Source organism: Streptomyces sp. MUSC 14 (assembly GCF_001866675.1).
Taxonomy (GTDB): Bacteria; Actinomycetota; Actinomycetes; order Streptomycetales; family Streptomycetaceae; genus Streptomyces.
Genome location: NZ_MLYN01000015.1, coordinates 1 through 57,130 on the forward strand (window position 1 = coordinate 1; position 57,130 = coordinate 57,130).

The window sequence follows — 57,130 nt, forward strand, 5'->3', positions numbered from 1 at the left end:
GTGTTCCCGCAGCCACTGCCTCGCGGCCGACAGCAGCTCCCGGTCCACCGACGGGCGACCTCGGGGTAGCGCCCGTCCCACCCGGACCGACCCCCCTCTGCCCAACGGCCCCCAGGGCGCTCACCCGCCAAGGCGAGCCATGCGCTCAGAAACGGCCAGGGTGTTCCCGCAACCGCTACCTCGCGGCCGACAGCAACGCCCCGTCCACCGACGGGCGACCTCGGGGTAGCGCCCGTCCCACCGGACCAACCCCCCTCTGCCCGACGGCCCCCGGGGCGCTCACCCGGCAAGGCGAGCCATGCGCTCAGAAACGGCCAGGGTGTTCCCGCAGCCACTGCCTCGCGGCCGACAGCAGCTCCGGGGACGCAGGCGGGGCGGCCTCGGGGTGGCGTTCGGCCCACTTGACGACGTACGGGCACAGCGGGGCCACCGGGACGCCCTCGCGCTCGGCGAGGGCGTAGAGCTCACGGGCGAGCGCGCCGGCGATGCCCTTGCCCTCGTGGGCGGGCTCGACGATGGTGTGGACCGGGACCAGGGCCCGCGCGGGCGACTCCAGCACGAAGTACTCGACGTGGCCGACGACCTCGCCCGCGCCGACGGCCTCCAGGCGGCCCGCCGCCCGGTCGTCGCGGATCTCGATCTCGCTCATGGGCTCACACGCTCCTGGTCTCGTCCTGGTCCGGCGGACCCGTCAGGCCGGGCGGGCCTGCGGGCTGCGCTGCTGGTCCGAGCCGGGCACCGGCTCGGACGGGTCGGCGCCGAGGGACACGATCCGGTTGCCGCCGTCGACGTGCACCACCCGCGGCCGCAGCTGTCGCGCCTCGGCGTCGGAGACCTGAGCGTAACTGATGATGATCACCAGGTCGCCGGCGTGCACCAGATGGGCGGCGGCTCCGTTGATCCCGATGACCCCGGAACCGCGCTCGCCCTCGATGACGTACGTCTCGAGCCGGGCGCCGTTGGTGATGTCGACGATGTGCACGAGCTCGCCGGGCAGCAGGTCGGCGGCGTCGAGAAGGTCCGCGTCGATGGTCACCGAGCCCACGTAGTGCAGGTCGGCCTGGGTGACGGTGGCCCGGTGGATCTTGGACTTGAACATGGTACGCAACACGAAGGAACTCCCGATTCGTCTGCTCCCTGCCCGCATGTGCAGGTCAAGGGCGGTCTACGGGAGGCTACCTCGATTCGCGTCCCCGGTCAGCCGCCGCCGGGTGCGGGCCCGCGCGCTCGGCGACGTCCCCGAGTGGACCCGTCCGCCCCCCTGTCGCTTCGTGGTCCACCCCGCGAAACGATAGAAAGGTGGTATGAGCGGAGTTTCCGGTCAGTCCGGACAGGATGCGTCCGATCCGTCGGACGCGTCCCGGCGGGCCCGTCGGCCCGGTCGGCGCCGCCGGGTGGGAGCGCCGTGGCGGTCGGGCTCCCTGCTGAGTCTGCGCAGCCTCGCGGGCCAGGTCTTCCTGCTCCAGCTGGCGGTGGCGATGCTGCTCGTCGCCGCCGCCCTGGTGGCGCTCGTCGTGCAGGCGCAGCGCGACGTGATGTCGGACGCGCGCAACCGGACCCTCACCGTGGCGCAGACGTTCGCGAACGCCCCCGGGACCGTGGCGGCACTGGAGAGCACCGACCCGACCGCGGCGCTGGAGCCGCACGCCGAGGCGGCCAAGAGGACCACCGGCGTCGACGCCGTCATCGTGTACGGGCTGGACGGGATCACCATCGCCCACAGCGACCCGCGGCAGGTCGGCAGACGCGTCATCGGGCCCTACGCGGCGGCGGCGACCGGCCGGCCGTTCACGAGTACGTTCCAGGGCGCACTGGGGCTCTCCGTGATCTCGGCGGTGCCCGTCCGGAATCCCGGCGGTTCGGTCATCGCCATCGTGTCCGTGCCCGTCACGGTCGAGCGGGTGCAGCACAAGGTGAACCAGCAGCTGCCGGTCCTCGTCGTCGGCGCCGGCGCCGCCCTGGTCGTCGCCGCGGTCGGCTCGGCCCTGGTGAGCAGGCGGCTGCGGCGGCAGACCCACGGCCTGGGGCCGACCGAGATGACCCGGATGTACGAGCACCACGACGCGGTGCTGCACGCGGTGCGGGAAGGGGTGCTGATCGTCGGCGGTGACGGCCGGCTGCTGCTGGCCAACGACGAGGCCCGGCGGCTGCTGGCCCTGCCGGCGGACGCGGAGCGGCGGCCCGTCACCGAGCTGGGGCTCGACGAGGACCTCGCCGGCCTGCTGGCCTCCGACCGCCCCGCCACCGACGAGGTGTACCTGGCCGCCGACCGGCTGCTCGCCGTGAGCAAGCGGCTCACCGCACCGCACGGACCGGGCGGCAGTGTGGTCACGCTCCGGGACACCACCGAGCTGCGGGCCCTGACCGGCCGGGCGGAGGTGGCGCGCGAACGGCTGCAGTCCCTCTACGACGCCGGGATGCGGATCGGCACCACGCTCGACGTGACGCGCACGGCCGAGGAACTGGCCGCGGTGGCGGTGACCCGGTTCGCCGACATCGCCACCGTCGATCTGCTGGACCCGGTCCTGCGCGGCGAGGAGACCTCCGCCGCGCCCGCCGGGAGCACCGAGCTGCGGCGCTGCGCCGTCGCCGGTCTGGACGCGGACCGTCCCCTCCACCCCGTCGGCGAGCTGATGCGGCCCGTCCCGGCCCACCCCGTCTCCGTGGCGATGACCGAGGGCCGCCCGGTCCTGGTCGCGGACCTGAGCACGTCCGACGCCTGGCAGGTCCAGCACCCCGAAGGCGCCCGGCGGATCCTCGCGCACGGGATCCTCTCCATGCTCGCGGTGCCGCTGCGCGCCCGCGGCGTGGTGCTGGGCGTGGTGGTCTACTGGCGCGCGAGGGGCTCCCCGCCCTTCGAGGACGAGGACGTGCCCTTCGCCGAGGAGCTGGCCGCCCGGGCGGCGGTGTGCATCGACAACGCCCGCCGCTACACCCGCGAGCACTCCATGGCCGTCGCCCTCCAGCACAGTCTGCTGCCCCGCGCGCTGCCCCGGCAGTCCGCCCTCGACGTCGCCTACCGCTATCTGCCGGCCCAGTCCGGAGTGGGCGGGGACTGGTTCGACGTCATCCCGCTGTCCGGCACCCGGGTGGCGCTGGTCGTGGGCGATGTCGTGGGCCACGGACTGCACGCGGCGGCGACCATGGGCCGGCTGCGCACCGCCGTGCACAACTTCGCCGGACTCGACATGCCGGTGGAGGAGCTGCTGGGCCGGCTGGACGAGCTGGTGGCGCAGATCGACGCCGAGGAGGTCAGCGCGCCGGAGCACGAGCAGGGGGTGATCGCGGAGCAGGAGCAGGGCGTGATCAGCGGGGCGACCTGCCAGTACGCCGTCTATGACCCCACCTCCGGGCGGCTGGCCGTAGCCAGCGCGGGCCACCCCGGACCGGCGGTGGTCCGGCCCGACGGGACCGTCGAGTTTCCCCGGCTGTCCGTCTCGCCGCCGCTGGGACTCGGTGCCGGCCTGCCGGTGGAGACCACCGAACTCACCGTGCCCGAGAACGCCCGCCTGGTGCTCTACACCGACGGACTGATCGAGGACCGCACCCGTGACCCGGACGTCGGCACGGCCGCCCTGCGCGACGCCCTGACCGGGCCCGAGCGCACGCCGGAGGCCACGTGCACGGCGGTCATGGAGGCCATGCTGTCCGACCGCCCCCGGGACGACATCGCGCTGCTGGTGGCCCGCACGCGCCGGCTCGGACCGGATCAGGTCGCCGAGTGGGAGGTGCCCCGTGACCCGGCGGCGGTGGCCCCCGTGCGCACCGCCTGCGCCCGCCGGCTGGCGGAGTGGGGGCTGGAGCAGGTCGCCTTCACCGCCGAACTCATCCTCAGCGAGCTGATCACCAACGCCGTCCGTTACGGCGCCGAGCCCATCTCCGTACGACTGCTCCGTACGGAGCCGGACGGCGGCCCCGATGCGGGCACCCTGATCTTCGAGGTCGCCGACGGCAGCAGCACCTCGCCCCGGCTGCGCCGGGCGAAGGTCACCGACGAGGGCGGCCGCGGGCTCTTCCTGGTCGCCCGCTTCGCCGAACGCTGGGGAACCCGCTACACCGCCACCGGCAAGGTCATCTGGGCCGAGCGGTCCCTGGAGCACGACGCCACGCCGGAGGCGGAGGGACTCGGCGATCCCCTGCTCGACCAGTGGGACGACATCGCGCTGTAGAGGACGGATCCCGGGCCTCCCGGACGGCATTCCGCCGTCGAGACGGCCGGGTACCCTGGCCTCGATGACCATTTTGTCAGCGTTTGTCGGCGCCGTGGAGCCGGACAGGACGGGAGACACGGACGGCCCGCCGCCGCGGACCCGGTGGCGCCGCCGGCAGCGGGGCGAGGTGAGCGCCTCGTCCCTCCACGTCCGGGAGCAGCCGTGACCGCACCGTGTGCCAGAACAGCGGCGGTCGTCGGCTGCTTCGCTCTCGCGGCACTCGGGCTGAGCGGATGCGAGAGCACACCGGCCGCCGGGCCCGTGAAGCCGTCGGCGGCCACGTCCGCCGAGAGCGTGGGCGGCATGCGCGCCCTGATCGCCGCGGCGCAGCGGGAGGGCGCGCTCAGGGCGATGGCGCTGCCGCGCGACTGGGCGGGCTACGGAAGCCTGATCGACGGCTTCGAGAAGAAGTACGGGATCAAGGTCACGGTGGAGAATCCGCTGGGCCACAGCGAGGACGAGATCGACGCCCTGGCGAAGAGGGGGAGCCGGCCGACGGCGCCGGACGTGATCGACGTGGGCGACACGTTCGCCCGCAGAGCGGCGGCACAGAACCTTCTCGCGCCGTACAAGGTGGCCGCCTTCGATCAGATCCCCGGTAATCAGAAGGACGACAAGGCCCGCTGGACCAACAACTACGGCGGCTACATCTCCATCGGCTGCGACGCCCACCGGGTCACGCCCTGTCCGCAGACCTTCGCCGATCTGCTGAAGCCCGCCTACAAGGGCAAGGTCGCGCTCGAAGGCGCCCCGCCCCGGTCGGCCACCGCCTTCGCCAGCGTCTACGCGGCCGCGCTGGCGAACAACGGGTCGTTCGACAACATCCGGCCCGGCCTCGACTTCTTCGCCGAGCTCGACAGGCGCGGCAACTTCAACCCCGTCGACTCCGACGCGGCGACGATCACGAGCGGCCGGACCCCGATCAGCATCAACTGGGACTACGTCAACCTCGGTTACACCGACCAGCTCCGCGACAAGGGCGTGAAGTGGCAGGTCGCGATCCCCTTCGACGGCAGCTTCGCCCAGTACTACGCACTGGCGACCAACAAGCGCGCCCCGCACCCGGCGGCCGCCCGCCTGTGGCAGGAGTACCTCTTCAGCCCGGAGGGCCAGAACCTCCGGCTGCGCGCCTACGCCCGCCCGGTACTCATGGACGCCATGCGGCAGGACGGCACCCTCGACACGGCCGCCGCCGCACGCCTGCCGACGGTCGAGGGAACGCCGCAGTTCCCGACGGACGCCCAACTGGAGAAGGCGCGCGAGACGGTCGTCCAGGGCTGGGCGAAGGCCGTCCCCGGCCAAGCGGGTCCGGCGAAGTCCGGTGCGGTTCGGCGGCGCCCCGAAGGGGCACGGGGAACTGCGCGACCAGCCACGGCGGACCCGCGGATGACCGACGGCACATTGCGGCACTTCCGGCGGAGCGCTTGGCACCCGCCGGCCGCGAGGTGTGTCCCGCCGCTCAGAGTCCGGCACCCGGACGTGGGAAGCGGACCTCGCCCGTGCCCAGGGCGATGACGGCCCGGGGGCGCATCGGTTCGTCACCGTGCCGGGAGAGCAGGACCACGTCCTCGACCACGGCCGACAGGGTGCCGAGCCGGGCCGTGCACTCGGCGGCGAGCCGCCGCGGGTCCTGGGTCCGGCCGAGCGACAGATGCGGGGTGAAGCGGCCGCCACGCGCACCGCAGAGCGGGAACCGCGCCGCCAGTGCCCGGTGCAGACGGGCCCAGGGCGCCGCGCCCGCCGACGCCGGATCGAGCCACACCGTCGCGTAGCGCCGGTGCCGGAAGTACCGCGCCCCGCCCAGTCGCGCCGGGAACGGCGCCGTCTGCGCCGCTCCGGCGCGCAGCAGCGGCACCGCCCGCGCGAACTCCTCCTCCGGCACGAAGCCGAACAGCAGATTCACGTGCGGCGGCCAGCGCCGTACCTGCGGATCGTGCTCCAGGCGGATCTCCTGGATCGCCGGCCAGAGCTCCGGCGGCGGCAACCACGCCACCGCCGTCCGGGCCGTCGGCGCCGCGTCGAGCACGTCCACCGGCTCGGCCCCGCCGGCCTCCGCGTTCCCGTCCACACCGCCCTCCTCCGCAGCACGTCCCGGTCAGGTCCGGGGCTCAGGGCCGGGCTCGGGCGATGAGCAGCGCCACGTCGTCCTCACCGCCGGACGAGCGCAGCAGCTCCAGGATGCGGTCGCAGGTGACCTCGAGATCGTGGCCGCACGTCGCGGTGAGGGCGTCGAGGAGGGCGTCCAGGCGAGCGTCGATGGGTTCGCTGCGGGTCTCGACCAGGCCGTCGGTGTAGAGGACCAGCGCGTCGCCGGGGCGGAAGGCGATCGTGGCGGCCTCGAAGGGCACCCCGCCGACCCCCAGCGGCGCGCCGGTGGGCAGGTCCAGCAGCTGTGCCGCCCGGCCGGCCCGCAGCAGGGCCGGCGGCAGATGGCCGGCGAGGCAGATCTCGCACTCGGCCCGGTGCGGGTCGTAGACGCAGTAGATGCAGGTGGTGATGGTCTGCTCGATGCCTTCGGTCAGCCGGTCCAGGTGCTGGAGGGCCTCGGCGGGGGCGAGGGAGAGCTCGGCGAACGCACGGGCGGCGCTGCGGAGTTGGCCCATGGTGGCGGCGGCGTTGATGCCGCTGCCCATGACGTCCCCGACGACCAGGGCGGTCCGGTCGCCCTGGAGGGGGACGGCGTCGTACCAGTCGCCGCCGATCTCGCTCGCGGCGCCCGCGGGTTGGTAGCGGCAGGCGACGTCCAGGCCGGGCAGCTGCGACGGGCGCTCCGGAAGCAGGCTGCGCTGGAGGGTGAGGGCCGCATGGCGCTGGGCCTGGTAGCCGCGGGCGTTGTCGATGCACACCGCGGCCCGTGCGGCCAGCTCACCGGCGAGGAAGGCGTCGTCGTCGTCGAACGGAACGGGGTTCCGGGTGCGTACGAGGTCGAGGGCGCCGAGGACCTCACCCCGGGCCAGCAGCGGTACGGCGAGGTAGGAATGGACGCCGCCCGCCTCCAGGGCGGAGGCCGCCTCGCCGTGCCGGGCGATGCGCTCCAGATCCTGACGGGTGGTGTGGGGCACGAGTACCGGCCGGCGGGTACGCACGCACCGGGTGATCAGACGATCGCTGTCGTAGGCGGCGAGTTCCCCCGGCGGATCGGCCGCGCGGACCGCCTCGGTGGGGTGGGCCGCGCTGACCGCGAGGGCACGGAAGAGCGCGGGTCCCTCGTGCGGTGCGCTCCGGCAGTCGAGGGCGCTGTCGAGCACGTCCACGGCCGCCACGTCGGCCAGGTCCGGTACGACGACGTCGGCGAGCTCGCGCGCCGTCGTCTCCAGGTCGAGGGTGGTACCCACGCAGGCGGAGGCCCTGGCGATCAGGGCCAGCCGCTGCCGGGCCTGTGCCGCCTCGGCGGCGGCCCGGTGACGCTCGGTGACGTCGATCACGGAGTAGGCCAGTCCCAGCACCCGTCCGCCGGAGTCCTCCAGCCGGTAGTACGAGACGGACCAGGCGTGCTCGTGGTCCGGGTCGCCGGGCGGATGACAGACGATGTCCCGGTCCACGACCGACTCCCCGGTCTCCAGGACCCGGCGCAGACGTGCCTCGGGGTCCGTGTCCAGGAAGGTCAGGATCTCGCCGACCGGCCGGCCCAGACGCTCGGCGGCGGACTGTCCGGTGATGCGTTCGAGCGCCGGATTCACGGCCAGGTACCGCAGGTCCGGGTCCAGGATGGCCAGCCCGACCGGGGACTGGGACACCAGACGCATGGCCAGGGCGGCATCCCGCTCGACCCGCTCCACAGCGGCCTGGTCCGCGATCAGGCCCAGGGCGTAGACGTCACCGAGGTCGTCCAGCAGCCGCATGTTGCGGAACTCCACCAGGCGGGTGCTGCCGTCCTTGTGCCGGATCGGGAACGCCCCCGCCCAGTCGTTGCCGGACTCCATGACCTCGGCGAACACCTTGATCACCGCGTCCCGGTGCTCCTCGTGGACCGTCAGCCGGGCCGCGTGCTGCCCCAGCGCCTCCACCGCGGTGTAACCGAACAGTTCCTCGGCCTTCGGGCTCCAGAAGACCACCTGGCCCTGCGCGTTCAGCACCACCGCGGCGATGCTGAGCAGATCGAGCAGGCCACTCGGGGGCGCGGCGGGACCCGTCACCGGCCGGCCATGGCCTGCTCGGAAGGAGTCCATCGTGCCCATGCCTCATTGTCCTTCCCGCTCGGCGCCTCGGCGCTCGCCGTACGGGCGGGTGTGCTGCCTTCATCCATCGTCGGCCCAGAACCCGTCAGCACACACCTGGACCACCGCCTCAGGGGCGGTCCGGGCGGGCGAGGGCCCGGCGGAGCCGGTCCGGCGACGGCAGGCCGAGGACCCGGCACGACAGGCTCGGCTCCTCGTCCGGGCGGGCGAACGGATCGGCGCCGTCGACCAGCAGCGTCGGTGAGCCGTGCATGCCCAGGCGCTCCGCCTCCTCCGGGTCGGTCACCTCGCGCCAGGTCACGGTGACGTCGGTACACCCCTGAAGGACGCGGGTCAGGCGCTCACGCAGCGGCGCGGTGTGCGGACACTCCGGCACGACCAGGACCGTCAGTTCCATGACCGCAGCGTAGCTCCGCGCGGGACACCCCTCACGGGCGCGTACCGGCCCGCCGTCGTGCCGTCCCCGGCCCGGACCCGGCGCGGCAGCCGGGGGACGGCGACCGCCGGACGGGCGCCCCGGGCTCCGACGGCCTCCGTCCGCGGGGGCGCCCGGTCAACTCCCCGGCCGATCACGGCGGTTCGGGCGTGTCCCGGTGGCACCGCTGCTAGCCTGCGCGCAGACGCCCTGGGCGCCCGAGGCACCCGGGCGGCGCCCGCGCGAGGGCAGGGAGGAGCCGACCGTCGTGGTCCAAGCGTTCGCCGTGTACCGGGACGCCCTGCGCGAGGCGTGGGGCGACTGGTGGCTGACCTGGCCCCTGCTCCGGAACGTGGCCGTCGGGGACGTCCTGCACGACGCCAGGGGTTCCGTGCGCACGGCCGGGACGCTGGGCGACCGGCGGATCACGTGCGAGGAGTCGGCACCGGCGGCCCGGGGCTCGTTCGTGTACGACGCCGGGGGCGGTGTCGACCTGCGTTTCAAGGCGTCCGGCGCCACCGACCCGCTGTTCTCGGCCCTCGTCGACGCGGACGCCGGTGTGCTGCTGCGGTTCGCCCGGGAGCGGGCGGCGCTCGTGGCGTACCGCGGCATGACCGGCAGCGGGGTCACGGACACCCGTGCCCTGGCCCGTGCGCTGGTGCGCCGCTACTGGGAGGGCCGCTGGGACGCGGACCTGCTCGCCGTGACCGAGGTGGTCCGGGCCGAGGCCGCCGCCGTGCTGGTGGCCGCAGGTGCGGGAGCGGCCGCCGAGCTGCGTCTGACCACGTCCGCGGGCGTCGGCCCGGTGTCCCTGCTCGACCTCGCCGGCGCGGCAGGGATCGCGGGCAGCCGGCACCTGGGCTTCCAGTGGGTCGGCGCGTCCGTCACGCCGCTCCACCGTGTCGTACGGCTGCGGACCACCTGGCTCGGCGGGGTGCGCGAGGAGTACGGGCCGGTCCAGCCCGGGCGCGGCCTGGACGCGGAGCCCGTACCGCCCCTCCTGCTGGAGCAGGCCGGCGACGACCCCGCCGGCGTCCTCGAATCCCCGCCCCAGCCCCTCCCGGCGGCGGAGCCGGCGACGGCACCGGCCCAGGACGCCTCCTGACCTCCCCCGCCCGGCGCGCGGCCGTGCGCGAGCACGCCGTCGCCGGGCTGGAGGCGGAGCTGCGTCAGTGGGCGGCGATGAGCCGGGCGGGCGGACCGCTGGAGAAGCACCGCAGTCAACTCGACGCGGTGGGCGCGCTGTTCGGTGCCGCGGTGGCCGACGTACGTGTGCGGCTCGCGGACGGGCGTGCCCGCGAGGTGCCGGGGCGGGTGCTGGACCTGCACCACGTGTGGGACTTCTACCGCACCCGGTTCCTGCTGCGTCAGGTACGTGCGTACCGCCGCTTCCTGGACGTCGCCGACGAGCTGGCCTGGGAGACGTACGGCCCGGTCGTGCGGCTCGCCGGCGCCCGGCCCACGGAGCCGCCGCTCGTCGGCTTCAGCCGGGCGGCCTCGCCGCGGGCCCACCGCAGGGGCGGCGCCTACCACGATCTGCTGCCCCGGGGCGGCATCCACACGCCCGAGGGCCGGGCGGCCGCGGCCGGGCTGCCGTTCCCGGTGATCGACGTGCCCTGGTCCTTCGGCTCCCATCTGCCCGCCCTGCTGACCGTGGCGCACGAGGCCGCCCACCACGTCGACGACGACTGCGGCCTCGGCGCGGAGATCGCCGAGCGGGTCGCGGGCGCCGCTCTGGCTCCGGACCGGCGCGCGCACTGGGCGCGCTGGGCGGGCGAGGCGTTCGCCGACGTGTGCGCCGCCGTGCTGTGCGGCCCCGCCTACGCCGCCGTACTCGCCGACCTGCTCGACAACGGCGACGGCGAAGGGGCTGAAGGAAACGTGGACGAACGGGACTTCGACGGCCCGCACCCGCCCCCCGGCGCCCGGCTGCGGCTGGCCGCTGCCGCCGCCCGCCTCGCGGGACACCCGGACGCGCAGGACCGGGACATCATGGACATCGACAACAGCGAGGACAGCAGGTACGGCGATGAAGCGGACGCCGTGGCGCGGACGTTCCTGACGGGCGGCTGGTCCGGGCTGCACGGGCTGTCGCTCGCCGGACTGCTCGTCCCGGAGCGCGCGTCCGCCGACACCGCCGTGCCCGAAGGGGCCCGGCGACTGCTGGCCGGGGGCCCGTCCCGGTGCTCCTCGACGGCAGGGGTGCTGGCCGCGGCCGCCCTGGCCTTCCGGTGCGACCCGGCCGCGTACGACCGGCGGGACGTCGGCGAGCGCGCGGTCTCCGAAGCACTGGCCCTGCGTGCCGCCGGCACCCGTGCCGGCGGCAGACCGGAAGCGCAGCACGACGAACGGCACCACACCGCGCACCGGGCGGCGGGCCGTACCCTGCTCGCCGCACTCGACGCCGCGAGCGGGTCAACTCATGGATGATCACGGCACGTTGACGGGACAGCGGAGGTACGCTGGCGGCGGCGTGCCGACCGGACGGGGGGCGGCGGATGGGGATGCGGTGGACACCGGCGGTGCTGCACCGTGGGCGGCACGGGCGGGTGCAGTGCCTGCTGTGTCCGTTCCGGTGTGCACTGAAGGACGGTGAGACCGGGCTGTGCGGGGTGCGCCGCCGCTCCGGTGACCGGCTGGAGACGGCGACGTTCGCGTCGTCCGTACGGCACTGGGACACGGTCGAGCGCAAGCCGCTCTTCCACTACCGCCCGGGCACGCCCTGTCTCACCCTGGCGGCGCCCGGCTGCACCTTCGCCTGCGACTACTGCATCAACCACCGCATGTCCCAGTACGGCCGCGAGGACTCCGTGCGCTGGGACGCCGAGCCGGTGGACCCCGAGGAGGTGACCGCGCAGGCCGCCGCGCGCGCGGGCTGTGTCGCGATCTCCTACACCGAGCCCTCGCTGGCCATCGAACTCACGGCCGCGCTCGCCGAGTCGGGCCGCCCGCTCGGGGTGGACGTGGTCTGGAAGAGCAACGGCTTCCTCACCCCCGAGGCCGTCGGCCTCGCGGCGCGCCATGTCGCCGCCGTCAACATCGACGTGAAGACGCTCGACGAACGCGATCACCGCGAACTCACCGGCGCCCTGCCGGGGCCCGTCCTCGACACCCTCGCGGGTCTGCGGGAGCGCGGGGTCTGGGTGGAGGTGTCGACCCCGCTGATCCCCGGCCTCACCGCCGGGCCCGGCACGCTGCGCCCGATCGCCCGGGCGCTCGCCGCGCTGGATCCCGCGATCCCCTGGCATCTGGTCCGGGCCACCCCCGCCCACCGCCGCACCGGCCACGCGCCCACGCCGGTGGCCGAGCTGGCGGCCGGGGTGCGGATCGGGCACGAGGCGGGGCTGCGGCACGTGTACGTGGAGCGGGCCCTCGGCGCGGACGGCCGGGCCACCCGGTGCGCGGGATGCCGTACGACCGTGGTGGCGCGGGACGTCTGGGCGCTGGGCGAGAGCCTCCTCGACGACGGCAGGTGCCCGCGGTGCGGCACCGTGGCGGAAGGACGATGGTGAGGCGATGACCGAGTACCGGATGGTCGAGCACATCCCCGACCTGATCGAGCCCGAGGAGTACGAGGAGCATCCCGAGGGGCGCCTGGTGCGGATCAGCATCCGTGTCGACGGCGACGGGGTCCAGGTGCTCGGCGACGCCTTCCGGCCCGAGGTGCTGGAGCAGTTGCTGGAGCGGCTGGGCCCCGACGCGATCGAGCAGATGCTCTGCGGCTGAGCGGCGGCACGGGTCTCAGTCGTCCGACAGCAGTGCCGTCAGCGCCGCCCGCAGTTCCTCCGGAGCGGGTTCCGGCGGCAGGACCTGGCGGTGCCGGGCGGGCTCGCGCCACGGCACGCGCGGGTAGTGCACGCGCAGTTCGCGCAGTCCGGGCCGGGGCACGGGCCGTAGGTAGGGGTGCGACAGCAGGACCATCCTGGGCGGCCCGGACAGGTCGGCGGTGAGCCGGGCGGCGACCACCTCGGCCTCGCGGAACGCGGCCGGCACATCGCCCGCGGACAGCGGTCCGGCGGCCCACACATGGACCAGGTCCTCCGGGCCGAGCAGCAGCCGGGACGTCCACGGCTCGCCGAGCGGCACGAGCGCGCAGGGCCGGCCGAGCCGGAGCACGGTGACGGCCATCAGATGGGCGGCCAGCCGCAGCACGGAGCCGACCTTGCCGTGCGTGGCGGGGGTGTCGTCCAGTACCAGCACCAGCCCGTGCGGATCGCGCGGCAGCCGGCCGCTGCTGGTGCGGTACAGCAGCTCGTCCCGGGCATGCCGGGCTCGCAACAGCTCCGTGGGCAGGGCGAGTTGGGTGGGCAGCAGCCGGGTGGCGGGGCCGTGCCGGGCCAGTCCGGAGCGGCCGGTGCCGCCGGCGCCGCCCATGGCGAGCCCGGTGTCGCCGTCCAGGAGGCGCAGGCCGAGCAGGGCGCGCTGGGCGGGTCCTGGCGGGGTGAGGGAGAGGCGCAGCCGGCGCATCCGGGCGGGCAGGGTGGGATCGACGGCGACCGCCTCGGGGCCGAGGATGCGCAGCAGGGCCACGAGCCGGTCGTCCACCGTGCCCAGGGCGGCGGTCAGTTCGGTCAGGGCCGGGGCGGATGCGCGGGCGGGGACGGAGGAGCCGGTCAGCGCGCGGCCGAGCGCCTGGGCGAGGTCGGCGGGGGTGACCTCGGGCGGGGCCAGGTACGCGGGGGCGGCGGGCAGGTCCGCGACCAGGAGCAGGGCCAGTCCCGCCAACGCGGGCCCCGGCCAGCCCAGTTCGCGCAGCGCGTGCAGACCGCGGTGGTCGGCGAGGGTGCGCAGCCGGGGCGGGACGGTGCCGCGCAGCAGGGCCAGGACGTCGCCGAGCAGGTCCAGCGGTACGCCGAAGCCGTGGGCGGCCGCCAGCACGCCGAGGCGGACCAGTTCCTCCTGGCCGCTCGGCGCGGCCGGCGCGGCCGCGGTGCGCGGGCCGCCGGTGAACAGCTCCCACAGCACCGCGGCGCCCGAGTTGTAGGTGGCCGCGAGCTGGTCGCCCACCGGTGACCAGCGCAGCGTCCACAGATGCCCGCCGACCCCGTCCGGGGGCACGAGCACACGGACGCGGCGTGGCTCCTCGGTGTCCCAGACCTCGGCCACGGAGTCCTGTTCGGCGGTGGCGAAGGCCAGCAGCCGGGAGTCGGCGCACCAGGACAGCGCGGGCGCCCAGTCCCGGCCGCCGGCCTCGCCGAAGGTCCGCAGCCGCCGCCAGGTGCCGGTGTCCCAGACCACGACCGGGCCGCCGGCGCTGCCCGCGGTCGCGGCGAGCCGGCTGCCGTCCGGGGACCAGGCCACCCGGCACACCAGGGCCCGCGGGTCGGGCCAGTCGAGCACGTGCACCCGTCGGCAGCGGCCGCCCGCGCCGACGCCCCAGACGACGACGCGGCCGCGGGTGCCGGCGGCGAGCAGGCGGCCGTCCGGGGACCAGGCGGGCCGGCGCACCCCGTGTTCGACGGGCAGCCGCTGCGGTCCGCCGCCGCCCGGGCCGAGGTCGTGCACCTGCAGCGTGCGCGGGTCGGCGCCCGGTTCGGGCACCGCCCAGCGCAGCGGGCGCACGGGGTCGGCGCTGACCGCCTGCCCCGCGGCGCGCTCGGCGAGCACGGTGCCGTCGCGCGGGTCCACGAGGCGGTTGACGCCCTGTTCGTGGTGGGCGGCCAGGACCAGCACCGGGCGGTCGCCGGCCAGGCAGGCGGCGTCGTACCAGCCGTGCGGGAAGCTCGGCACCGGTGCCGAGCCGTGCGGCCCGGTGGCGTCGGCGGCGTACGCCAGGATGCGGCCGGGGCCGGACTCGCACCAGTGGCCGGCGCCGTCGGGCGACCACACCAGTGCGGGCGCCACGCAGCCGGTCCCCGCCTCGGGCAGCCGCAGCGCGCGCAGCACTCCCGGGGGCCGTTCCCCGGTGCGGGTGTGGACCTTGCCGACGGTCACGCCCATCGCGTTGGCCCAGCGGTGCAGCGCGGCCGGGGCGCGGCGCCGGCGCGAACGTGGTACGGCGCCGGTCGGTTCCCACACCGCGACGGTGCCGGGATCGAGCCGGGCGGCGAACAGTCCGCTCGCGGACAGGCTCAGTTCGCCGGGTCCGGTGACCCGGCCGGGCAGCTGCCCGAGGAGGTCCAGGCGCGGGCCGAGGACACGCAGGCCCTCCAGCGCGGAGCCGGCGATCAGCAGGGAGCCGTCGTGGCTGAACGCCAGCGCGTTCATCCGGTACGGCACGAACTCCCGGGCCAGTTCCCGGCCGGAGCCGGGGTCCAGCAGCCGCAGTCCCGCGTAGTCCTCGACGGCGATCGTCCGGCCCTCCGGGGAGCAGGCGACCCGGCGCAGGCCCTCGAACAGTCCGCCGAGGGTGCCGGTCATGGTGCCGCCGTGCGGTTCCCACAGCTGCGCGGAGGTCGCGGTGGCCACACACAGGGTGTCCTGGCGGCCCGGGATCCAGCACACCTCCGCCACCGGGTCGACGCCGCGCAGCCGGGTCACCGTGCCGTCGGCGCGGCCGAGCAGCAGGACGTCGCCCGAGTCCAGCCCGGCCGCGAGGTGCCGGGCGTCGGGCGACAGCGCGAGGGCCGTGATCTCGCCCTCGGTGTGCAGCGCGGCGGGGAGTTCCACGGCGTCACCGGTGTCGGCGTCCAGGAGGACCGAGCGGCCCGCGCGGAGCAGGAACAGGCGGTCGCCGTCGGTGCTCCACACGGCCGCGTCGGTGCCGGAGTGCCGTACGGCGGCGGGGGCCGGCCCGGGCCAGGGCAGCCGCCACACGACGCGCCCCTCGTCGTCGTAGCGCACGACGTCCTCGGCGTGCACCACGACCAGTCCGGTGCCGTCGGGCGACAGGCACAGGCAGCGGGCGTCGGGCGCGGGCACGGTGAGGATCTGCTGGGCGTTCCAGGCGCCGGCGGCCGGTGTACTCACCGGCCCTCACCCAGCTCGGCGGCGGCGCGCTCGTACATCTGGGCGGCGCGCTGGAAGTGGCCCGCCTGTTCCAGGAGTTCGGCGGCCGCGCGGTACTCGCCGCGCAGGGAGTGCTCCATGGCGGCCTGGTTGAGCCGGCGCCGCTCGGCCTCGGGGGTGCGGGGCGGGGCCGGGGCGGCGGGCTCGGGTTCCGGTACGGCGGCGGCGACCCGGTCCAGCAACTCCCGTGCGGGGCCGGACAGTCCGGCGGCGAAGGCGGGCGGCTCGGGCACCCACAGGTGCCAGGCCGGCCGTACGTCCTCCAGGCGCAGCCGCCAGGCGCCGTCCCGGCACAGCACGGTGACGACGTCGGGACTCAGGCCGAGCACCTCGTCGCGCGCGGTGTCGGGCAGCGGCGGGTTGAGGACGCAGCCGCTCTCCAGGTACAGGGCACCGGGTCCGGCCTGGTAGACGGGGACGCCGAAGGGCAGGGTCCGGCAGAGTCCGGGGGGTTCGGTCACCAGGTGGCGGCCCGGTCCGAAAGCGACCACGGCTGTCTCGTGCAGCGGCCGGGAGCGCAGGAAGCGGCGCAGCAGGGCGAGTTCGGCGTCCGCGATCAGCACGGCGTCGACCCGGTGCGGGGCGCGGGCACTGGCCACCAGGCGGACCGGTACGGCGGGGCCGAGGGGCGGCACGGGCACGGAGGTCCGCGCGGGCTCCCCGGTGGCCAGCACCGGGCGCGCGTCGAGGAGTCCGCCCGGCCGCTCGTCGTCGCGGGGCCGCCACTGCCACGGCGGGCCGGACCCGGCGCGCTCCACGACGAGGTGCCGTCCGAGCGGGATGTCCTCCAGCAGCACGGCGTCGTCCAGGGGCAGCCGCAGCCGCAGGTCGATCAGGAGCCGGAAGTCCGGGTCGGCCGCCCGGCAGGCCACGGTGCCGGGCAGCCGGCCGCACGCCTCGACCAGCCCGGCGGGTACGGCGCCGGACGCGGCGCTCAGCCGCAGCAGCAGCCAGCCCGGATCGCTCCGGCCGCCCTGGCCGAGCCGCTCCACGGGCTGGAAGGTGACCGCCACCCCGGTGGCCAGGCAGCGGCGCAGCAGCCAGCGGGCGAGGGCGCCCGGGGCGAGGACGACGACCTCCCCGAGCCCGGAAGGCGGGGTGTCCTCGGGGCTGTGCGCGGCCAGTTCGGCGAGGCCGAACCGGTCCCATCCGGCGACGGTGGCCAGGTGTCCGACGGCCCGTGCGGAGCGGCTCGCGGGCGTGTCGTGGCCGTGCGCCGTGTCGGGGCCGGGTGCGTTGTCGTGTCCCGGCGGCCCGTCGGGCCACAGCAGGCCTTCGGCGTCGGCGTGGCAGGCGAGGCCGCCGTAGGCGGGGGCGAGGTCGAGGGCGGGCTGTTGTCCGGGGTGGAGCAGGGTCCACACCGCGTGGTCGTGGGGTGATCTGCGCAGGGCCCGCGGGCCCAGTTCCACCGTGGCCGCGACATGCCCGAGGGCGGCGCGGGCGGAGGGGAAGCGGACCGCGACCGACCAGCGAGGGGGCCCGCCGCGCTCCCCCGGGTCGCCGCCCGCGCCTTCGCCGGGCGGCGGGTCGTCGGGCGGCGCGGGCGGCCCGTCGTGACCGCCGGGGGTCACGGGGACCGCGGTGAAGCGGGGAGGCGGCACCTCCGCGGACGCGGGCCCTGCGGGCGGTGGTGACGCGGCCGCCCGGGGCGGCGCAGCCGGCTGCGCGGGAAAGACGAACGGGAACGGACGCTTCTTGCGCCGCCAAGGAGTGGTCATGGGTCCCCCGATGAGTGGATCTGGTGCTGCCGCCGCGCGCGCCCGGCTAGGCCGGGACCGGGTCCGGGTCCGACACCGGGTCCGGCGGTACGGCGGGTGCGGTGGGTACGCCGGTGGTGTCGCCCAGGTGTTCCGCGGCCCAGTGCTGCCAGCGCTCGGCGCAGCCGGCGACTCCGGCCCGGTAGGAGGCGGCGAGGACATGGGCGCCGAGGTCCGGGCGGTGGATCAGGCCGGCCGCGACGACCGCCCACCGCTCGACGTCGGCCCGCTCCCGGGCCGGGGCGAGCGAGCCGATGCGTTCCGGCACGTCCGCCAGGGTGTGCAGCAGGGGTCCGCGGTCGCCGTAGGCCAGGGTGACGGCCAGCTGCCGGCCGATCCGGCGCCGCAGCTGCTCGCCCGGGGTCTGTGCCCGTGCGGTGGCGAACAGCTGCTCGGCGGTGGCGAAGGACCGGGTACGGGTGACCAGGGTGAAGCCGGCGCGCAGCAGGTCGCCGCCCGACTCGAAGCACGCGGCGGCTTCCTCGTAGCGGTGTGCGGACAGCAGGCACTCGGCGGCCCGGCCCGGCCGGCGGGCGCGCTGCCAGCAGTCGGCGGCACGCGTCAGGTCGCCGGCCTGTTCCCACAGTTCGGCCGCCTTCAGCGGGTGGCCGGCCTCGTCGTGGCAGCGGGCGGCCTGGGCGTAGTCGCCGGTCTGCTCGTAGCAGTGGGCGGCGCGCACCAGCAGGTCGGGCGGTCGCGTCCTCACCGGAGGCGTTCCCGCTCGGGGGGCGTCTCGCCCGGTTCGTCCCGCTCGTGCGGCCGTGGCGGCTCGGGTACGGGCTCCCGGCCGGGTACGACCTCCTCGACGCCGGGCCTGCGGTCCAGCACCCGGCCGAGGCCGTGGGCGATCTCGTCGTGGGTGGCGTCGTGGTCGCCGACCCGGGTGGCGCGGCCGATGTCGTCCACCCGGAACAGCTCGACCTCGCCGGTCTCGGCGTTGTACCGGAACTCGACCCTGACCCGCATCGCTCAGGCCTCCATCTCGAACTGGATGTTGAGCATCCCGTCCGTCTCGTCGACCCGCAGGTCCTGCACGCCGTGTTCGCGGGCGTACGTCACGATGGCGTCGCGGTAGGCCACGGCCAGGACCTCGTGCACGGGGCGCAGCAGGCCGGTGCGGGCGTCGCGCAGCCGGGCCGCGGCGTCGCGTTCGAGTTCCTCGCGGCGCCGGCCCGCGTCGGCCGCGGCCCGGCGTTCGGCCTGGGCGCGGGCCTCGGCGTCGATGTCGTCGCGCTGGTCCGCGAGTTCGCGCTGCCCGGCGAGGCGCTGCTGTTCCTCCTCGCGCGCGATCTGCTCGGCCGCCTCGCGGTCGGCGCGTTCCTGGGCCTGCAGCCGCGCGGTGCGCTCGGCGACCGACCTGCTCAGTCCGGCCCAGCTGTCGTCGTAGTACCGGGCGCTCTCCTCGGCGATGGCGTTCACCTCCACCGTGCCCCGCAGGGTGCGGGTCACCTCGGCCTCGGCGGTGACGACGTCGGTGAGCCGGGCGGTCATCTCGATCTCGCCGGTGGCGAGGTGGTAGACGATGACGCCGTGGTCCGTGTCGAGCCGGTAGGCGTCGTCCTGCCAGGTCCAGCGGGTGTCGGCGCCCAGCGCGGACTCGAAGGCCTTGCGGGCCGGGACACCGAGCAGGGTCCCGAACTCCTGGCGCAGGGTGGCTTCCGCGGCGACCTCGGTGCTGGCGCTGGCCGTGCGGCTGATCTCCTCCTGCCACATGCGGGTGAGCCGGCTGGAGGCCCGGACGCGGACGCGTCGGGGATTGCACATGGTGGGGTACCCCCTTGTGTGTTCCCGCCCTCACTCGAACTGGTCGAGCAGGGCGTTCACTTCGGCGATGATACGAGACAGCTCTGCCTCGGTCCCGGTGTTCACCGGCGGATGTTCTCGCAACTCCCGTGCCAGGTCGGCGAGTTTGTGCAGTCCCTCGACGACGCTCCACTCGCTGGGCTGTCGTTCGCCTCTGAGCGGGGCGCCGATCTCGCGGGCGTCGAGCAGGATCTCGTGGTCGGAGCGGCGGCGCCGGGCCGGCTCCCCGCCGTGCTTCTCGACGACGGCCTGGACGGCCTCCTCGACGGTGGTGCGGTCGGCCGGGTCGGTCCAGATGTGGGCCAGCGGCCACAGGTCGACCGGCTCGGCGGTGCGTGACTCGCGCAGCAGCGCGGCCGCGGCGACCAGCTTCAGGCTGCGCACCAGCCGGCGGTCCGAGAGCCGTACGCCCTGGATCAGCAACTGCCGTACCAGTTCACGGTGTTCGCCGAGGACGGGGTCGAGGTCGACGTCGCGCAGCCGGAGGGTGAGCCGGCCCAGCCGTTCGACGGTGACCGTGCCCGAGCCGCTGTCGGCGCCGGCCGCGACGGGGCCGCCGCCGCGCCGCGCCTCTTCGGCCGTGAGCACGGCGTCGGTGAAGCGGCGGGTCTCGTGGCCCCAGCCCACCTGGAGCAGCCGTTCCAGGTCGGTGCCGCCGACCGGTTCCACCTGGAGGCGGAGCAGGAAACGGTCGGAGAAGGCGGTCAGGCCCGGGTCGTCCGGTATGTCGTTGGTGGCGCCGAGCAGGCTGATCAGCGGGGCGCTCTGGGCCGTGGCGCCGTTGTGGTAGCGGCGCTCGTTGAGGAGGGTCAGCAGGGTGTTGAGGATGGCGCTGCTGCCCTGGAACACCTCGTCCAGGAAGACGAGTTCGGCCGTCGGCAGCATGCCCTCGGTGCGCACCTGGTAGGTGCCCTCGCGGAACCGCTCGAAGTCCAGCGCGCCGAAGATCTCCGACGGCTCCGTGAACCGGGTGAGCAGATAGCTGAATTGGCGGGCCTCGACGTGCCGGGCGAGGGCGGAGATCAGCTCGCTCTTGGCGGTGCCGGTGGGGCCGAGCAGCAGTGCGTGTTCCCGACAGACCACGGCGAGCTGCAGCAGCCGTACGGCCCGCTCACGGCCGACGAACTCGTCGCCGAGCCGTCGCCGTACGTACTCCAGGTCTCTGATGGTGTCGACGGTGTCCTGGCCCCAGCTCACCGCGCCTCCTGCCTCGTGTCGCTCGTGTCCGCCACGGTGTCAGCGCCTGCCCGAGCGGCGCTGCTCGCGCCGTTTGCGCTGCAACCGGCCGACGATCTGGCCCAGTTGCTCGGGGGTGGGCGGCACCGGGGGGTCCTGGAAGTGGGCGGCGACGAAGGCGTCCCGGAAGACCGAGTGGATGTCGTCGCCGTTGCGGCCGCGCAGCGCGGACGCGATCAGTTCGTCGACGCCGCCGCCGACGTCGATGCCGAACTTGGCCGCGTGCAGGCTGATCATCTTCAGCCGGGCCTCGTCGTTGGGCAGGTCGATGGCGATGGACTCGAAGCGGCTGGGCCGCAGCAGCGCCTCGTCGATGAGGTTCAGCCGGTTGGTGGTGCCGATCACCAGGGTGGGCACCTCGGGCCGGAAGCCGTCCATCTCGGTGAGGATCTGGGCGACGACGGCGTTGCCGGCCCGGGTGCCGCCGTCGGAGTGCTCCGAGCGGCGTGAGGCGATGGAGTCGAACTCGTCGAAGACCACGACCGAGGGGGCGTTGCGCCGCGCCTCGGCGAAGATCTCCCGGACGTTGCGCTCGCTCTCGCCGACGTAGGTGCCCATGACCTCGGGGCCGGAGACGACGAGGATGGTGGCGTTCATGCGGTTGGCGATCGCCTTGGCGAACAGGGTCTTTCCGGTGCCGGGCGGGCCGTGGAAGATGAAGCCGCGCGGGATCAGCTTGGTGCGCAGGTGGTCGAACTCCAGCGGCAGCCGGTGGTGGCCCATCACGATGTCGATGGCGCGCTGGATGTGGGCCTTGACCTCGTCGTAGCCGGCGATGTCGTCGAAACCGACGTCCGGCACCTCGAAGTTGCTGGACATCTGGGCCTTGAACGCCCGGATCGTGGCGTACAGGTCGCGGGCGACGGGGGCCGGGTGGTCCCGGTGGACGCTCATCGCATAGCGCATGGCCTGGCGGAGCAGCACCGGGTTCATGCCGGCGACGTGTTTGTAGAACTCGACGGGGTCGTAGCGCTCGAAGCGCGCGGACTCGCCGACCGTCACCAGGGCCCGGCCCAGCGGCTGTTCCTCCCGGTCGTCGCGGAACCGGACGGTGCGCGGGACGCCGGTGATGGTGACGCGGGTGCTGAACCGCTCGCCCAGCACCTCGGGCACCGACAGCGAGGGCGCGGCGAAGGCGAGCATCACGCGCTCGGGCGCCCCGTGCAGCAGCTCGGTCACCTCGCGGGCCTCCGGCGAGAGCTGTCCGTCGGAGCCGCCCGCGAGCAGGTCGAGGTGCTGGACGACGAGCACGGTGTCGTCGTTGAGGGCGCGCACCAGCTCGCGCAGCCGGCCCAGGAGGCGCTGGCGCGGGTTCTGCTGCACCGGGATGAGCGGCTCCCCGCCCGGCGGCTGGTCCTCGGCCTCGGCGTCGTCGCCGTCCGGGGGCTCCTCCAGGACCTCGGCGCGCAGTCCGGCCCGGGTCGCCATCTCCCGCCACAGGTGCGGCACCACCGGCTTCTCGGCCACGACCAGCACGGACAGCCCGGCCCGCAGCAGCGAGGAGACCTGGGCGATGTCCCGGCCGTAGGCGAGGACGGTGGCCTCGTCCTCGTGGAGTTCGGCGGGCTGCGGGTGCCGGAAGGCGGGCTCCTCGGGCGGGGCCTGCTCGCGCGGCGGCGGGTCCTCGTGCCGGGCGGCCGGGGTCTTGGTGAGGTCCGGCCGGGCCGCGGCGTACGTCGGCGGATAGAGCGGGGTGCCGGGCGAGAGGTCGGCCTGGAGGAGCAGTTCGGCCGAGACGGTCTCCCAGGCCAGCAGGTCCCAGCCCGGCGGGAGCGGCAGGAGCAGCATGTACGGCCCGGAGGCCAGCGCCTGTTCGACGGTGACATGGGGCGGCTGCCGGCGCAGGGCGGCCCGGGCCGGCTCGTCCGGCGCGACGACGGAGATACGGCGCACGCTCGTGGTCATGCGGGACTTCCCCCCCTTGCTTCCAGCCGTTCCACCTGCCGGTACAGGCGTACGCCCGCCAGGTACTCCTTGCCGATGCCGGAGCGGGCGCGCAGCAGGTGCCGGTGCGAGCGCTCCAGCCGGGCCAGCGCGGCCCACCAGCGGGCGACGGGGCGGGCCGCGTCCAGGTCGGGCGGCGCGGCCAGGCCGATGCGCGCCCGGCGGATCAGTGCCAGGTGGGCCGCCGTGTGGCGCAGCAGTGCCGCCTCGTACACGTCGATCACCAACTCTCTTTCGTTCATGCGGAGTTGGTCGAGCAGCCGGCCGCGCCACAGGGCCTGGGCCGGGGAGGCCGGGGCCTCGCAGTAGACGGTGGTGATCAGCCGTCGTCCCTGAGGGTGCGTCAGCAGTCGGTCCTCCAGGAGGAGTTCGGCGTCGCTCTCGCCGACCGGGTCCGGCCGGTCGAGGAGCCCGGTGAGCGGCGAGGCGGCGCGCAGCCGGCCGGCCAGCGCCGGGTCGGTGACGTGCGGCAGGGCGGGCGCGACGACGGCGTGGTGGGCGAGTACGTCCCACAGCGAGCGGGCGGGCGGCACCGCCCGTACCGTCTCGGCCGCGAGGCCGGCCCGGTCCCGGCCGCCGACGGCGGCGGCGAGCAGCAGCGCGCCCACGCCGACCGGGCGCCGCTCCCCCGACGCCAGCGCGTCCAGCCGCAGCCGGGCCGCGGTCCGCACGGCCAGCCCGACGACGGCCGCGCCGACGTCGGGCGGCGGCACGGCAAGGTCCTGCGGATCCGTCAGTTCGCCTTCGGGCGGGGACGGGGCCGCCGCCGTGCCGTCAGTCGTCGTCGACCACAGCAGCACGCGCACGGCGGTATCGACCGCGGTCATCTTTCACCCACTGTTCGCATTCGCGTACCGAGTCGCCGGAGCGGGCGTAGAACCGCAGCAGCCGCTCGTCGCCGGAGAGGTTGATCAGTCCGGCCACCTGCCAGGGCTGCCGGAAGGTGCCGAGGTGCAGATCGACGTCGATGCTGGAGAGCCCCGAGTCGTTCCCGGAGAAGAGATGGGTGTGGTACCAGCCCATCAGCTGCCGGTCCGGCCCGGAGGCGGTGATGCGCTGGTTCATGTCGCGGAAGGAGTCGCCGGTGAAGGTGAAGTGCAGCGCTCCGGCGCCGGAGTGCTCGGCGGGGGTGACCTCGGTGATCTCCACGAGATAGCGGTCCGGCTGTGCCTCGCCGTCGCCGCCCGCCGCCGGCGGCCGGTCGGGGCGCAGGACCCTGAGGACCTTGCCGAGCAGGAAGCCGCCCTCCTCCAGCCGGCGGGAGAGCTTCATCTCGTGCAGATGACCGTGCAGGTCGGCGGAGAGCAGGACCGTCACCGGGCCGAGTCCGGCCGCGTCGATGCCGAGCTGGTCCGGGTCCAGGCCGGGCATCGGCGGCTCGGCCACCTTGCGCACGGTGAAACTACGCCTGCTCTCGCGCAGGTTGAGGTCCATGGTGCCCTCGACCTCGGGGGTGGAGCGGCCGAGCGCGACTCCGCTGAGGGAGGGGTGGTCGAGGCAGAAGCCCCACACCTCCTCGTCGGGATCGACCTGCTGGACCACGTGCTGGAGGACCGGGCCGAGCAGTTCGCGCACCGGGAACTCGCCGTCCACCACCTTCTCCGAGCCGCGGGTGACGGTCAGCGCGAGCCTGCCGATCTGGCTGCGGAGGTTGTGGATCGTGCGCGGGCCGTCCGCGAGCCGGGGGTCGGGGCGGCGCAGATAGCGGATCTCCAGGACCAGTTGCTCGTCCGGGTCGCCGCCGGCCAGTTCCCTGCGCACCGCCTCGACCAGCAGGGAGGAGAGGGTCATCTTGCCGACCAGTTCGAAGGAGGTGCCCTTGTAGAGCAGCACCATGGCGGTGCCGGCGCGGGCTTCGTCAGTCATCCGGGCTCGCTTCCACGCGCTCGACCTGAAGGAATCGGGAGCGGTCGGCCCGCTCGGTCAGTCCGGCCCGGGTCAGCCAGGTGGTGCCGCCGATCTCCTTGATGCGCTCCTGGCCCTCCCAGGAGAACGCCCAGGCGGCGGCGTCCGCGTCGAGGTACTCGCCGCGCTGGAGGATGTCCTGCACCAGGCTGTCGTAGTCCCGGGCCATACGGTAGTCGTGCGGCAGGATCTCGTAGTTGCGGTACCGCACCATGTCGATGAGCATCTGGCACAGGGAGTACATGCTGAGGTCGGGGGTGTAGTCGGTCATCAGCGGGCCGAGGCACACGCCGCCCTTGTGGTCCTTGTCGCGGGCGATGTTCGGGTGGAAGACGTCCGACTGCCAGCGCACGCGGGGTGCCTGGATGGGGAACTCGGCGGGCATCCAGACGATCAGCTCGTGCCGGTCGATGCGCTGCGGGTCCAGGGGCCAGGCCTCCAGGTCCTCGGGCGGCGCGAAGCCGGGGACGTGCAGCTCCACCGTGTACTCCAGCGGCAGCCGGTCGTCGTCCATCTCGACGAGCGTGAACTCCGGGTGTTCGGCGGCGAAGTCGACGATGTCGTCGCGGGCCCGCGCGAGGGCCTCCAGCCGCAGCCAGGTGTCGACGCCGGCGGTGGACTCGGCGGACATCTGCAACTGGCCGCCGTCCCTGACCCCTTGGTTGTGCAGGGGTTCCTCGGGGTCGAGCCGGTGGGCCTCGCCGTTGTCGTCGCGGTAGTCGACGACGGCGCGCAGCAGATGGCCGTTGGCGTCCTGGGCCACCTCGGGCCGGTACTGCGCCCAGACGGCGGGGACGAGTTCGCCCGGCAGGGTCGTGTTGGGCACGTACGGGATCTCGAACTGCTGGCCGTCGGGGCCCATGACCTCCAGGCGTGTGTAGAGGGTGGGCCGGAAGTCGTACTCGCCGTAGAGCACTTCGACGCCGGGGGCGATGCGCGCGGCCCGCTCGCGCAGCTCCTCCAGCCGGTCGGCGGGCGGCGCGGCGATGCGGAAGGCGGCCTGCCGGTGTCCGGCGTAGAGCTGGACGGCGTCGGCGTCGAGCAGATCGCGCACGAGTCTGAGCAGTTCGGGGTAGGCCTCGCTGCCCACGAACTCCACCGTGCGGTACAGGGTCTCGGCGTTGCCGCCGGCGCCCTCGCGCTCCTGCTCCTGCGATTCGAGGAAGCCCCGGATCTTGGCCAGGTCCTGGTTGCCGGGCCAGCGCCGCAGCACCGCGTCGACCAGTTGCCGTACGCCGTCGCGCTGGAGGGCGCCCAGCTCCAGGGCGCGCACCACCTGCCGCCAGTAGGCGGCGACCTCCTGGGCCGCGTCCCAGCGGGGCCGGGTGAGCGGCGGGAAGTCCATGTCCTCCAGCAGTTCCTCGGCCTGGCTCTGGGTGCGGTAGATGTCGGCCAGCGTATCGACCAGGACGCGTTTGATCTCGCCCGGCAGCTTGCCCGTGTCGTAGCTCATCGGGGCGTTCCTTTCCCGCCGGCCCCGGAGAGTTCCAGGTAGCGGATTCCGCGGGTGCGGCCGGTCGTGACGACCGGCAGGATCTCGCGTGGTGCCACGCCGAGATCAGCGAGCCGGGCGCGCGGAGGCGCGTCCGCGAGCCGGGTGGATGCGCGCGTGGGCGCGGTACCGGGCAGCGGCGCCCAGGTCATCACGGTCTCCTCGGGAGCGAGGCGGCCGGTCAGGTCGGCCGCGGTGGACTGTGCCGTGTACGGGACGGCGGACACGAGGTCGGCGGGGATACGGCTGTGCAGCGGGCAGCCGGGGTCGCGGCGCGGGGTGACCGGGGTCGCCGTACCGCCGGCGGCGTCGACCCGGACCACGCCGGGTGCGGGGCCTGCGCCGCACAGCAGCCGTACCGCGGTGACCGCCAGCCAGGAGCCGATGAGCGCGGAGACGGGCGCGGAGGCGCCGGCCTCGGGGACGACGGCGTCCGTGCAGGCCCAGGGGTCGTCCTGGGCGGCGCGGTCGCGGGCGGTCAGACCGCAGCCGAAGCAGGGGCCGTCCGCCTCGTACAGCCGTATCTCGCCGCCCCAGGCGCTGGTGCCGCCGTCCAGCAGGGCCGCGCCCATCTGCAGGCAGCGGCCCGCGAGTTGGAGCCGGGCCGCGAGGCTGTCCAGGCAGCTGACGACCAGGGAGGCGTCCCGCAGTTCCGCGAGGCCCACCCCGCTGACCAGGGGGGCGATGCGGGCGTCGACGCGGGTCACCGGGGACAGCTCGGCGAGGTGCCGGGCCGCGGCGGCAGCCTTGGGCGCGCCGATGTCGGCGGCGCGGAACAGCGGGGCGCGGCTGAGGTTCGACTCCGAGACGGTGTCCGGGTCGCACAGCACCAGCCGGCCGACGCCGGCGAGGGCGAGGGCCTGCGCGCACTGGCTGCCGAGCGCGCCCGCTCCGCACAGGACGACGGTGGACGCGGCGAGCCGTCGCTGGTCCCAGCCGGCGATCAGGGCGTGGCGGTCGAAGCGTCCCATGGCTACTCCCGCCTCAGTGTGCGGAAGTTCATCGGGCACTGTTTGACGGTCAGTTCGCTGCGCCACTGCTCGAAGCAGCCGAGGCCGCGCGCCGGGTCCTGGTGGACGGCCTTGCGGCAGCCGGGCGCCTCGGGCGAGCAGGGGCAGACGACGACGGTCTCGAACAGCCGGAAGGTGTGGGTGCACACGAAGCAGGCGTTGCGCCGGCCGGGGCGGCCGAGCACCGGGTCGTCGGGCATCAGCCGGACGGTGTGCAGGGTGTCCGGGCGGGGGTCGGTGTCGTCGACGCCGTGGAAGAACGCGGCCTGCGCACCCGGGTCGGGCGGTCCGGAGGCACCCGGGGCCTCGCCGCTGCACGGCAGGTTGCGCAGGTGGTGGGTGACGTCGGCGAGTCTGCCGTCCTCGGCGTGGCGCAGGTACACGGTGTCGTCGAGCCGGAAGGTGTGCCCGCACACCCGGCAGGGGGCGCGGCGCGCGGAGCCGGGCCGCCGCCAGGTGCCGAGCCAGCGGGAGTCCAGGGTGGTGGAGGCCGGGCCGTCTGCGCCGGCCACCTGCGGGTTGTCGCCGCGCTGGAGCCCACGCTCGAAGGCGCTGGCGACGTCGGCCGGCGCGGAGGCCCCGGCGGGCGTCTCGGATGTCGTCACGCGGCACGACTCCCTCGGGAGCACTGGCGCACCTCGTCCGGCGCATGACCGGCAAGGACGAGGGCCACGTGGGCGGCATCGCAGGCCCGGCCGACGACGGTGCAGTGAGCCGACGCACCGTACAAACCCTCGGCGAAGACGAACACGGCGGACGCCCCGGCAGGTGTCTCGGATATCGTCACGCGGCACGACTCCCTCGGGAGCACTGGCGCACCTCGTCCGGCGCATGACCGGCAAGAGCGACGGCCACGCGGGCGGCGTCGCAGGCCCGGTCGACGACGGTGCAGTAGGCGAGCGCGCCGTAGAAGCCCTCGGCGAAGACGAACACGGCGGAGGCCCCGGCAGGTGTCTCGGATATCGTCACGCGGCACGACTCCCTCGGGAGCACTGGCGCACCTCGTCCGGCGCATGACCGGCAAGGACGAGGGCCACGTGGGCGGCATCGCAGGCCCGGCCGACGACGGTGCAGTGAGCCGACGCACCGTACAAACCCTCGGCGAAGACGAACACGGCGGACGCCCCGGCAGGTGTCTCGGATATCGTCACGCGGCACGACTCCCTCGGGAGCACTGGCGCACCTCGTCCGGCGCGTGACCGGCAAGAGCGAGGGCCGCGCGGGCGGCGTCGCAGGCCCGGTCGACGGCGGTGCAGTGGGCGAGCGCGCCGTAGAAGCCCTCGGCGAAGACGAGCGCGGCGGCGTCGTCGAGCGTGCCGCGGGTGCCCACGACGGTGTCGGCGCAGTCGAGCAGGCCGTCCGCGTACGCCCCTGACCAGCAGGAGTTGAGGACCACGCAGACGAGCGGCGCGGCCAGGGCGAGCGCGGCGGCCAGGGCGCGCACCGGGACCGGTGCGGAGGTGCCCGTGTCGTCCTCCAGGAGCAGCCGTCCGTCGTCGGTGCCGTGTCCGGCGAAGTGCACGAGGTGCGGCCGTGCCGTGCGGAGCCCGGGAAGGAGGTCGGCGACCCGGACGGCCGGGTGGACGGTCACCGTCAGCCGGCCGGCGGAGCGGGCCGCCGCGTCCTGGACGACGCGCTGCTCGGCGCCGAGGCGCAGTCGGGCCTCGTCCAGCGGCGCGGCCATCAGGCACAGCACCCGCAGGCCGGCCGGCGCGCCCTGCCCGGCGAGGGCGGCGAGGCCCTCGTGTCCAGGGAATCGGGCGGCCGCCGCGGTGACGAGGTCGCCCAGGGTGATGCCCGCGAAGCGGCCCTGGTCGACGGTCCGGCACACCGTGCGCCACCAGGAGGCGGCGGGCAGCGGCCCGCCGAATGGCGGCAGCAGGGCAGGGCTTATTCCCAGGTCCTCAAGGAATGCGTGACCGCTCAGGACGTCCGGAAATAATTCGCCCAGTGTTTCGAATGCGCCGGCGTCGCGCAGTTGTTTCCATGTCGGACTGGCCATCCGTCGTCCCCCGAGACAACTACCGTTGCTGCACAGGCCCTTGGGGAGAAGAGTACGCGCAGTGGCGCCCGGCGGGTGTAGTTTCGGATTCCGCAGCACACTTATCGGGGGCGGGTTTGATCGAGCGTCTGGAAATGATCACCTGTGGTGGCCGCGAAGCCGGAAAATCGATCTTCGAGATCGATTTTGACCAACAGGGAGAGAGTTCCCGCGGCGGATTCCGGGAGCGTCACGGCGTACTGGTGCACGGCGGCGGCGAGCACGTCGTGCAGCGCATCGCGCACACCGACGGGGCCCGCCGGGAACTGGAGCGCACCGTGCGCACCGCCGACGTGCTGGTCCGCCGGCTCGGTGTCACCCGCTACCCGCCCGAACTGGGCCGGGTCATCGGCTACCGGCCGGACGACCGGGCCCCCTTCCTGGTCGCCACCCGGCGCGGCCGTCCCCTCGCCGAACTCGCCGACCGGCTGCCGCTGCCGCCGGGCGAGCTGTCGGCCGTCGCGGACGGCGTCCTCACGGTGCTGCGGCACCTGAACGACCTGCGCCTGGTGCACCGGGACATCCGGCCCGCCACCCTGTGGTGGGACGGCACCACCGTGCAGCTCGCCGACTTCGGTCTCGCCCTGGACGAGGGCGATCCGCGCGGCGGTCCGGCCGGCACCGACCCGTGGCGCTCCCCGGAACAGGCGGCCGGCCGGGGCCGCGCCGACTGCCGCGACGACGTGTACGCCGCCGGTGCCGTCCTCTTCCACCTCACCACCGGCGAGGAGGTCACCACCGCGGCGGAGATGCGCGACCGGGTGCGCTGGCTCGACCCCGGCCTGCGCACCCTGCTGGACGGGGTCTTCACCGACGAGGCCCGTCACCGCGTCACCGGGTACACCCTCCACCTGCGCCGCGACACCCGGACCGGCCGCGGCACCGCACAGGGGCCGGGCGCGCGCCGCGTGCCCGGGACGGCCGAGCGGGAGCAGGAGGCCCGGCAGCACTTCCGGGACCTGCGCGCCCGGCAGTACGCCTTCGAGCAGGCGTCGCGCAGACCGCCGTACGCCCCCGCCGGTGCCCCGGGGCCCGCCGGCCGGACCGCCTGGCTCCCGGACCCGCGCCCGGGCCGGTGGCAGACCGTCGTCGTGTACGCCGTCCTGGCCGTCGCCCTGATCGCCGTGGTCGCCGCCGTGGTCGCGGTGGCCTGACAGGAGGAGTGACGTGACAGACCACGTGAGGTGCCCCATCTGCCTGAGCACCGTCGACTGGGCGCAGGCCGAGACCGTCACCCTCGACGCCGACGGCCGGCCCGAACCCCTCGTCCGGCTGCCCGGCGAGGACGACGTGCGCTGGAACCACCGCCGCCTCGACGCCTACCGGCTGTGCGCCGGTGGCGGCGGCGAACCGCATGTCCTGCCCGGCCGCTACGGCGACTTCGGCGAGCCCCTGGTCATCGGGGTGGTCGGCGAGTCCGCCGCGGGCAAGAGCCATCTGCTCGCCGCCATGCTCGGCACGCTCTCCGACGTCGACCGGATGGCCCGGCTCGGGCTGGTCGTCGGCGGCCTCGACCTGAAACTCCACCAGCGCTATCTGAAGGACGTCGTCCGCCCCTTCCTCGACCAGGGGCTGGGCCTGGCGGGAACCCCGGCGCAGCCGCCGGAGTTCACCGACGCGCTGTGGATCCACAACAGCAACACCGGCCGCAGTTTCGCCGTCGCCTTCTTCGACGTCTCCGGTGAGTGGCTCGCCGACCACGACGCCGAGGTGCCGTTCCTCGGCGCGGTCAGCGCGCTGGTCTTCGTGGTCGACCCGACCCGGATCCGCGGGCTGACCGCCGCCGGCGGCAGTGTCACCGGCGATCCGTCCTTCGGTGTCGTCCTCGACAAGATCGCGCGGCTGCGCGGGGTCGACGGCGCCCAGTTCCTGCCGCTGCCGGCCGCCGTCGTGATCGGCAAGTGCGATCTGCTGCGCCACCACGAGAACCTCGTCGACCGCTGGTTCCAGAACGCCTCGCCCGACGAGGAACTGCACCTCGCCACCGTGGAGGAGGAGAGCGAGGACGCGTACGCCTTCCTCAGCTCCCGGGACGCCCGCGGCTGGCTCGCGCCGTTCGTGCGCTGCGCCCGCTCCACCCTGCACTTCGCCACGGCGACCGGCCACAAGGCCGTCGAGGCGGACGGCGTCCAGCGCTCCCCGCACGGGAGTTTCGCGCCCCGCCGCACGCTCAAACCCATGCTCGCCCTCTTCGCGATGTGCGGGGTGCTCGGCCCCACCGACCTCGGCCAGGGAGCTGCCGGATGACGACGGTCGACCAGATCCTCTTCGGCTGGGCCGAACGGGACCACGAAGGCAACGCCGGGGTACGGCCCGTCGCGCACTCCGGGCTGCGCACCATCGACCGCTGGGCCAAACGCCTCCAGTACGTGTGGGCCACCCAGGACGGCCAGGGCGACCAGCCGGAGGCCGCGGCCAGCCTCGTCCACCTGGTGTTCGAGGACGAGGCGGCCGTCCTGCGCAAGCTGCCCTCCCGCAACCCGCACGGCCGGGGCGGCGCCACCCTGACCCATGTCCTGGTCGGCGACCCCCGCGCGATCGACACACGCCTCGCGCTGGGGCTGCACGACTGGCCGGGCTGGCAGGACCGCGAGCCGGACGGCACCCGCGGCGCGCTGACCCCGCTCGACCTGGCCGGGCTCGAACAGGCCGCGCGGCCGGGGCTGGCCGCGCTGCGCGAGGAGGCCGCCGGGATCCCGGCGGACCAGCTCACCACGCTCGTCGCCCGGGTGCTCGCCGACCCGGCGGAGGACTTCAGCGTCATCGCCCGGCCGCAGCTCGCCCTGCCGATGATGACGGCCCTGTACGACATCGTCGGACCGGTGGCCGGCCGCCCCTGGACCTTCGCCGGCCGGGAGTCCACCGACAAGGGCAGCCATCAGCCCCGCGTGGTGTTCCTCGCCGCCCGCCCGCCCCAGTCGATGTACATCAACCAGCGGCTGCGCGTCGACGTCGGCGAACCACCGCCCGCGTCGGAGACCGCCCGCTTCGCCGCCCAGCTGGTCGAGCTGTACCGGGCGGCCGGGCACCCCGCCCTGGAGCGGATCCGCCCGCACCGGCCGCTGACCGACGCGGCCGACGCGGCCGCCTGGCGGCGGTCGGTGCCGGTCGTGGACGGCCGGATCGCCGACCCGCGGCCCGGGCCGGACGTCTTCCTCGACGACGCCCTGCTGGAGCAGGCCGCCGCCCGCGGCGCCCTCGTGTCCGGACAGGCCGATCTCGAAGGGGAGTTGAGACGGCAGCCGGCGGACTGGCTGGCCGCGGCACTGCGCCGCTGGCGCCCCCTGGAACAGCGCGCGGTACGCCGTCGCGCACTGCGGGACCTCCTGGTGAGCGAGGCCGTGGAAGCCGCTCTGGGCGGCGGGCCCGACGCGCTGGTGCACGCGACGGCCGACGCGGAGCCCCCGGCCCCGACGGTGGCCGCCGCCTTCCTGCGGCACGTACCGGACGAGGGCCTGGACCTGAGCCGGGCCGGGCACCGCCGGCTGCTGGTCGTGGCCCTGCACCTCGGCCTGCCCGCCGGCACGCTGGACCACGGCGGCCTGTTCGCCGCCAGCCCGGCGGACGAACTGCTGGACTTCGTCGCGCGCCACGCCGACCACTTCCCTCACGCCGCGCATCTCGTGCTGCGCCACCTCGCCGATGCCGGGCAGAGCCCGGACACCGCACGGCTGTGGTACGGCCACGGGCTGCTGCTCGACCCGGTCGACCGCATCGCCGCCGGCGACCGCGCCAAGGAGACCGACTGCTTCCGCCAGCTGCTCATCGCCGCCCACGGCCCGGCAGTGGACCGCGCGGCCGCCCGGGAACTGGTCGAACGCGCGGGAGTCCGGGCGCCGCTCGGGCTCTACGCCGCCGCGCTGGAGCTGGCGGCCGACGACGCGGCCCAGCAGCCGATCCGCTACGAGCTGTCGGAACAGTTCCTGCGCGACCACGGCTACGCCGGGCCCGTCACGGGCTCGGCCGCCGCCTCCGCGTACGGCACCCGGCCGCACACGCCGGTGACCGGCGGATCCGCCGCGCACGCCCCGACCACCGCCCCGGCGGACCGGCCCCGGTCCGCGTACCCGCACCCGCACACCGCGTGGGGGCATGCGGTCTCCGCGGGTTCGGGCCGGCCCGCGCAGTGGGTCGACCCGGACCACCCGCACTGGGACACGCCCGCCCCGGCCCAGCGGCCGGCACACGGCCCGGGCGATCCGTACTCCGGGAGCGGACCGCAGACGTCACCGGACGACGGCAGCCGCCGGGGGCTGGACCGCCTGGGGCTCGACGGGGTGAGCCTGTTCTTCCTGAGCGCGCTCGTCCTCATCCTGGTCGGCGCGCTCGGCTACGTCGTGCTGAACTCCATGCTCTGAACTCCCCCGACCCGCAGCCCGCCGGACGACACGAATGACGCCGTATGACATCCACTGAAGAGTCAACGCCGCCGCCTCCCAGGGCGGTTCCCGCGCAGCGCACCGGCACGGATCCGGAACTCGACCGGATCGCCGGGCGCATCCGTGCCCTGGCCCTGCGGGGCCGCGCCGACGGTTCCGACACCCGGGTCCTGGACCGTGTCGTCGAGGATCTGGAACGGGGCGGTGCCACGCTCGCCGGCACCGACCTGGTCGCCGCCTACCCGCCCGAGGTGCTGCTCCCGGACGCCACCGCGCGGGGCCGCAGCACGCTGGAGGGCTGGCTCGGCGTCGCCCGTGACGTGCTGGTCTTCGCGCCGATCGCGCTGACCTGGTGGCGGCTGCGCGGCGCCCTGGACGCCTATCAGGCCAGCCGCAGCGAGGAGCCCTTCCTGCTCGGCTGGGCGCGCGGCTTCCCGCAGGGCAGCCCGGCCGAGGCGACGACGGTGACGCTGGGCACCTCCGCGCTCCATGTCACCCTGCTCATCCTGGCCGTCGTCGCGCTGACGCTGGCGCTGCACGCCCTGCAGCAGAACCGGGAGCGCAACCTCTCCCGCGAACAGGAGCGCCGGCAGCTCGCCGCCGAGCTGGCCCTCGCGACGTTCCTGCTGGCCACGCCCGCGCGACCGGCCGGCAAACCGCTGGACAGCCGCAGCGCGGACCGGCTGGCCGCCCAGCTCAACGCCGGTACGCAGCAACTGGAGACGGCGCTGCGCCGGACCTCCGAGGAGATCCAGGCCGTCCTGGAGACCGGGCCCGGCAGCCGGATCCAGACCGCGCTGGACGGCTGGACGACGACGGTGGACGAGCTGACCCGGCTGATCCGGGCGCTCACCCCGCCGAGTCAGCTGGCCCAGGACCTGATCCGGATCCGGGAGCAGACCGCCGAGGACGAGGCGAAGCTGCGGGCCGCCATCGAGACGCTCGTCGGCGATCTGCGCCGGGCCCAGGAGGCGACCGGGCAGGAGATCCACCGGCACGACCTCGCCGTCGCCGCGGTACGCGAACTGGCCCGCAGCCTCGGCGAGACGCTGATGGTGTTCACCGAACGGGCGGAGAACCTGGTCGACTCCACCCGGGGCATCTGGCAGCTGGTCGACCGGCTCGACACCCGCGCCGGGCATCTGCCGCCCGGCGGCCTGGACAACGCCGACCCGCCGCCGTACCGGGGCCGGCCGTGAAGGGGCTGCCGCCACAGGGTGCGGCCGGGCGTACGGTCCTGCTGGCGGGGTGGCTCTTCGCCGATCTGCTTCTGCTGCTGCTCGTGGTCGCGCTGGGCTCCCTGCCGCGCGAGCAGCGCGCGGGCGCGCATCCGTCGCCGACGCCGAGCGACCCGGCCGGCTCGCCGAGCAGCCGGCCGGCCGAGCGCGGACTGGTGCTCAAGCCGTGCAGCTTCACGGTGCGCACGGGCAGCGACGCGTCAGTGCGGCAGCAGTTCGGCGCACAGCTGCGCGGGGCGGGGGTGGCGAGCCGTACGGCGGGTTTCGTGCTGTCCTTCGGTACGGCGACGGACCCGGGGCCGGGCCAGGCCGCCGCCGACAAGGTCAACGTGCAGATCACCAAGGGGTTCTCGCACTTCCAGCACGCTCCCAAGCGGGGCTACTGGAAGGGCGGAGCGTCCGGCAAGGTCCGGATCGACGTGTTCTTCCTCGCCGCGCCCGACGGCGGCACCGCGTTCCCTAAGGGCTGTCACGACGAGGGCGACTGACGGTCACACCAGCGGCGGGGCCTGGACACCGGGGCGGAACTTCGGGAGGCGCAGGGTGATCCTGGTGCCCGCGCCGACGCCCGTCTCGATGACGAGGCCGTGGTCGTCGCCGTAGGCCTGGCGCAGCCGGCGGTCCACGTTGCGGAGGCCGATGCCGGTGGCCGCGCCGGCCGTGCCGCGCAGGATCGCGCGCAGGCGTTCCGGGTCCATGCCGACGCCGTTGTCCTCGATGACGACGCGGGCCTCGGTGCCCTCGTCCTCGGCGGTGAGGGTGATGACGCTGCGCTCCACGGACTCCTCCAGGCCGTGTTTGAGGGCGTTCTCGACCAGGGGCTGCAGGCAGAGGAACGGCAGGGTCACGGGGAGCACCTCGGGGGCGATGCGCAGGGTGACCTCCAGGCGGCGGCCGAAGCGGGCGCGGGCGAGTTCCAGGTACTGCTCGATGGCGCGCAACTCCTCGGCGAGGGTGGTGAAGTCGCCGTCGCGGCGGAAGGAGTAGCGGGTGAAGTCGGCGAATTCCTGCAGGAGTTCACGGGCGCGCTCAGGGTCGGTACGGACGAAGGAGGCGATGCTCGCAAGGGAGTTGTAGATGAAGTGCGGGGAGATCTGGGCCCGCAGGGCGCGCAGCTCGGCCTCGTGCGCGTCGGCGCGGGCCCGGTCGAGGCCGGCGAGGTCGAGTTCCAGCGAGAGCCGGGCGGCCGCCGCCTCGGCGGCCCGGGCGTGCGCGCCGGTCTCCGTGGCGGCACACACGACGAGGGCGCCGACGGGCCGGCCGCCGGCCGTGAGCGGCGCCAGGGCGCCCCAGCGGACCGGGCAGCCCTCGTCGTCGCACGCGAGCGGCAGGGTGCGGCTGCGGGGCGGGCCGGTGAGCTGCGCTGCGAGCTGGTCGCGGTGGTGGTCGGCGGCGCCGTCCCAGGCGAGGACGCGGGTGCCGTCGGTGAGGGCGAGGGCGGGCGCGGCGAGCAGGGGCCGCAGCCGTCGCGCCGCCCTGCGGGCCGTGTCCGGTCCGAGTCCCGCGCGCAGGGGCGCCGCGGCGAGCCCGGCGGAGTGCAGGGTTCGCGCAAGGGCTCGGGCCTCGTCGCCGTCGGCCGCGTGCTCCCGCTGCCTGCGCGCCGCCCCGTGCCCGAGCGCGGCCCCGCACACGAACACGGCCAGCCCGAGGAGGACGAGGGCGAGGGTGCCGAGGACGGTCATGGGCGGGTCCGGGGGCGGGGTGACGGACGGGGGCTCGGCGGGGGTGGTTCGGGCAGGTGGAGGCGGGCCATGGTGGCGGCGGTGCCGGGCGGGACGCGGTTGCGGGTGGCCAGCGAGATGAGGATCATCGCCGCGAAGCCGGCCGGCACGGACCACACCGCGGGCCAGGCCAGCAGGGTGTGCGGCCAGCCGGGGTCGGCGCCGCCGGCGATGGTGGCCGTCACCGCGGTCAGCGCCGACCCGCCGCCGAGGAGGAGCCCGGCGATCGCGCCCTGCGGGGTCAGGCCGCGCCACCAGATGCCGAGGACGAGCAGCGGGCAGAAGGAGGAGGCCGAGACGGCGAAGGCCAGTCCGACCGCGTCGGCCACGGGCAGGTCGCCGACCAGGGCCGACGCGGCCGTGGGCACCGCGATCGCGGGCAGCGTGGCGAGCCGGAAGTGGCGTACGCCGAGGGTCGGCAGGACGTCCTGGGCGAGCACGCCCGCGACGGACATGGTGAGTCCGGAGGCGGTGGACAGGAACGCCGCGCAGGCGCCGCCGGCGACGAGCGCGCCGAGCAGGTTCCCGGCGGCCCCGCCGATCAGCCGCTGCGGCAGGACGAGGACGGCGGCGTCGGTGTCACCGGTCAGCAGCAGGTCGGGGGCGTAGAGGCGGCCGAGCATGCCGTACAGCGGCATCAGGAGGTAGAAGGCGCCGAGCAGGCCCAGCACGCTCACGGTGGTGCGGCGGGCGGCGCGGCCGTCGGGGTTGGTGTAGAAGCGCACGACGACGTGGGGCAGGCCCATGGTGCCGAGGAAGGTTGCGAGGATCAGCCCGTAGGTGGCGTACAGGCCGTGTTGCTCGCGGGACGAGGACAGCGGCTCGGCCCGGCCGGCAAGGGCCCGGCCGGCGGTGCGGTCGGGCAGGGGGACGACGGCGCCGGCCGGGAAGCGGACGGTCGTGTCCGCGCCGAACCGGTGCGGGCCCTCGGCCAGCCGCTGCGAAACCCCGTGCACGGTACGCCCGTCGACGGTTCCGGACACCGTCACGCCGACCGGCTCGCGCACGGTCACGGTGAGCGGGCGGTCGACGCGGACCTCGGTGGAGCGGTGGAAGACGGGCCGCTGGTCCCAGGCGGGCGCGGGGGCCCGGTCCGCGCGCCAGGCGAGCAGCAGGAACAGCACGGGCACCAGCAGGGCGGTGAGTTTCAGCCAGTACTGGAAGGCCTGGACGAAGGTGATGCTGCGCATGCCGCCCGCGGCGACGGCGGCGGTCACCACGGCGGCGACGACCAGAGCGCCGAGCCAGCCGGGGGCGCCGGTGAGCAGTCTCAACGTGAGTCCGGCGCCGCGGAGTTGGGGCAGCAGGTACAGCCAGCCGATGCCGACGACGAGCACCCCGGCGACCCGGCGGACCGCGCGGGACTCCAGCCGGGCCTCGGCGAAGTCGGGCAGCGTGTAGGCGCCGGAGCGGCGCAGCGGGGCGGCGACGAAGACGAGCAGCACCAGGAAGCCCGCGGTGTAGCCGATGGGGAACCACAACATGTCGACGCCCTGGGCGAGGACGAGCCCGGCGACGCCGAGGAAGGAGGCGGCGGAGAGGTATTCGCCGCTGACCGCGCAGGCGTTGAGCCGGGGGGCGACGGTGCGTGAGGCGACGTAGAAGTCGGAGGTGGTGCGGGAGATGCGCAGGCCGAGCGCGCCGACGAGGACCGTGGCGAGGACCACGGCCGTCACGCCCGCGATGCCGTACGTCCGGTTCACGGTCAGGGGCGCTCCGCACGGACCCGGGCGGCCGGTCCGGTCTCGTTGCGCTCGGCGCGGCGGACGTACCAGGCGCCGACGGCCAGCAGCGTGGGGTACGGCGCCACGCCCAGCACGAGCCAGACGGCGAGCGGGACGCGGGGCTCCGTGGTGGCGAGCGGCAGGAGGCGCAGCAGGACGGGGAGCAGGCCGAGCGGGACCGCGAGCAGGGCGGACACGAGGAGGGCGGCTCGTAGTTGATGACGCATCACATGCCGTGCCGCGGCGTCGTGTTGGAGCGTGTCCGGACGGGCGTCCGGCGAGACCCGCGGGCGCGGCGCCGCACGGTCGGGGTGTCCCGGGTGCTGCGCGGTGACCACCTCTCTGCGCGGGACGGACTCCGCACCCATGACGTACTCCCCGAGGCCGCGGTGATCACCTGGTGTGCGGCGAGTGTACGCAGCGCGCGACGCGCCCGACAGCCGCCGGACGGGACCGGACGAGAATCGCCACACGTCCGTCACGTCCGGCCGGCTCCCGCCGCGTGGCGGGCCAGCAGGTCGCGCAGTTCCCGGGCGTTGCGGCGGCTGACGGCGAGGACGCGGTCGTCGATGCGGACGGTCACGCTGCCGCCGTCCAGGCGGAGTTCCTCGATGCGGCCGAGGGCGACGAGGCGGCTGCGGTGGATGCGGACGAAGCCGCGCTCGCGCCACTGTTCCTCCAGCGTGGACAGCGGGATGCGCACCAGGTGGCTGCCGTGCCGGGTGTGCAGTCGCGCGTAGTCGCCCTGGGCCTCGACGTAGGTGATGTCGGCGATGGGCACGAACCGGGTCACCCCGCCCAGTTCCACGGGCACGTGGTCGCCGGGGCCGGGTGCGGGTCGGGGGGCAGGCGCGGCGACGGGGCGGGGGCCCTGTCCGGCGCGCACGAGTGCGTCGGCGCGCCGTACGGCCTCGGCGAAGCGCTCCTTGCGCAGGGGCTTGAGCAGGTAGTCGACGGCCTTGAGGTCGAAGGCGCGGACCGCGAAGTCGTCGTGGGCCGTGACGAAGACGATCAGCGGTGGTGCGGCGGACCCGCCGAGCAGGCGGGCGAGTTCGAGGCCGTCGGGGCCCGGCATGCTGATGTCGAGGAAGACGACGTCGACCACGTCCCGGCCGGCCGCGCCGAGCCGGCGCAGTGCCTCCGTGGCCGTGGTCGCGGCGAGCACACGGCCGACCCGGGGGTCCTGCCCGAGGAGGTACAGCAGTTCCTCCAGCGCGGGTTCCTCGTCGTCCACCGCCAGCACCCGCAAGCGGGCATCGGTCGGGGTCATCCGCGAGGCTCCTTTCTCCGGCGGCCGCGTCGGCACCAACCGGTAGCCGCTTCAACCTTATTCCGGCAGGACCAGGCGGGCCGTCTCGCCCGGGACGACCGGGATGACCTCGTCCCACAGGCGCACGCCGATGGGCGAGCGGTCGGAGGAGGGGACGGCGATCTCCAGCAGGCCGCTGCGCAGCCGCAGATGGACGCCCCAGTGGCCGTGGTAGCGCAGCGGGAAGCCGTAGGAGGAGAGTTCGGGCAGCGGGACCGGGTCGAGGCTGAGGACGCCGGCCCGGGTCTCCAGGCCAGTCAGTCCGCGCTGGACGAGGTCGAGGGTGCCGGCCATCGCGCCGAGGTGGATGCCCTCGCCGGTGGTGCCGCCCTGGAGGTCGGCGATGTCGCCGCGCAGCGCCTCCTGGACGAAGGCCCAGGCGTCGGCGCGCCGGGCGCGGGCCAGGATCCAGCCGTGGACCAGGCCGCTGAGCGTGGAGCCGTGGCTGGTGCGGTGCAGGTAGTGGTCGACGGTGGCGGTCCAGGTGCGGTCGTCGAGGTGGTAGCCCAGCCGGGCGAAGAGGGAGCGGAGTTCGGGGGCCGAGAAGAGGTAGCCGAGCATGAGGACGTCGGCCTGCTTGGACGCCTTGTACCGGTTGACGGTGTCCCCCTCCGCCTCCAGGATCCGGTCGAGCCGGCGGATGTCGTCGTACCGGTCGCGATAGGCGGCCCAGTCCAGCTCGGCGAGGTCGCCGTAGCCCTCGAACTGGCTGATCACACCGTCGTGGAAGGGCACGTGCAGGGTGCGGGAGATCTCGTCCCAGCGGGCGGGCTCGTCCTGCTCCAGGCCGATGCCGTCGGTGAGTTCGCGGCGGCGCGGCTCGGGCAGGGCGTTCAGCAGCTCCAGGGCGCGGGTGAGTACCCAGGCGGCGGTGACGTTCGTGTACGCGTTGTCGTCCAGGCCGGGGGTGCGCGCGCCGGGGTAGGCGTCGTGGTATTCGTCGGGCCCGACCACGCCCCGGATGCGGTGCCGGCGCAGGTCGGGGTCGTAGTCGGCCGAGTCCGCCCAGAAGCGGGCGATGTGCAGCAGCATCTCGGCGCCCTCGCCGTGCAGGAACTCGGTGTCGCCGGTGGCCTCGCAGTACTGCCACACGTTGTACGCCACGGCCGAGCCGACGTGGTGCTGGAGGCGGGAGTGGTCGGGCAGCCAGCGCCCGGAGCGGGGGTTGAGGTGCAGCTCCTGGGTCTCCTCGCGGCCGTCGCTGCCGCTCTGCCAGGGGTACAGCGCGCCGCGCCGGCCGAGTTCCCGGGCCGCGTGCCGGGCGGCGTCCAGGCGCCGGTGCCGGTAGCGGAGCAGGGCGTGGGAGACCTCGGGGAGGTGGAGGTTGAGGTAGGGCAGGACGAAGAGTTCGTCCCAGAAGACGTGCCCGCGGTAGGCCTCGCCGTGCAGTCCGCGCGCGGGGACGCCGACGTCGAGGTCGGCGGTGTGCGGGGAGAGGGTCTGCAGCACATGGAACAGATGCAGGCGCAGGATGCTGCCCGCCTCCCCGGGGACCTCCAGCGCGCAGCGCCGCCACAGCTGCTCCCAGGCCGCGGCGTGTGTCTCGCGCAGTGTGTCGAAGCCGGGGGCGGCGTCGACGCGCTCGACGGCGGCGTGCCGGGGGTCGCCGATGGCGGGGTCGCGGGAGGTGTGCAGGGCGACGGTCTTGTCGACGGTGACGGTACGGCCGGGCGTGAGGCGCAGGTGTACGCGCTGTACGGCGCGGTGTGTCTCGTTGGCGTGGGTGACCGGCGCGTCGGCGGTCAGCCGGTGGGCCAGCCCGAAGCTGATCTCGGAGGTGCGGGTACGGCAGCGCAGCCACACCGTGCCGGGTGCGGCGGTGCCGGTGTGCAGGCGCGTGAGGTGCCGGCCGTCCAGTTCGCGGTAGCGGGCCACGCCGGAGTTGGTGACGCGGCCGTCGAGTGCCGCCTCCGCCTCCAGGCCGACGGCGCGCCCCTCGACGGTCAGCTCGGTGCGCAGGGCGGCGAGATGCGGGTCGGCCATGTGGACCAGGCGCAGCTGGCGGACCTGGAGTGTGCCGCCGCCGGGGAGGCCGTAGCCGGTGCGACGCTCCAGCAGGCCGGGGCCGAGGTGGAGGACCTGGTGGTGTTCGGTGACCGGGGCGGTGTCCGGGGTGAGCCAGTCCCCGCCCGCGGGGCGCAGGCGCAGCGGCAGCCAGTCGGGCAGGTTGACCATGTCCTCGTTCTCGACCCGCCGCCCGGCGATCTCGGAGGTGAGCCGGTTGTAGCAGCCGGCCGCGTAGGTGCCCGGGTAGTGGACGTCGTCGGCGGCGCACTCGGGCAGGGCTCCGCGGGTGGCGAAGTAGCCGTTGCCGAGGGTGCACAGGGACTCCCGCAGCCGCTCCTCCTCCGGCCGGTAGCCGTCGTACTCCCAGGCCGGCCCCGTCACCGCCGCCCCTTGGACAGGGGACTCCAGTCGAACATATGAACGATCAAGGTCGCCGTGCCGCCCCGGCCGGGCGGGTGCACGGCGACCCGGCCCCGGTCCCGTCGCGCCCTGCCGGTGTACGGCTCCATGGGGCGATTGTGCGGCGACGGGACCGGGTGAGGTGTCCTCTGACTAGGCCGGACGGGGGACGGTCAGGGGTAGCCGACCAGGTCCGCCACGTTCGACGACGCGTTCGACGGCCCTCCCCTGTCGTTGATGACATGGCTGATGGTGCCGGTGCCGCCGAGGGAGACCGTCACCATGCTGGTGAAGCGGACGTCCGGGCTGTCCGGCGCCTCGATGGCGTGGTCGGCCGTCACGCTCGGGTTGCTGCTGAAGTAGCAGTAGCTGCCGAGGCCGTACGCCTGGTGGCTGGTGACGGAGTCGGCGACCTTGTAGGCGGCGTAGCCCTTCGTCGAGCCGTTCGTCCAGGAAGCCTGGTCCGGCGGGTCGTACGGCATCTCGTTCTGGAAGAAGTAGGTCCGCCCACCGTTGCCGTTCCAGATCACCTGGTCCTTCTGGAAGTGCTCCACGAACAGCCCGTACATGGTCACGTCCGCGCCGTTGACCACGAGCCCGGTGTCGGCGGTGTTGCTGGTCCAGCCCACGCCGCTGCCGTGGTCGGCGCGCCAGAGCCACATGTGGTCGCCGATGACGTCGCTGCTGTTGACGACGAGGCCGGTGGCCGCCTTGCCGACGCCCGCGCCGCCGATGCGGAAGTACACGTCGTGCAGGGAGGTCGGGTCGGCCGCGTGGGAGGCGGCGGAGCCGGCCGGCCCGACCTCGACCAGGGTCTTCGAGCTGGTGGTGCCGGCGTCGAAGAGCAGGCCCGCGAGCTGGACGCCGTCCACGTCGGCGACGGTCATCGCCGTGATGCCGCCCTCCGGGACGAGGGTGGCGAGCCCGAGGCCGAGGACGACCGTGTCGGGGCGGGTCACCTTCAGGGTCTGGTCGAGGTGGTAGACCCCGGGCGTCACCAGCAGGTTCTGCCCGGCCGCCAGGGCCGCGTTCATCTGCGCGGCGGTCGCGCCCGGCTTGACGACGTAGAACCGGCTCAGCGGCACCGAGGTGCCGGCCGCGCTGCCGCTCCCCCAGCTGGTCCCCGAGGTGTTGCTGCGCGCCGACGGCACGAACACCTGGTAGCCGCCGCCCCCGTCGACGTACAGGAAGGGCTTCTCCCGGGTGACCGGGCTCTGCGCGACGCTGGTGTACGGCGGGTTCGGGAAGCTGGTGGACGGCACGCCCCGGCTGCCGGTGAACACCATGTTCCAGTTGGACCCGGTCCAGCTGCCCAGCTGGGAGTTTTGGGTCATCCACTGCTGCTGGGTACCGGAGTTGACCTGTCCGTCGACCAGGCTGTCGGCGAGGTAGCCGCCGGAGGACCAGCCGCCGTCGTCGAGGGCGAGGCTGCCGCGCAGATGCATCCGCCGGTACGGCGCCGCCTGCGAGACCGCCCAACGGTCCTGCCCGCCCGCGGGGTTGACGGAGAGGTTCTCGGCGCCGCGCCAGAAGTTCTGCGTGGCGTTGCCCTGGAACCAGTCGGCCTCCGCGTGCACCGCGCCGTCGACCGACACCGCGTCCGGGGTCAGCCCGAGGCCCAGCACCTGGGTGTAGAAGCCGACGTTGACGTCCGCGCTGTAGGCGCCGGGCTTGAAGAGGACGGCGTAGCGCTGGGAGCCGAACTGGTTGGTCTCCTGCTGCTTGAAGATCGTGTCCAGTTTGCCCTGGATGGCCGAGGCGGACATCGACGGGTCGAAGACGACGACGTTCGGACCGAGGTCGGGGTCGTTCGCGGACGACTGGGTGACGGGGACCACCTGGAAGCGCTGGGCGGCGGTGCCGTTGCACGCGTACTGCTGGAGCTGGGCGCTGTCGGCGAGCGAGGCGCCCGGAACGTCCAGGCACTTGCCGCTGTTCCGGTTGACGAAGTGGAAGGCGCCGCCGCCGTCGTCCACGGGCTGCCACTGCTGGTTCGCGCCGCCGCCGTAGCTCCACAGCTGGACGGGCGCGCTGTCGGCCGTGGAGACGTTGGTGACGTCCACGACCTGGCCGGTGTCGTTGGCGTTGCCGATGCGGACGTATCCGTTGCCGGCGTCGGTGAAGCTCCACCGCTGGGCGGTGGTGCCGTTGCACGCGTACTGCTGCACGACGGTGCCGTTCGCGGTGGCGGCGCCCTTGGCGTCCAGGCACTTGCCGCTCGCGGCGTCCATGACGGTGGCGAAGCCGGTGGGCAGGGCCGTGGCCGCGTGCGCGGGGGCGGCCCTGAGCAGGGGCGTCGGCGCGGCGGTGAGCACGCAGGCGGCCGCGGCGCCGACCAGGGCGACCACCGCGGATCTGCGGCGGCGGGAAAGGGGAGGCACGGGGTTCTCCTTCGGGGCCGGGGGTCAGCCGGTGTAGCCGGCGAGGACGCGGGTGTAGTCCCAGTCCGACTGGCTCACGCCGGAGCAGCTGTCGGCGGGGCCGCCGGTGCACGGGCGGTCGCGGTTGGCGGACCAGAAGGTGAGCCGGGCGAGGTGGTGCTGCTGGGCGTAGGCGAGGATGGTCCGGAAGTCGTTCACCGTGACGGTCTCGTTGTTGTCGGTGATGCCGTTCATGGACGAGATGCCCATGTCCCGGTACGCCTGGTCGTCGCCGTAGCCGTACGCCGACTTCAGCGCGTTCTTCAGGCCCTCGGCGGCCTGGGTGGTGAGGTTGCCCATGTTCTGTCCGGCGCCGCCGAAGTCGAACGGCATGATGGTCCAGGCGTCCACGGTCAGCCCGGACGAGGCGGCCCGGTCGATGAGGCTGGTGTCGGGGCCGGACTGTCCGGTGCCGATGGTGACGTACACCTTCAGGCCGGGGTTGTCCGCCTTCACGGTCTTCAGCGCGTCCACGGTCCGCTGCTGCACGGTCACGCTGCTGTAGGCGTCGGCCTCGATGTCGATGTCGATCGCCTTCAGGCCGTAGGCGTCGACCACCTTCTGGTAGGCGCCCGCGAGTTCGCCCGCGCTGTTGCAGGAGCTCTCCAGCTTGTTGCCGCTGTAGCCGCCGAAGGACGGGACGATGTCACCGCCGTTCGCGCGCACGGTGGTGACGGTCTGCTGGTCCACCCCGCCGGTCAGCGGGCGGCTGCCGTCCCACTGCGGGTCGCAGTAGCCGTTGCTGAGGACGAAGGCGAGCGTGAACCACTTCACGCCGGTGGCCCGGGTGATGGTGGTGGGGTCCGGCGGACTGCCCCAGCCGTTGTAGAGGTACGGCGCGACGGCCATCGGCGCGGCCGGGGTGGAGCCGCCGTCCGAACTCGGCGCGGTCCACTTCTGGTTGGCACCGCCGGTGCAGCTCCAGATCTGCGCGCGGGTGCCGTTGGCGGAGTTGTCGCCGGTGACGTCCAGGCACTTGTTCGCCTGCGGGTTGACGATGTCGTGGGCGGCGGTGACGGTCCACTTCTGGTTGGCGCCGCCGGTACAGGACCACAGCTGCGCCCGGGCGCCGTCGGCGACCGAATCGCCGGTCACGTCGAGGCACTTGCCGAGGGCGCGGATCGTGCCGTCGCCGCCGACCGTCCACTGCTGGGCGTTCGTGCCGTTGCAGTCGTAGAGCTGGACGGGGGTGCCGTCGGCGGAGTCGGCGCCGGCGACGTCGAGGCACTTGCCGGCGAGGCCGGTTATGGCGCCGGTGGCGGCCTGGGCGGGGGAAGCCGTGAGCAGGCCGGCGGAGAGCGCGACGACACCGACGGCGACCGCGGCGGGGAGGGGTTTGCGCATGCGGGGCGGCCTTTCGGGTGGGGGGACGGAGGCGGGCCAACACCGTTGGTGCGACAGGGTGTTGAATGCATCCGGAGTCTTTGATTAAGGCGTGAAGTTAAAGCGTGAAGTTAAAGGTCCGGACCACTGACGTCAAGAGGGTGGGCAGCGGCCCCGCCGCCGCCCACCCCTGCGGTGCCCCCGCCGGCTCAGGCCGGTGCCACCTCGTCGCCCCGCTCGGCGAACTGCGTCCGGTACAGCTCGGCGTACCGGCCGCCGGCCGCCAGCAGCTCCTCGTGCGTGCCGCGTTCCGCGATCCCGCCGGACTCCACGACCAGGATCTGGTCGGCGGCCCGGACCGTGGACAGCCGGTGGGCGATGACCACGGCGGTACGTCCCTGAAGGGCCTCGGCGAGCGCCTCCTGGACCGCCGCCTCGGAGGTGTTGTCCAGATGGGCGGTGGCCTCGTCCAGGATCACCACGCGCTGGCGGGCCAGCAGCAGCCGGGCGATCGTCATGCGCTGGCGCTCCCCGCCGGACAGCCGGTATCCGCGCTCGCCGACGACCGTGTCCAGGCCGTCCGGCAGGGACCGTACGACCCCGTCCAGGCGGGCCCGGCCGAGGGCGTCCCACAGCTCCTCGTCCCCGGCGCCGGGGCGGGCCAGCAGCAGGTTGGCGCGGACGGTGTCGTGGAAGAGGTGGCCGTCCTGGGTGACCATGCCGAGCACGGCCCGCAGCGAGGCGGCGGTCAGGTCACGGACGTCGGTCCCGCCGATGCGCACCGCGCCCGCGTCGACGTCGTACAGGCGCGGCAGCAGCTGGGCGATAGTGGACTTCCCGGCGCCGGAGGAGCCGACGAGGGCGACGGTCTGCCCGGGTTCGGCGCGGAAGGAGATGCCGTGCAGGACCTCGGCGCCGCCGCGCGTGTCGAGGGTGGCCACCTCCTCCAGCGAGGCGAGGGAGACCTGGTCGGCGGCCGGGTAGGAGAAACGGACGTCGTCGAACTCGACGGCGACCGGCCCCTCGGGGACCTCGACGGCGTCCGGCTTCTCCTCGATGAGCGGCGTGAGGTCCAGCACCTCGAAGACCCGCTCGAAGCTGACGAGCGCGCTCATCACCTCCACCCGGGCGCCGGCGAGCGCGGTGAGCGGGGCGTAGAGCCGGGTCAGCAGCAGGGAGAGCGAGACGACCGCGCCCGCCTGCAGGCTGCCGCGCAGCGCGAACCAGCCGCCGAGGCCGTAGACGAGGGCCAGCGCGAGGGCGGAGACCAGGGTGAGGGAGGTGATGAACACCGACTGGGCGGTGGCGGTGCGCACACCGATGTCCCGGACCCGGGCGGCGCGCGCCGCGAACTCCGCGGACTCCTCCTCGGGCCGGCCGAACAGCTTGACCAGGGTGGCGCCGGGCGCGGAGAACCGCTCGGTCATCCGGGTGCCCATGGCCGCGTTCAGCGCCGCGGCCTCCCGCTGCATCCGGGCCATCCGGCTGCCCATGCGGCGGGCGGGGAGCACGAACACCGGCAGCAGCACCAGAGCGAGCAGGGTGATCTGCCAGGACAGGGTCAGCATCACCGCGAGCGTGAGCACCAGCGTGACGACGTTGCTCACCACGCCGGACAGGGTGTTGGCGAAGGCCCGCTGGGCACCGATCACGTCGTTGTTGAGCCGGCTGACGAGCGCGCCCGTACGAGTCCGTGTGAAGAACGCGACCGGCATGCGCTGCACATGATCGAACACAGCCGTTCTGAGGTCGAGGATGAGTCCCTCCCCGAGCGACGACGACAGCCGTCGCCCGAGGATGCCGAGCCCCGCCTCCGCGAGCGCCACGAGCGCGATCAGCAGGGACAGCCGTACGACCTTCCCGGAGTCGTGCCCCGCCACGATCGCGTCGACGACGCGGCCGGCGAGCACGGGGGTCGCGACGGCGAGCAGCGCGGTCACCACCCCGAACAGGACGAACCGGACGATGCCCGCGCGGTGCGGCCGGGCGAAGGCGGCGATACGGCGCAGCGTGGCGCGGGCGAAGGGACGGCGGTCGTCCTGGGCGTTCATGACGCTGTGCAGCTGCGTCCATGCGGTGGTCTCCATGCTCATGGGCAAGAACGTAGAACCTCAAGCTTCGTTGAGGTCAATGTCCGCCGCATTTCACTCCCGAAGGCCCCGATGACCACAGCCTGTAAACCGCCGTCCCCGAATCCGCCACCCGCCGTTGAGACGGCACGGAAAACCTCTCCGGGTGTGACCGCGCCACACTTCCCAGCCCTGCGCACGGGCCGCCTGCCGGCGCTCGCCCGGCGCCTGCCCGTGCGGCAGATCCTGTGTCTGCTGCCGCTCGTGCTCGTGACCGTCGTCGCCGTGCAGAACCGCTCGGTGCTCGTCGAGGGCTTCGGCCGGCTGCGCACGGCCTCGTGGCCCTGGCTGCTGGCGGCGGGCGGCGCCACCTGTCTGACCTGGGTGGCCGCCGCCTTCACCCGGCAGGGCGCCGTCATCCAGCCGCTGCCGAGGTGGCGGCTGCTGGCCACGCAGTTCGCGGCCGGCTCGGCGAACCACCTGCTGCCGACGGGGCTCGGCGCGGGCGCGGTCAACCTGCGGTTCATGACCGTGTGCGGGGTGCCGCTCGCCCGCTCCTCCGCCGCGCTCGCGCTGTATCTGCTCGCCGAGTCGGTCGGCCGGCTGAGCCTGCTGGCCGCGCTGCTGTTCGCCTTCCCCGACGCGCTGCGGCTCGGCACCCTGATCCCGGCCGGGGCCGTCGGCCCGCTGCTGGTGATCGCCGGCGCGGTGCTGGTGGTGGCGGTGGCCGCGCTGGCGCTCGTACGACGGCTGCGCACGGCCGTGCTCGGCTTCGTCCGCACCGCCCTGGGCGAGGCCCGCTCCGTGCACACGCGGCCGGCCCGGGCGCTCGCCCTGTGGGGCGGCTCGCTCGCGTTCCCGGCGCTGCAGGCCGCCGGTCTGGTGGCGGTCGGACAGGCGCTGGGGCTGCCGGTGCCGCCCGCGCACATGGCGCTGGCGTACCTGGCCGCGACGGTGGCGGTGGCGCTGGTGCCGACGCCGGGCGGCATCGGCTCCGTCGAGGCCGCGCTGATCCTCGCGCTGGTCGCGGCGGGCGGCCCGGTGGCGGTGGCCACGGCGGTGGTGCTCGCCTACCGGATCATCACGGTGTGGGTGCCGCTGGTGCCCGGGGCGCTCACGCTGGGGGCGCTGGTGCGGTTCAAGGTCATCTGAGGCAGAGTGGCCCTCCCAGCCGAGACGAGGGAGTTCACCGTGCCGGTCCGTGTGGAGCGCGAGGGGTACGTCACGACGGTCGTCCTGTCCCGGCCGGAGTGCCGCAACGCGGTGGACGGCCCCACGGCCGTGGAACTCGCCGCCGCCTTCCGGGAGTTCGAGGCCGATGACGGCGCCCGGGTGGCGGTGCTGTGGGGCGAGGGCGGCACGTTCTGCGCGGGCGCGGACCTGAAGGCGATCGGTACGCCGCGCGGCAACCGCGTGGCCGAGGACGGCGACGGCCCGATGGGGCCGACCCGGATGCGGCTGTCCAAGCCGGTGATCGCGGCCGTGGCCGGACACGCGGTCGCGGGCGGCCTCGAACTCGCCCTGTGGTGCGATCTGCGGATCGCCGAGGAGGACGCCGTCTTCGGCGTGTTCTGCCGCCGCTGGGGCGTGCCCCTGATCGACGGCGGCACGGTACGGCTGCCCCGGCTGATCGGCGCGAGCCGGGCCATGGACCTGATCCTGACCGGCCGCCCGGTGCCGGCCCGGGAGGCGTACGAGATGGGCCTGGCCAACCGCGTGGTGCCGACCGGGTCCGCCCGCGCCGAGGCGGAGGCGCTCGCGGCCCGGATCGCCCGCTTCCCGCAGGCGTGTCTGCGCAGCGACCGGGCGTCGGTCCTCGACCAGCAGGCACTGGCCGAGGAGGCGGCACTGCACACCGAACTCCGCTACGGCATGGACGTGTTGGCGCAGAGCGCGGAGGGCGCCGCCCGCTTCGCCTCGGGCGCCGGGCGGCACGGCTCGTTCGGCGAGAGCTGAGCACGCGGCAGCGGTCCGATCCCGTCGGCGCCGTACGGCCGCCGGCAGGTCATCACCCCATTCTCGCCCCACGGCCCGGCGCCGGTGCCGCCCGCTCCGCCGCGGCCCGGCCGCGCCTCAGCCGCGGCTCACCCGCACCTCGCCGCCCCCGGGATCGACCCGGTCGTGCCAGCGGGCGGTGAGGGTCAGGGGGCGGTGGGGCGACAGCGGAGCGGGCCATGGCCGTTCGCGGTGCAGCAGGCGGCCGTCCTGGTGGACGCGCAACACGGCGGGCCGGGGCGAGCGGGCGTCGTCGCGCAGGAGGTAGCGCTCGGGCCGGGCCGCGGGCGTGACGCGGTTCGGGGCGATCCAGCGCAGCGGGGCCTCGACGGTGAGCGGGAGGCCGGGACCGGGCCAGGCGCTGCCCGCGAGGAGGTCCAGGACGGCGCGGGCCGCCCGGGCGCCCTCGCGGGCGGCGGTGCCGGCGGGTTCGACGGCGTGCAGGACGTTCCCGGCGGCGAAGACCCCGGGCCGTGAGGTGTGCAGGACGCCGTCGACGGCGGGGCCGCGGGTGCCGGGGTCGAGTACGAGGGCGCCGCGGCGGGCGAGTTCGTGCTCCGGGACGAAGTCGCCGGTGAACACGACGGTGTCGCAGGCCAGTACGGTCGTACGGCCGTCACGGTGACGGACGCGGACCCCCGACAGGCGCCCGTGGCCGAGGAGTTCGGTGACGGTGGTGTCCGCCAGCAGCGGGACGCGGCGGCGCAGCCGTTCCGACTGTGCCCGGAACGCGGGGGCTTGGGCGCGGGGCTGTTCCGTGACCAGGGCGACGACCTCGGCACCGGCCGCGCGCACGGTGTCGGCGGCCGCGTAGGAGACGCCCTGGGCACCGACGACGACCGCACGAGTGCCGATGCACTGCCCGAACAGGTGGACGGACTGCTGGAGTTCACCCGTGGTGTAGACACCGGCGGGCCGGGTGCCGGGCACCAGCCGGGCCGCGCGCGGCCGTTCCCGGGCGCCGGTGGCGAGGACGACGGCCCGCGCCTCGACGGTCTCGGGTCCGCCGGGACCGACGGTGGTGAGCACCGGTCCGGCGGCGGCGCACACCCCGCCGGCCACGGACGCCGGCGCCCCGGTCACGCCCCAGTCCAGGACGGTCACCCCGGTCCGGATCACGGCGCCCGCCCGCTCGGCGCCCTGCGTCAGCAGCCGGGCGTACGCGGGGCCGGTCAGCGGGTGTGTACGCGTGCCGAAGCCGCCGTGGGCACAGTGCCGGGGTACTCCCCCTGTCGCCTGCTCGCGCTCCAGCACCTCGACCCGGCCGGCACCGGACGCGGCCAGGCGGGCGGCGGCAGCCAGCCCCGCGGGGCCCGCGCCGACGACGAGGACGTCCACCCGGCGGACCGGCGGCCCCGGCACGCCTCGCTCAGCGGTCACGCCCGCCCCCCTCGCACCACGTCGCCTCACCCTGTGCCCGCTCGCCCGGTGCCCGCTCGAACAACTCCCGTATCGCCGCGCCGCAGTAGAACCCCTGGCAGCGGCCCGCCCGGGCCCGGGTACGGCGGCGCAGGCCCTCCAGGCTGCGCGGTGGGATCGGGCTCGCCAGCGCGTCGCGGATCTCGCCGCGGGAGACGCGCTCGCAGTGGCAGACGAGGGTGCCGTACTCGGGGTCGGCGGCGATGAGTTCGGGCCGCTGGTAGGGGCGCGGGAAGGCCTCGCCGAGGTTGGGCATGGTCAGCGGCGCCAGGTCGCGGACCGCGCCCAGGTCGAGCCCGGTGTCCGCCAGCAGGCCGGTGACGTGTGCGGCGATCGCCAGGGAGGCGGTCAGGCCGGTGGAGCGGATGCCGCCGACGGTGACGTACCCCTGCTCGGGGTGGGCGGCGATGCGGTAGTCCTCCCGGCCGGTCGCCGCGCGCAGCCCGGCGTAGACGGCGGTGACCTCCTCGTCCAGCAGGCCGGGCAGGATCCGGCGGCCCTGCTCCCGGAGGGCGGCGAGGCCGTCGGCGGTGGAGCCGGTGGCCCGTTTGTCGTCCAGGTCCTCGGCGGTGGGGCCGAGCAGGACGTTGCCGTGGACGGTGGGTGCGACCAGGACGCCCTTGCCGAGCGCGGTCGGGACGGGCAACAGGATGTGCCGCACGAGGGGCCGGGCGAGCTTGTCGTGGACGAGGAGCTGGCCGCGGCGCGGGGTGACGGTGAAGTCCTCGTGACCGAGCAGCCGGTCGAGGGTGTCGGCGTGCAGTCCGGCCGCGTTGACGAGACGGCGGGCACGGAGGGTCCCCCGGGAGGTGCGGAGCCGGTGGCAGCCGCCCCGACCGACCGTCTCGACCTGGGTGTTGAGGTGGAGGTGGACTCCGGCGCGGACCGCCTGGGTGGCGTACGCCAGGGTCGTCGTCCAGGGGCAGACGATGCTCTCGCCGGGGACGTGCAGGGCGCCGAGGGCGCCGGGGCCGAGGTGGGGTTCGCGGGCGTACACCTCGTCGGCGGACAGCAGGCGCGTCGCGTCATAGCCGTTGCGCTCCGCCTTGTCGGCCAGCCGGGGCAGGGCGGCCCGCTGTTCCTCGTCCCAGGCGACGAGCAGGGCGCCGACGTGTTCGACGGGGATGCCGGTCTCGGCGGCGTAGGCGCCGAGGCGCGCGTACCCCTCGCGGACCAGGCGGGCCTCCAGGGTGCCGGGGGCCGCGTCGAAACCGGTGTGCAGGATCGCGGTGTTGGCCTTGGAGGTGCCCTGGCCGATGTCGTCCTGGGCCTCCAGCAGGGCGATGCGGAGGTCCGGGTGGCGGGCGAGTTCCCGGGCGATCGCGCAGCCGACGACACCGGCGCCGACGATCGCCACGTCGTACGGCTCGGCGGGCAGCGGGCCCTGTGCGGTGACGGTCACGGCGCCGGTCATGCGTCGAACAGGACCCGGACGGCGGTACGGAAACGGGCACGGCGCTCGGCGGCCCGGTCGGCACTGATGCGGGGCTCGTACACGGCGGCGGGCCCTCCGTCGGGCAGCGCGAGGTCGACACCCAGCGCGGGGTCCGCGCCCGGGCGGGCCAGCGTGGCGGCGCCGAGCGCGAGGACCACGCCCCTGCGGGCAACCAAGGCAACACCGAGCGCGGGGTCCCCATCGAGCCGGGCAAGCATGGCAACACCAAGCGCGGGGGCGGCGGGCAGCGGGCCCTGTGCGGTCACGGTGCCGGTCATGCGTCGAGCAGGGCCCGGACGGCGGTGCGGAAACCGGCACGGCGCTCGGCGGCCCGGTCCGCGCCGATGCGAGGCTCGTACACGACGGCGGGCCCTCCGTCGGGCAGCGCGAGGTCGACACCCAGCGCGGGGTCCGCGCCCAGGCGGGCCAGCGTGGCGGCGCCGAGGGCGGTGGCGTCGGGCAGCGCGGACACCTCGACGGGGCGTTGCAGCAGGTCGGCCTGGGTCTGCATGAGGAGCGCGGAGCGGGTCAGGCCGCCGTCGACGCGCAGCAGGTCCAGGCCGGTGCCGAGGTCTTCGGCGGCGGCGTCGGCGAGTTCGGCGACCTGGGCGGCGATGCCCTCGCACAGGGCGCGCACGACATGGCCGGCCGTGGTGTCGAGGCCGAGTCCGGTGAGCGAGCCGCGCAGGTCGCCGCGCCACCAGGGGGCGGCGAGTCCGGCGAGCGCGGGGACGAAGGTGACGCCGCCGCTGTCGGGGACGGCGCCGCCGACGGCGTCGAGGTCGGCGGCGGCGGAGAGGACGCCGAGGTCGGTGAGCCAGCGGACGGCGGAGGCGGCCGCGAAGACCTGGCCGTCGAGGCAGTAGCTGGTCGTGCCGGCGATCCGCCAGGCCACGCAGCTGACCAGGCCGGAGCCGCCGCGCCGGGCCCGCTCGCCGGTGTGCGCGAGCAGGAACGCGCCGGTGCCGTAGGTGCACTTGGCGGCGCCGGGGCGGGTGACGCGCTGGGCGAGCAGGGCGGCCTGCTGGTCGACGGCCAGGCCGGTGAGCGGGATCTCGGGGCCGAAGGCCGTGGTCGTGCCGATGTGCTGGGCGTTGTCGGTCACCTGCGGGAGCCGTTCGTCCGCCAGGCCGTAGATCTCCAGCGCCCGCGGCGACCACTGTGCGCTGTCGAGGTCGAGGAGCTGGGTGCGGCCGGCGGTGGCGGCGTCGGTGGCACAGGTGCCGGTGAGGCGGTGGACGAGCCAGGCGTCGGAGGTGGTGACGACGCCCTCGCGGGTGAGCCGGCGGCGGATCCAGGCCATCTTGGGAGCGGCGAAGTACGGGTCGAGCGGCAGGCCGGTCAGATGTCTCAACTCGTCGGCGTATGCGGCGAGTTCGGTACAGACGGAGTCCGCGCGGCGGTCCTGCCAGACCAGGGCGTCGGTGAGCGGACGGCCGGTGGCCGGATCCCAGGCGAGGACGGTCTCGCCCTGGTTGGCGAGGCCGAGCGCCACGACCGGTTCGGCGGCCTCGGCGAGCGCCTGGCGCCCGGCGGCGAGCACCGAGTCGTACAGCTCGGCCGGGTCGGCCTCGACCAGGCCGCCGGGCAGATACCGGGGGCGGACCTCGGCGAATCCGGTGCCGAGGACGCCGCGCTCCGGGCAGACCACGAGGGCCTTGGTGCCGGACGTGCCCTGGTCGACGGCGAGCACCGGCCCGGTCATCGCACCTTCTCCCGTCGCGCCTCGAAGATCACACCGCGTCAGCCTGCCGTCGCGCCGCGTCCGGCGTCAAGCACCGGCGGACCGTCAACCGGGCCGGATTGTTGGTTGAGTTGACAACAATGGTGGGCCGGTACCTCCCCCTCTATAGTGACCGCCGTCCACCGCACCACGCCCAATCCCCGCCCACAGGAGGGCTGTTGCCACGCCACCCCGCCACCTCGCCCGCGTTCCGGTGGCCCCGGACCGACGGCTGATGGCCAGAGACGGAGCACGTCCCTCCTACGACCCGGCCGGTCCCGACCGTGCGCTGCGCGCCGCCCTCCAGGATCTGCGCACCGGCCGCTGGATGGCCATGCGCACCCTGCTCGCGGACACCGCGGACCGGTGGCAGTGGACCCAGCGCACCCAGGTCCTGGCGGCGGCCGCCGCCGGTTCCGACGTGGTGCGCGCATGGCTCGCCGAGGAGCCGGGCAGCGCCCACGCGCTGGTGATGCACGCCCGGGTCGCGGTGGAGCGGGCCCTGCGCGCCCAGCGGGAGCGGCACCTGCGGACCCACGAACTGTGGATCGAGGCCTGGGACGCCGCCCAGTCCGCCACCCGGGCCGCCCCGCACGACGCGGTGCCCTGGGTGTGTCTGGTGGCCCTCGCCCAGCTGGACCCGGAGCAGCGCTGGGAGGAGCACCGGGCGGCGGCGCCCGAGCCGTTGCTGCCGCCGGGCCCCTGGGGTCTGCTGGCCGAGGCCCACGAGCGCGACCCGTTCAACCGCGAGGCCCACCACCGGATGCTCCAGTTCCTCTACGCGCGCGGCGGCACGGGCCGGCTCGCGGAGGCCGCCGGCTACGCGCAGTGGGCCGCCGGGCAGGCGCCGGCCGGCTCCGCGCTGCACGTACTGCCGCTGTACGTCCGGGTCGAGCGCTACCGGCGCGCGAGCGGGCAGGACGCGGCGCTCGACCTGCACTGGGTCGCGGAGGAGGCGGCCCGCGAGGCGCGCCGCGCGCTGCACTCCTGGTTCGAACACACGCACCGCGGCGAGCGCTCGCTGCTGGACCTCAACCACCTGGCCCACGCGCTGTGGGGCGCGCTCCAGTTCCCGGACGCGGCCCGGGTGTTCGACGCGATCGGCCCGTACGTCACGCCCCCGCCCTGGATGCACCGCGCCCTGGGCCGCGACCGCGCCGTGGAGGTCTTCCTCCAGGCCCGGGACCGCTGCCGCGCGGCCCGCCCCTGACCGCACCGCTCCACGTCCGCACGCCTGTCGACCCGGAGGTCTCCCCCGCATGTCCGCCACCCCCGATCCCACACCGATGTCCCCGCCCTCGCCCTCGCCCGGCCTGCCCCAGCAGGACGAGGAGCAGCGGCTGCGCGAACTCGGCTACCGGCCGGTGCTGGCCCGCCGCATGGGCGGCTTCGGCAACTTCGCGATCAGCTTCTCGGTGATCTCGATCCTGTCGGGCTGCATGACCCTGTACGGCTTCGGCCTGAACACCGGCGGCCCCGCCGTGATGCTGTGGGGCTGGGCGGGCGTCGGCGTGTTCGTGCTCTGCGTCGGTCTCGCGCTCGCCGAGGTCACCAGCGCCTATCCGACCTCGGGCGCGCTGTACTACATGGCCGACCGGCTCGGCGGCCGGCGCTGGGGCTGGTACACCGGCTGGCTGAATCTGCTCGGTCTGCTCGGCGCGATCGCCGGTATCGACTACGGCGCCGCCCTGTTCACGGGCGCGTTCGCGAACCTCCAGTGGGGCTTCACGCCGACCCCCGGCAGGACCATGCTGATCTTCTGCGCCATCCTGCTGCTGCACGCGGTGCTGAACCTGTTCGGCGTCCGCCTGGTCAGCGTGCTCAACTCCATCAGCGTGTGGTGGCACCTGGCGGGTGTCGCGGTCATCGTCGGCGCGCTCGCGATCGTCCCCGACCACCACCGGTCGGCGTCCTTCGTGTTCACGAAGTTCGTCAACGAGACCGGCTGGCACAACCCGGTCTACGTGGCGGCGATCGGCCTGCTCCTCGCCCAGTACACCTTCTCCGGCTACGACGCCTCCGCGCACCTGTCCGAGGAGACCTCGCAGGCCTCGGTGTCCGCGGCCAAGGGCATCGTGCGCTCCATCTGGGCGTCCTGGCTCGCCGGTTTCGTCCTGCTCGCCGGGCTGACCTTCGCCATCCAGGACTACGACGCCACGCGCAACACGGCCACGGGGGTGCCGCCCGCGCAGATCCTGCTCGACGGCCTCGGCACCGACGGCGCGAGCGTACTGCTGCTGGTCGTGATCATCGCCCAGTTGTTCTGCGGCAACGCCGAGGTCGCGGCGGCCAGCCGGATGGTGTTCGCGTTCAGCCGGGACGGCGCGCTGCCCGGCTCGCACCTGTGGCGCAAGGTGAGCGGCCGCACCCAGACACCGGTCGCCGCCGTCTGGCTCGCGGTGATCGTCGCCTGCCTGCTCGCCCTGCCCTCGCTGTACTCGGCGACCGCGTACAACGCGGTGACCGCCATCAACGTCATCGGCATCACGCCCGCCTACGCCATCCCGGTGCTGCTGCGGCTGCGCGCGGGCGACCGGTTCCGGCCGGGGCCGTGGCAACTGGGCCGCTGGAGCAGACCGGTCGGCTGGATCGCGGTGATCTGGGTGGCCTGTGTGACCGTGCTGTTCTGCCTGCCGCAGGCCTCGCCGGTCACCGTCGACACGATGAACTACGCCTCGGTGGCGCTCGCCGTCGTGCTGGTGCTGGCGAGCGTGTGGTGGTACGTCGCCCGCCGCTCGTACGGCACCCCCACCACCGCGGCGTACGGCGACGACCGCGAGCAGGCCGAACTCGCCGAGGGCATCATCTGATCCGCCTGTCCGCGGGACGCCGGTCCGGATGCGAACTGGTGTTCCGGATACGGCAGGATGAACGATCGCGCCGGTCACCGCGGTTCGGGGCCGGCGCGCTCGCACATCCCGCACATCGAGCAGGTGACCACGTGACGCGTCCTCCCCACCCCGCAGCCGCCGCGAGACCCGGAGGTGACCGGTGAACCGCGCGCCGACCCTGGACGATCTCGTCCTCGC

General features: G+C 74.6%; 50 protein-coding genes and 1 pseudogene (1 of these 51 cut by a window edge). 16 read left to right on the forward strand and 35 right to left on the reverse strand.

Features of this window, described 5'->3' with window-relative positions; all coding sequences use genetic code 11:
• Window positions 1-304: 304 nt before the first annotated feature.
• Complete coding sequence (locus BIV25_RS08585) at window positions 305-649, reverse strand: GNAT family N-acetyltransferase (protein ID WP_071371588.1); 345 nt, start codon at window positions 647-649, stop codon at window positions 305-307.
• 42 nt (window positions 650-691) lie between these two features.
• On the reverse strand, window positions 692-1,111 hold the full coding sequence (gene panD / locus BIV25_RS08590) for an aspartate 1-decarboxylase (RefSeq protein ID WP_071371589.1): 420 nt from the start codon (window positions 1,109-1,111) through the stop codon (window positions 692-694).
• Window positions 1,112-1,304: 193 nt separating this feature from the next.
• Between panD and BIV25_RS08595 the strand changes: the two genes are divergently transcribed.
• Both BIV25_RS08595 and BIV25_RS08600 read left to right on the forward strand, forming a co-directional pair.
• On the forward strand, window positions 1,305-4,169 hold the full coding sequence (locus tag BIV25_RS08595; protein ID WP_079176511.1) for a SpoIIE family protein phosphatase/ATP-binding protein: 2,865 nt from the start codon (window positions 1,305-1,307) through the stop codon (window positions 4,167-4,169).
• A 204-nt stretch (window positions 4,170-4,373) separates the two neighbouring features.
• Window positions 4,374-5,510: pseudogene (locus BIV25_RS08600) on the forward strand (ABC transporter substrate-binding protein); the annotation flags it as partial.
• Between the two features lie 160 nt (window positions 5,511-5,670).
• Here BIV25_RS08600 and BIV25_RS08605 read toward each other — a convergent pair.
• The 3 genes from BIV25_RS08605 to BIV25_RS49150 form a co-directional block, all read right to left on the reverse strand.
• Window positions 5,671-6,279 carry a 2'-5' RNA ligase family protein gene (locus tag BIV25_RS08605; protein ID WP_071371590.1) on the reverse strand — a complete coding sequence of 203 codons (609 nt, stop codon included), beginning with the start codon at window positions 6,277-6,279 and terminating at the stop codon, window positions 5,671-5,673.
• Between the two features lie 40 nt (window positions 6,280-6,319).
• Window positions 6,320-8,389, reverse strand: coding sequence for a SpoIIE family protein phosphatase (locus BIV25_RS08610; RefSeq protein WP_071371591.1), 2,070 nt, complete (start codon window positions 8,387-8,389; stop codon window positions 6,320-6,322).
• Between the two features lie 109 nt (window positions 8,390-8,498).
• Window positions 8,499-8,786 carry a hypothetical protein gene (locus tag BIV25_RS49150; RefSeq protein WP_071371592.1) on the reverse strand — a complete coding sequence of 96 codons (288 nt, stop codon included), beginning with the start codon at window positions 8,784-8,786 and terminating at the stop codon, window positions 8,499-8,501.
• 286 nt (window positions 8,787-9,072) lie between these two features.
• On the opposite strand from BIV25_RS49150, the gene BIV25_RS08620 reads away from it, so the two are divergent.
• From BIV25_RS08620 to BIV25_RS08635, 4 genes are all read left to right on the forward strand, one after another.
• Entirely contained in the window at window positions 9,073-9,909 is an 837-nt protein-coding gene (locus tag BIV25_RS08620; protein ID WP_071371593.1) for a hypothetical protein, read from the forward strand.
• A 23-nt stretch (window positions 9,910-9,932) separates the two neighbouring features.
• Window positions 9,933-11,234: a hypothetical protein gene (locus tag BIV25_RS08625; protein ID WP_071371594.1), complete on the forward strand. Its 1,302-nt coding sequence runs from the start codon at window positions 9,933-9,935 to the stop codon at window positions 11,232-11,234.
• Between the two features lie 74 nt (window positions 11,235-11,308).
• Window positions 11,309-12,316: a radical SAM protein gene (locus BIV25_RS08630; RefSeq protein ID WP_071371687.1), complete on the forward strand. Its 1,008-nt coding sequence runs from the start codon at window positions 11,309-11,311 to the stop codon at window positions 12,314-12,316.
• Window positions 12,317-12,320: 4 nt separating this feature from the next.
• The gene (locus BIV25_RS08635; RefSeq protein WP_071371595.1) at window positions 12,321-12,530 is read left to right on the forward strand and encodes a radical SAM-modified peptide, FtsH ternary system-associated; all 210 of its coding nucleotides are present in this window, start codon (window positions 12,321-12,323) and stop codon (window positions 12,528-12,530) included.
• 15 nt (window positions 12,531-12,545) lie between these two features.
• Here the strand turns inward: BIV25_RS08635 and BIV25_RS08640 are convergent, their stop codons facing one another.
• The 17 genes from BIV25_RS08640 to BIV25_RS50860 all read right to left on the reverse strand — a co-directional run bounded on the left by BIV25_RS08640 (window position 12,546) and on the right by BIV25_RS50860 (window position 29,185).
• Window positions 12,546-15,713 carry a hypothetical protein gene (locus BIV25_RS08640; RefSeq protein WP_071371596.1) on the reverse strand — a complete coding sequence of 1,056 codons (3,168 nt, stop codon included), beginning with the start codon at window positions 15,711-15,713 and terminating at the stop codon, window positions 12,546-12,548.
• The gene (locus BIV25_RS08645; RefSeq protein WP_143076595.1) at window positions 15,710-17,470 is read right to left on the reverse strand and encodes a putative nuclear RNA export factor SDE5; all 1,761 of its coding nucleotides are present in this window, start codon (window positions 17,468-17,470) and stop codon (window positions 15,710-15,712) included. The genes BIV25_RS08640 and BIV25_RS08645 overlap by 4 nt, the downstream gene beginning before the upstream one ends.
• A gap of 46 nt (window positions 17,471-17,516) precedes the next feature.
• Window positions 17,517-18,215 (reverse strand): hypothetical protein, encoded by a 699-nt coding sequence (locus tag BIV25_RS08650; RefSeq protein ID WP_071371598.1) that lies wholly within the window; start codon window positions 18,213-18,215, stop codon window positions 17,517-17,519.
• Window positions 18,212-18,475, reverse strand: a complete 264-nt coding sequence (locus BIV25_RS08655; protein ID WP_071371599.1) for a hypothetical protein — start codon at window positions 18,473-18,475, stop codon at window positions 18,212-18,214. The genes BIV25_RS08650 and BIV25_RS08655 overlap by 4 nt, the downstream gene beginning before the upstream one ends.
• A gap of 3 nt (window positions 18,476-18,478) precedes the next feature.
• Window positions 18,479-19,273 carry a hypothetical protein gene (locus tag BIV25_RS08660; RefSeq protein ID WP_071371600.1) on the reverse strand — a complete coding sequence of 265 codons (795 nt, stop codon included), beginning with the start codon at window positions 19,271-19,273 and terminating at the stop codon, window positions 18,479-18,481.
• A gap of 30 nt (window positions 19,274-19,303) precedes the next feature.
• On the reverse strand, window positions 19,304-20,509 hold the full coding sequence (locus BIV25_RS08665; protein WP_071371601.1) for an AAA family ATPase: 1,206 nt from the start codon (window positions 20,507-20,509) through the stop codon (window positions 19,304-19,306).
• Between the two features lie 39 nt (window positions 20,510-20,548).
• Window positions 20,549-22,453, reverse strand: coding sequence for a 26S protease regulatory subunit (locus BIV25_RS50855; protein WP_071371602.1), 1,905 nt, complete (start codon window positions 22,451-22,453; stop codon window positions 20,549-20,551).
• Window positions 22,450-23,319 carry a hypothetical protein gene (locus BIV25_RS08675; RefSeq protein WP_071371603.1) on the reverse strand — a complete coding sequence of 290 codons (870 nt, stop codon included), beginning with the start codon at window positions 23,317-23,319 and terminating at the stop codon, window positions 22,450-22,452. Before BIV25_RS08675 ends, BIV25_RS50855 begins: the two co-directional genes overlap by 4 nt.
• Window positions 23,267-24,358, reverse strand: coding sequence for a JAB N-terminal domain-containing protein (locus BIV25_RS08680; RefSeq protein WP_071371604.1), 1,092 nt, complete (start codon window positions 24,356-24,358; stop codon window positions 23,267-23,269). Before BIV25_RS08680 ends, BIV25_RS08675 begins: the two co-directional genes overlap by 53 nt.
• The gene (locus tag BIV25_RS08685) at window positions 24,351-25,850 is read right to left on the reverse strand and encodes an effector-associated domain EAD1-containing protein (RefSeq protein ID WP_071371605.1); all 1,500 of its coding nucleotides are present in this window, start codon (window positions 25,848-25,850) and stop codon (window positions 24,351-24,353) included. Before BIV25_RS08685 ends, BIV25_RS08680 begins: the two co-directional genes overlap by 8 nt.
• Window positions 25,847-26,860: a ThiF family adenylyltransferase gene (locus tag BIV25_RS08690; protein WP_071371606.1), complete on the reverse strand. Its 1,014-nt coding sequence runs from the start codon at window positions 26,858-26,860 to the stop codon at window positions 25,847-25,849. The genes BIV25_RS08685 and BIV25_RS08690 overlap by 4 nt, the downstream gene beginning before the upstream one ends.
• Window positions 26,861-26,862: 2 nt before the next feature.
• On the reverse strand, window positions 26,863-27,504 hold the full coding sequence (locus tag BIV25_RS08695; RefSeq protein WP_071371607.1) for a hypothetical protein: 642 nt from the start codon (window positions 27,502-27,504) through the stop codon (window positions 26,863-26,865).
• Window positions 27,501-27,686 (reverse strand): hypothetical protein, encoded by a 186-nt coding sequence (locus BIV25_RS08700; RefSeq protein WP_071371608.1) that lies wholly within the window; start codon window positions 27,684-27,686, stop codon window positions 27,501-27,503. The genes BIV25_RS08695 and BIV25_RS08700 overlap by 4 nt, the downstream gene beginning before the upstream one ends.
• Window positions 27,683-27,868 (reverse strand): hypothetical protein, encoded by a 186-nt coding sequence (locus BIV25_RS08705; protein ID WP_071371609.1) that lies wholly within the window; start codon window positions 27,866-27,868, stop codon window positions 27,683-27,685. The genes BIV25_RS08700 and BIV25_RS08705 overlap by 4 nt, the downstream gene beginning before the upstream one ends.
• A complete protein-coding gene (locus BIV25_RS08710) occupies window positions 27,865-28,050 on the reverse strand; it encodes a hypothetical protein (RefSeq protein WP_071371608.1) in 186 nt (61 codons plus the stop codon). The genes BIV25_RS08705 and BIV25_RS08710 overlap by 4 nt, the downstream gene beginning before the upstream one ends.
• The gene (locus BIV25_RS08715; RefSeq protein ID WP_079176513.1) at window positions 28,047-28,901 is read right to left on the reverse strand and encodes a CHAT domain-containing protein; all 855 of its coding nucleotides are present in this window, start codon (window positions 28,899-28,901) and stop codon (window positions 28,047-28,049) included. The genes BIV25_RS08710 and BIV25_RS08715 overlap by 4 nt, the downstream gene beginning before the upstream one ends.
• Window positions 28,902-29,002: 101 nt before the next feature.
• Complete coding sequence (locus BIV25_RS50860; protein WP_177235199.1) at window positions 29,003-29,185, reverse strand: hypothetical protein; 183 nt, start codon at window positions 29,183-29,185, stop codon at window positions 29,003-29,005.
• On the opposite strand from BIV25_RS50860, the gene BIV25_RS08720 reads away from it, so the two are divergent.
• From BIV25_RS08720 to BIV25_RS08740, 5 genes are read left to right on the forward strand one after another with little or no spacing between them, the layout of a single operon-like run.
• The gene (locus tag BIV25_RS08720; RefSeq protein ID WP_177235200.1) at window positions 29,168-30,094 is read left to right on the forward strand and encodes a hypothetical protein; all 927 of its coding nucleotides are present in this window, start codon (window positions 29,168-29,170) and stop codon (window positions 30,092-30,094) included. The genes BIV25_RS50860 and BIV25_RS08720 overlap by 18 nt on opposite strands.
• Window positions 30,095-30,107: 13 nt before the next feature.
• Window positions 30,108-31,187, forward strand: a complete 1,080-nt coding sequence (locus tag BIV25_RS08725) for a hypothetical protein (RefSeq protein ID WP_071371613.1) — start codon at window positions 30,108-30,110, stop codon at window positions 31,185-31,187.
• Window positions 31,184-33,298 (forward strand): hypothetical protein, encoded by a 2,115-nt coding sequence (locus BIV25_RS08730; protein ID WP_071371614.1) that lies wholly within the window; start codon window positions 31,184-31,186, stop codon window positions 33,296-33,298. The genes BIV25_RS08725 and BIV25_RS08730 overlap by 4 nt, the downstream gene beginning before the upstream one ends.
• Before the next feature lie 44 nt (window positions 33,299-33,342).
• Window positions 33,343-34,518 carry a hypothetical protein gene (locus tag BIV25_RS08735; RefSeq protein WP_071371615.1) on the forward strand — a complete coding sequence of 392 codons (1,176 nt, stop codon included), beginning with the start codon at window positions 33,343-33,345 and terminating at the stop codon, window positions 34,516-34,518.
• Entirely contained in the window at window positions 34,515-35,045 is a 531-nt protein-coding gene (locus BIV25_RS08740; RefSeq protein WP_079176515.1) for a hypothetical protein, read from the forward strand. Before BIV25_RS08735 ends, BIV25_RS08740 begins: the two co-directional genes overlap by 4 nt.
• Before the next feature lie 3 nt (window positions 35,046-35,048).
• Here BIV25_RS08740 and BIV25_RS08745 read toward each other — a convergent pair whose 3' ends face one another.
• The 9 genes from BIV25_RS08745 to BIV25_RS08780 form a co-directional block, all read right to left on the reverse strand.
• Window positions 35,049-36,239 (reverse strand): sensor histidine kinase, encoded by a 1,191-nt coding sequence (locus tag BIV25_RS08745; RefSeq protein ID WP_071371616.1) that lies wholly within the window; start codon window positions 36,237-36,239, stop codon window positions 35,049-35,051.
• Window positions 36,236-37,981: a cation acetate symporter gene (locus BIV25_RS08750; protein ID WP_071371617.1), complete on the reverse strand. Its 1,746-nt coding sequence runs from the start codon at window positions 37,979-37,981 to the stop codon at window positions 36,236-36,238. The genes BIV25_RS08745 and BIV25_RS08750 overlap by 4 nt, the downstream gene beginning before the upstream one ends.
• Window positions 37,982-37,983: 2 nt before the next feature.
• The gene (locus BIV25_RS08755; protein ID WP_071371618.1) at window positions 37,984-38,370 is read right to left on the reverse strand and encodes a hypothetical protein; all 387 of its coding nucleotides are present in this window, start codon (window positions 38,368-38,370) and stop codon (window positions 37,984-37,986) included.
• 110 nt (window positions 38,371-38,480) lie between these two features.
• Window positions 38,481-39,272: a LytTR family DNA-binding domain-containing protein gene (locus tag BIV25_RS08760; RefSeq protein WP_071371619.1), complete on the reverse strand. Its 792-nt coding sequence runs from the start codon at window positions 39,270-39,272 to the stop codon at window positions 38,481-38,483.
• Window positions 39,273-39,329: 57 nt separating this feature from the next.
• Window positions 39,330-41,699 carry a glycoside hydrolase family 65 protein gene (locus tag BIV25_RS08765; RefSeq protein ID WP_071371620.1) on the reverse strand — a complete coding sequence of 790 codons (2,370 nt, stop codon included), beginning with the start codon at window positions 41,697-41,699 and terminating at the stop codon, window positions 39,330-39,332.
• A complete protein-coding gene (locus tag BIV25_RS52495) occupies window positions 41,696-41,827 on the reverse strand; it encodes a hypothetical protein (protein WP_256255681.1) in 132 nt (43 codons plus the stop codon). Before BIV25_RS52495 ends, BIV25_RS08765 begins: the two co-directional genes overlap by 4 nt.
• A 63-nt stretch (window positions 41,828-41,890) precedes the next feature.
• Entirely contained in the window at window positions 41,891-44,098 is a 2,208-nt protein-coding gene (locus BIV25_RS08770) for an RICIN domain-containing protein (RefSeq protein WP_177235201.1), read from the reverse strand.
• A 24-nt stretch (window positions 44,099-44,122) separates the two neighbouring features.
• On the reverse strand, window positions 44,123-45,481 hold the full coding sequence (locus BIV25_RS08775) for a lectin (RefSeq protein ID WP_071371621.1): 1,359 nt from the start codon (window positions 45,479-45,481) through the stop codon (window positions 44,123-44,125).
• Between the two features lie 188 nt (window positions 45,482-45,669).
• Window positions 45,670-47,547, reverse strand: coding sequence for an ABC transporter ATP-binding protein (locus BIV25_RS08780; RefSeq protein ID WP_071371690.1), 1,878 nt, complete (start codon window positions 47,545-47,547; stop codon window positions 45,670-45,672).
• 216 nt (window positions 47,548-47,763) lie between these two features.
• Here BIV25_RS08780 and BIV25_RS08785 point away from each other — a divergent pair, with 216 nt between their 5' ends.
• Both BIV25_RS08785 and BIV25_RS08790 read left to right on the forward strand, forming a co-directional pair.
• Window positions 47,764-48,681 carry a lysylphosphatidylglycerol synthase transmembrane domain-containing protein gene (locus BIV25_RS08785; protein ID WP_071371691.1) on the forward strand — a complete coding sequence of 306 codons (918 nt, stop codon included), beginning with the start codon at window positions 47,764-47,766 and terminating at the stop codon, window positions 48,679-48,681.
• Between the two features lie 39 nt (window positions 48,682-48,720).
• Complete coding sequence (locus tag BIV25_RS08790; RefSeq protein ID WP_071371692.1) at window positions 48,721-49,485, forward strand: crotonase/enoyl-CoA hydratase family protein; 765 nt, start codon at window positions 48,721-48,723, stop codon at window positions 49,483-49,485.
• Window positions 49,486-49,602: 117 nt separating this feature from the next.
• On the opposite strand, the gene BIV25_RS08795 is transcribed toward BIV25_RS08790, so the two are convergent.
• The 4 genes from BIV25_RS08795 to BIV25_RS08810 are packed head-to-tail and all read right to left on the reverse strand — an operon-like array spanning window position 49,603 to window position 54,083.
• Window positions 49,603-50,904 carry an NAD(P)/FAD-dependent oxidoreductase gene (locus tag BIV25_RS08795; RefSeq protein WP_256255682.1) on the reverse strand — a complete coding sequence of 434 codons (1,302 nt, stop codon included), beginning with the start codon at window positions 50,902-50,904 and terminating at the stop codon, window positions 49,603-49,605.
• On the reverse strand, window positions 50,894-52,345 hold the full coding sequence (locus tag BIV25_RS08800; RefSeq protein WP_071371693.1) for an FAD-dependent oxidoreductase: 1,452 nt from the start codon (window positions 52,343-52,345) through the stop codon (window positions 50,894-50,896). Before BIV25_RS08800 ends, BIV25_RS08795 begins: the two co-directional genes overlap by 11 nt.
• Window positions 52,346-52,353: 8 nt before the next feature.
• Complete coding sequence (locus BIV25_RS54245; protein WP_143076596.1) at window positions 52,354-52,656, reverse strand: hypothetical protein; 303 nt, start codon at window positions 52,654-52,656, stop codon at window positions 52,354-52,356.
• Window positions 52,653-54,083, reverse strand: a complete 1,431-nt coding sequence (locus BIV25_RS08810; protein WP_071371624.1) for an FGGY family carbohydrate kinase — start codon at window positions 54,081-54,083, stop codon at window positions 52,653-52,655. Before BIV25_RS08810 ends, BIV25_RS54245 begins: the two co-directional genes overlap by 4 nt.
• Window positions 54,084-54,336: 253 nt before the next feature.
• Here BIV25_RS08810 and BIV25_RS08815 point away from each other — a divergent pair, with 253 nt between their 5' ends.
• From BIV25_RS08815 to BIV25_RS08825, 3 genes are all read left to right on the forward strand, one after another.
• Complete coding sequence (locus BIV25_RS08815) at window positions 54,337-55,311, forward strand: hypothetical protein (RefSeq protein ID WP_177235202.1); 975 nt, start codon at window positions 54,337-54,339, stop codon at window positions 55,309-55,311.
• A gap of 76 nt (window positions 55,312-55,387) precedes the next feature.
• A complete protein-coding gene (locus BIV25_RS08820) occupies window positions 55,388-56,911 on the forward strand; it encodes an amino acid permease (protein WP_071371694.1) in 1,524 nt (507 codons plus the stop codon).
• A gap of 181 nt (window positions 56,912-57,092) precedes the next feature.
• Window positions 57,093-57,130: the start of a mechanosensitive ion channel family protein gene (locus BIV25_RS08825; RefSeq protein ID WP_071371626.1), read on the forward strand. It continues 1,048 nt past the right edge of the window; 38 of the gene's 1,086 nt are visible here — the first part of the coding sequence; the start codon lies at window positions 57,093-57,095; the stop codon falls past the right edge of the window.

Bases quoted from the DNA above. Each gene is read 5' to 3' on its own strand.
- BIV25_RS08820 (WP_071371694.1), top strand. From the start codon at position 55,388: ATGTCCCCGCCCTCGCCCTCGCCCGGCCTGCCCCAGCAGGACGAGGAG.
- BIV25_RS08735 (WP_071371615.1), top strand. From the start codon at position 33,343: ATGACATCCACTGAAGAGTCAACGCCGCCGCCTCCCAGGGCGGTTCCC.
- BIV25_RS08760 (WP_071371619.1), bottom strand. From the start codon at position 39,272: ATGACCCCGACCGATGCCCGCTTGCGGGTGCTGGCGGTGGACGACGAG.
- BIV25_RS08635 (WP_071371595.1), top strand. From the start codon at position 12,321: ATGACCGAGTACCGGATGGTCGAGCACATCCCCGACCTGATCGAGCCC.
- BIV25_RS08715 (WP_079176513.1), bottom strand. From the start codon at position 28,901: ATGGCCAGTCCGACATGGAAACAACTGCGCGACGCCGGCGCATTCGAA.
- BIV25_RS08585 (WP_071371588.1), bottom strand. From the start codon at position 649: ATGAGCGAGATCGAGATCCGCGACGACCGGGCGGCGGGCCGCCTGGAG.
- BIV25_RS08815 (WP_177235202.1), top strand. From the start codon at position 54,337: ATGGCCAGAGACGGAGCACGTCCCTCCTACGACCCGGCCGGTCCCGAC.
- BIV25_RS08690 (WP_071371606.1), bottom strand. From the start codon at position 26,860: ATGGGACGCTTCGACCGCCACGCCCTGATCGCCGGCTGGGACCAGCGA.
- BIV25_RS08630 (WP_071371687.1), top strand. From the start codon at position 11,309: ATGCGGTGGACACCGGCGGTGCTGCACCGTGGGCGGCACGGGCGGGTG.
- BIV25_RS54245 (WP_143076596.1), bottom strand. From the start codon at position 52,656: ATGACCGGCACCGTGACCGCACAGGGCCCGCTGCCCGCCGCCCCCGCG.
- BIV25_RS08780 (WP_071371690.1), bottom strand. From the start codon at position 47,547: ATGGAGACCACCGCATGGACGCAGCTGCACAGCGTCATGAACGCCCAG.
- BIV25_RS08755 (WP_071371618.1), bottom strand. From the start codon at position 38,370: ATGGGTGCGGAGTCCGTCCCGCGCAGAGAGGTGGTCACCGCGCAGCAC.
- BIV25_RS52495 (WP_256255681.1), bottom strand. From the start codon at position 41,827: ATGGAGCCGTACACCGGCAGGGCGCGACGGGACCGGGGCCGGGTCGCC.
- BIV25_RS08810 (WP_071371624.1), bottom strand. From the start codon at position 54,083: ATGACCGGGCCGGTGCTCGCCGTCGACCAGGGCACGTCCGGCACCAAG.
- BIV25_RS49150 (WP_071371592.1), bottom strand. From the start codon at position 8,786: ATGGAACTGACGGTCCTGGTCGTGCCGGAGTGTCCGCACACCGCGCCG.
- BIV25_RS50855 (WP_071371602.1), bottom strand. From the start codon at position 22,453: ATGACCACGAGCGTGCGCCGTATCTCCGTCGTCGCGCCGGACGAGCCG.
- BIV25_RS08745 (WP_071371616.1), bottom strand. From the start codon at position 36,239: ATGACCGTCCTCGGCACCCTCGCCCTCGTCCTCCTCGGGCTGGCCGTG.
- BIV25_RS08685 (WP_071371605.1), bottom strand. From the start codon at position 25,850: ATGAGCTACGACACGGGCAAGCTGCCGGGCGAGATCAAACGCGTCCTG.
- BIV25_RS08655 (WP_071371599.1), bottom strand. From the start codon at position 18,475: ATGCGGGTCAGGGTCGAGTTCCGGTACAACGCCGAGACCGGCGAGGTC.
- BIV25_RS08645 (WP_143076595.1), bottom strand. From the start codon at position 17,470: ATGACCACTCCTTGGCGGCGCAAGAAGCGTCCGTTCCCGTTCGTCTTT.
- BIV25_RS08660 (WP_071371600.1), bottom strand. From the start codon at position 19,273: ATGTGCAATCCCCGACGCGTCCGCGTCCGGGCCTCCAGCCGGCTCACC.
- BIV25_RS08595 (WP_079176511.1), top strand. From the start codon at position 1,305: ATGAGCGGAGTTTCCGGTCAGTCCGGACAGGATGCGTCCGATCCGTCG.
- BIV25_RS08675 (WP_071371603.1), bottom strand. From the start codon at position 23,319: ATGACCGCGGTCGATACCGCCGTGCGCGTGCTGCTGTGGTCGACGACG.
- BIV25_RS08610 (WP_071371591.1), bottom strand. From the start codon at position 8,389: ATGGGCACGATGGACTCCTTCCGAGCAGGCCATGGCCGGCCGGTGACG.
- BIV25_RS08730 (WP_071371614.1), top strand. From the start codon at position 31,184: ATGACGACGGTCGACCAGATCCTCTTCGGCTGGGCCGAACGGGACCAC.
- BIV25_RS08680 (WP_071371604.1), bottom strand. From the start codon at position 24,358: ATGACTGACGAAGCCCGCGCCGGCACCGCCATGGTGCTGCTCTACAAG.
- BIV25_RS08775 (WP_071371621.1), bottom strand. From the start codon at position 45,481: ATGCGCAAACCCCTCCCCGCCGCGGTCGCCGTCGGTGTCGTCGCGCTC.